The following is a 57,671-nucleotide window of genomic DNA, read 5'->3' as shown; positions in this document are numbered from 1 at the left end:
GATCAAAAACCGTCACCGCATTGTGGTTGGCGTGTTACTGGCCGGTGGGCCGTTTGGCTCGATTGATCCAGCCACACAGAAGCCGGTCGGCTGGAATGTCGCGCTGGCACATGATATCGCCCGCCAGTTGGGTGTCGATCTGGAAACGGTCCAGGTGCAACCGTCGAACCGGGTTCAATTGCTGCAACAAGGCAAGGTCGACATTCTGATTGCTGGCATGGAATGGACCCCGGAGCGCAATGAGATTCTGTCCTTCGCGCCGACGCCGTTCTACAAGGTCGGCGGTACGGCGATCCTGCTCAAGAGCAGCAACATCCAGCGTTGGGAAGATTTGCGTGGCAAGGAAGTCTGCCTGTCACAAGGAAGTAATTACGCCAAGCCGCTGACGACTGAATACGGCGCTTCGGTGAAGGGCTTCAAGAGCGCCTCTGAGTCGCTGCTGGCGCTGCGTGGAGGTAATTGCGTGGCGGCCGTGCATGATGGCATCCTGCTCAATCCGCTGGTCAACGACAGTGCGGACTGGAAGGACTATCGCACCCTGTCGCCGGAACTCATCCCCGGCAATTCGGTGGTCTGGGCGCGTAAGGGCGAACAGGATACGGTGGCGGCAATCGACAAGATCGTGATTGGCTGGCACAAGAGCGGCTGGCTGATTGCGACTGAAAAGAGCCTCAATATCACGCCACCTTCGCCGGCGCTGGTGGAGTTGCATGCAAAGTTTGGCAAGGGCTAAGTCACCGCGATGGATCAATGGCTCAAGGTGGCGGTCACCGCGCTCAAGACGGTTGGCCTCAATTACGATTTTTTGCTGGCGGTGGAGGAACGCACCGCGTTTTTGCACGGGGTGGTGGTCACAGTCGAGCTCTCGCTGCTGACCATCGTCTTCAGTCTGGTGGCTGGCGTGTTGCTGGCAGCGCTGCTGATCTCCCGGCATGGCTGGCTGGCATGGGCGGCGCGCGCGTTTGTCGAACTGACCCGCAACACGCCGACGCTGGTGCAATTGTATTGTGCGTTTCTGGTACTCAACATGCTCATCACTGAGGCGCTCAAATCCACGGGCAGCAATCCGCTGACGCCGTTTGTCTGGGTCGTGATTGTGATTTCGCTGCACAAGGGTGCGTTCCATGCGGAGTCGCTACGTGCCGGTTTACAGGCCGTTCCGGCAGTGACGCTGGAGGCGGCGGCATCGCTGGGCTTTTCGCGGCGCCGTTTGCTGTGGCTGGTGCAACTGCCATTGGCAACCCGCTTTGCCTTGCCCAGCCTGATCAATAATCTGGTCGATCTGGTCAAGATGACGACGATCGCTTCGGCCATCGCGGTCGGTGATGTGACCTACCAATCTATCATGATCTGGACCCAGCGCGATAACGTGCTGGAGCTGATGCTGCTGATGCTGGCCTTCTTTGGGGCGCTGACCTGGCTGGTAACGCTGGCAGGCAAGCGTCTGGAACTTGCTTTGAGGATTCCCGGTTATGGCCGATAGCATCCCTGGTGGACGCCACCTCATCCTGTGGTCGCATTTACGGCGCCAAAGCATTGCGCGCGGCGCGATCCTGGCACTGGTACTGACGCTATTGCTGTTGGTGGCCGTGCTGTTGTCGCTGTCCAATCATGTCTCAGAGGCTTCATTAGCCGGTCAGCTGCTGCGCTGGTCACCGGCACTGCTGTGGGGCATGCTCGCCAATATTTATATCAGCGTGGCAGCGATTGCGATCGGTACGCTTGCCGGGCTGGTGATCGGCTCCCTGCAATTGTCATCGCAGCCGCTGGTTGGCTTGCTGGCACGCTGGTATGTGCAGACCTTTCGTAATGCGCCGATGCTGATCCTGATCTATTTTGCGACCTATGTGTTTCCCTTTGAGATCAATCTCGGCAGCCTGCATCTGGCCTTCCCCGACTGGCTCAAGGTCACGCTGGGGCTGGCCTTGCCGGCTAGTGCCAATGTCGCCGAAATCTTCCGTGGCGCGATTGCCTCGATCCCCTCGGCACAATGGGAAGCGGCGAACTCGCTGGCGTTCCGGCGTATCCAGATTCTGCGCTGGGTGATTCTGCCGCAGTGCCTGCGTCGCATGTTGCCTTCATGGATGAATCTGTACGCGACCATCACCATGGGCACCTCGCTGGCGTCATTGGTGGGTGTGCAGGATCTGCTCGACACTGCACAAATTGCCAGCACGACCGTTAATCGTGTCGATTTCACGGTGGCGATCTATCTCGCTACCTTGCTGCTGTTTTTTGTGTATTGCTACCCGATTTCCCGTTTTACGCACTATCTGGAAAAGAAATATGCCTTCCTCTGAATCAAGCACAGCAAACTCCCCGTCCGCCGCCAGCCAGACATTGGTGAAGTTGCAGGACGTACATCTGACACTGGGACAAAACCATATCCTCAGGGGCATTGACCTGACGGTTCAACGTGGTCAGGCGGTGTCCATCATTGGTCCTTCGGGTTCGGGCAAGTCGACCATCCTGCGCTGCGTGACGGGTCTGCTGCGCCCGCAAAGTGGTGAGATTGAACTCGGCGGGACGGATATCCGTGCGCTGCGCTCGGAGGCACAACTGACCGCATTGCGGCAACGGGTCGGTTTTGTGTTTCAGCAGTACAACCTGTTTCCCCATTTAAGCGTACTGGAGAACCTGGTCATCGCACCGACCCGAATCCTCGGCCAAGACAAGAATACCGCCCGTCGCACTGCGCTGGAGTTGCTGGAGCGCGTGAGGCTGGAGGGCAAGGCAGATGCTTATCCGGGCGAACTGTCGGGCGGCCAGCAACAACGTGTGGCCATCGCCCGTGCCCTGGCAATGCGGCCAGAGCTAATCCTGTTTGATGAAGTGACCTCGGCGCTGGACCCGGAAATGGTCGGCGAAGTGCTGACCGTGATCCGTGAACTGGTGCAGGATGGCATGACCTGTGTGCTGGTCACACATGAAATGCGCTTTGCCGAGGAAGTCAGCGATGAGATTTATTTTGTCGAGGCTGGCCGTATCGTCGAACATGGCCCGGCCTATCGGCTCTTTAGCCAGCCGGACAACGAGCGTACACGCAGCTTTTTGCACCGCGCACTCAACAATGACCGACGCCAGGTTAAAAACAGTTTTGCGCCGATCGATTTCAACAGTCTGTCGTTTTCGGTCTGAATTCAAGACCAATTTTAACGACAAATTTCTCCTTCACTTTTTCCCCAGGATTGATCATGAGCATCCAGAACCAACGCACCGCAGCCGTTACTGCCAGCCTGGCAGCCATCCGTGAAATCGAACAACGTCAAGGCGTGACCCGTGCTTCGCTGGAGGCGATCACGGCAGAGTTGCAAAAGTTGGCGGCACAGCCCGAACTGTTCAGTTTCAGCGACTTTCCGCCACCACAGCCCGAGAGTGGCTCGACCTCGACGCGCTATTACCTCAATCACGAAGGTGCGGAAACGGATAAATACGATATCGCGCTGTATCTCAACTCCATCATTCCGGGCAAGACCACGGTGCCGCATAACCACACCACCTGGGCGGTGATTGTGGCGGTGACCGGTCAGGAACTTAACCGGGTCTATCAACGTGTCGACGATGGCAGTAACCCGGAACAGGCCGATCTCAAGCTGGTGCGTGAACTGACGGTGCAACCGGGTACACCGATCAGCTTCCTGGCCGATGACATTCACAGCATTCATGTGCAGGGCGATCAACCAACTTTGCATTTCCACCTCTACGGTCGGCCGCTCGATACCCTCACCGGTCGTATCGGCATCGACCCTGAGACAGGTCGCATCGTCAACTACAACCAGACCTTCTTCAACAAGGCTGAAAAAGCCGCATGAGTCAGCATCTCCAGACGCAACTGATTCACGCTGGTACACCGTCGCTGCGGGATGGATCTGGCCCGATCAATGTGCCAGTGGTCCGGACCAGCACCGTGCGCTTTGCGGATACGCACACCTATGACGATATCCATCAGCGACGCGCAGGTGGCGAGCTGGTGAGCGCGTATGGCCGTCATGGTTTGGAGACCCATCGTGCGCTGGAGCAGGCGATCAATACACTGGAAGGTGGCTCGCGTACCTTCCTCACACCCTCTGGGCTATCGGCCATCACGCTGACGTTGCTTGCCCTGCTGTCGCCGGGTGAGGAGGCATTGGTCGCTGACAGTGTGTATTCACCCTTGCGTCGTGTGGATCGGGAGTTGCTACAGCGTCTGGGCATACGGCTCCGCTATTTTTCGCCGGGCCAGGACGATGTTGCGCAATTGATCCGTGCGGAAACCAAATTGCTCTACGTGGAATCGCCAAGCTCGCTGCTCTATGAAATTCTGGATCTGCCAGCGCTGGCAGCCATTGCACGAGAGCACAATCTGGTACTGGCGACCGACAACACCTGGGGCTCCGGTTACCTGTACCAGCCCTTACGGCTGGGTGCGCACGTATCGGTGCTGGCGGCGACCAAATACATCTCGGGTCACTCGGACGTGATGCAGGGCGCAGTGGTGGTCAATGACGCCGCATTGGCGCAACGCATTGCGCTGACCTATGACAGCCTCGGCCTGACCATCAGCGCCGACGATGCCTATCTGTCGCTGCGCGGTGTCCGCACACTGGCAGTGAGACTGGCGCAGCATCAGGCCAGTGCCTTGCAGGTGGCGCACTATCTGCAGGCACATCCGCTGGTGCGGCAGGTGTTCTATCCGGCGTTACCGGACGATCCCGGACATGCATTGTGGCGACGCGATTTCAGCGGCGCCAACGGCTTGCTGTCATTTTCCTTCAAGCATCCGGATCAAGACCGTGCACGCGCTTTTATTGATGCGCTAACACTGTTTGCCATCGGTGCTTCCTGGGGTGGTTATGAGAGTCTGGTGCAGCTTGCAGCACCTGAACGTCTGGCTGAGCATAGTTATTTCAGCCATCCGGCCCCGGTAGTGCGCCTGCATGTCGGGCTGGAAAACGTCCATGACCTGATTGATGACCTGTCACGCGCCTTGCAGTTGTCGCAAGCCTGACTTCCTTTTACTTTCTACCTGTTTCCATCATGTCCGATACGATCTCCGCAGCAACCCTCAAGCACTGGCTACAGGACGGCAATGAAATTGCGCTGTTTGATGTCCGTGAAGCAGGCCAGTTTGGTGAGGGGCATTTGTTTTTCGCTGTTCCCCTGCCCTACAGTCGCCTGGAAATTGATGTCATACGGCTGGCACCGCGCAAGTCGGTGCGCGTAGTGCTGACCGATGATGGAGAGGGGGTGGCGGAACAGGCGGCGCAACGACTGGAGACACTCGGCTACACCCGCGTGCAGGTGCTGGCGCAGGGTAACGCAGGCTGGGTAGCGGCTGGTTACCAGCTCTTCAAGGGCGTCAATGTACCGTCCAAGACTTTTGGCGAACTGGTCGAACATGCTTACCATACGCCGCACATCAGTGCGACAGAACTGGATCGTTGGCGGCAGTCCGGGCGGCCGTATGTGTTGCTGGATGGTCGTACCGTTGACGAGCATCACAAGATGACAATTCCAGGTTCCGTCGCTTGCCCCAACGGCGAACTGCCCTACCGCATCAACGATGTACTGGAACAGGCCGCTGTTGACGCAAATACACCGGTCGTGATCAATTGCGCCGGACGTACCCGCAGTATTCTCGGCGCGCAGACACTGCGCAATCTGCAGCTGCCCAATCCGGTGCTGGCGCTGGAGAATGGCACGCAAGGCTGGACGCTAGCTGGGCTGTCGCTTGAACATGGCAGTCGCAGCCGCTATCCAGAGCACGTCGCCGACACAGCGCTTGCGCAGGAACGTGCGAGCGCAGAAACCCTCCGTCAGCGCTTCAATATCCCGGTGCTGACAGCATCACAGGCACAGGCATGGCTGGACGATCAGGCACGTAGCACCTTTGTCTTTGATATCCGCTCGGAGCAGGAATACCGGGAGAAAACCCTACCTGGCGCCAGTCATGCACCGGGTGGACAATTGATTCAGGCGACGGATCAGTATCTCGGCGTGCGCAATAGCCGGCTGATTTTGCTTGATCATGAGCAAGTGCGTGCTCCGGTCGTGGCCAGCTGGCTATATCAACTTGGATTCGAGGTGGCGATTCTGGAACACGGGATCGCGACGGCAATCCGTGTATCAGCACTACCTGACTCGGTCGCCTGCCTGCCGGTGGCGAGTGGGCCGCTGGTGGCCAGCCTGTTCCAACAAGGCAAACTAGCGCTACTCGACATCCGCAGCAGCGCAGCCTACCGACGCGAGCATATCGCTGGCGTACCATGGTCGATACGTCCGCGTCTGCCGCAGTGGCTGGCAGCCCAGAGCATCAGGCCAGAAACGGTGGTACTGATTGCTGACTCCGCTAAAGTCGCCAAGCTTGCCGCTCAGGATCTGCGGCAGGCGGGCGTGCAGCGGGTGGAATGGCTATATGGCATCTCGGCGCTGGTGCATGCTGGTTTGCGTACGCAAAAAGAGTCTGCCTTGCCGGATGACGCTGAGCGTATTGATTACCTGTTCTTCGTGCATGACCGGCACGAAGGCAATCTTGAGGCCGCGCGTGATTATCTGGCGTGGGAGACGGCACTCATCGGACAGTGCACAGCCGATGAGTTGGCAGTGTTCCGGTTGCCAGATACTGCGTGAGGCTTATCGGGTTGGGAGAAGAATGGAGAGAGCTGTAATGTTCGATAGTTGATTGCTAACAACCTTCGTGCCGCACAAGATGATTGTCCCTCAATGAGAATTAAAAGGTTGCTCCTATGGACGCGAACAAACCCCTAGCGGTCCCCGTAACTCAAACTCCCAGCGCGCCGCCTAAGAATGATTCGCCGCCAAGTTACGATGAGTCACAGAAACAAATGGTAGATAAGGGTCAATTTAGTAGGTCACTCAGACAAGTGAAAAATGGAAACGCTGCTAGGTTTCCTACAGCGCCCGATAGCCCCCGGGAACCCGCGAACTATATCGGAAAAGCCGTCGCGGAGGTGACCACGGCGGGGACCACGGCGGGGACATACCTTCGCGCTACTATCAACGGACAGACCTACCAAACTAATGGTTTTAACCACATTACCATAACCGTCACAAACGAGAGTCTCTATCGCAACAGTACAAATGAGATGATAGTAAATGAAAGTACTCTCGTGAATGCAACTAAATCCTAGCTTGCAGGGGGCAAGCTTGCCAGTTTGCAGAAACGGACCTTTGAGCCAACTTGGCTAGCATCGATAGTGTCAACAATTCGGTAACAGGGCATGTGAAAGCCGCTTTGAACCAGAAGAAAAATTACGCTGAACAATGATGGCATTGATCAAATGGAGGTATCAGGCACTGCTGAAACGGTGCACTTCAGCAGTATTGGCAACGGTGCCGTTGACGCCTCAAAACTCCGTGCTGACTCTGTTAACCCACATTCAGGTAGTAATGGGAAACTCCAGGGCCTGTAATCAAAGAGTAACCGGCAACGCGTACATAAATCGGGTCCGTTTTAACGGACCCGATTTTTTATGCCAGCAGCAACCTGGAGCAGGTTCAAAACGTCACCAGTCGCGCGCCTTCATCAAGGTAACGCGACAGATCAACCACCCCGGTGGTGCCGATCATTGCCCGCTCCCGGACCTCCGGAATCCCTAACGCTTCGACGCCCTTCGTTGCGCTGAAAACATCGGCGCAACCACCACACACAATCGCCTGATCAGTGACTGAACGGTACAGTGCATGTGCCGGATGATCCGATTTTGACAGCAACTCTGGCCAGCGTGCTCCAGCACCCTGAAACAGCAGCGTCACGTCTTGCCGTTTGTCCTTAAGTGCACGCGTCAGGAATAGTCCATTAAACATGCGGCCAAGGGCCTCATCGGATCCGCTGAGCGGATCTGAAAAAATGATCACAACGGTTTTCATGAATACACCTCGTGGGCTAGTGAAGGTGAAGAGGATGTCTCTGACAAAGGAGCGAACTTTGGCGAGCCACTGATTTTAGTGTCTCAAATTATGCCGAATCAATGCCCGCATGACACGTTCAACCGTGGTGCGGCAACGACGGATGATTGAGCACGAAAGTAAGTTTTTTTGTGGTTCATGACATTGCCATCGGCAAATCTCACTACCGATATTCGGGCCTTTGCTCGCCAGTATTATGCAGATGGCACATATATTTTTTAGGCGGCATACCGAGTAAGCGCGTAAAAAGCGTAGTGAAGCTGCTGGCGCTGGCGTAACCCAGCTCTAGTGCGGTATCCGTGATCGAGCGTCCACGGGTGAGTCTATCAACGGCACAGACAATGCGCAGCTGCTCACGCCATCTGGTGAAAGTCATACTGGTCTCCGACTCGAACAATCGTGCCAGCGTACGTGAGCTGGTATGCGCCTCGGCAGCGAAATCCTCCAGCGTCAGCGAACTACCCGGATCTTGATGGAGCAGATCAATGACGTACCGCAAGCGTTTATCGCGTCCGTGCGGCACAAACAAGGATGTCGCTGCCTTAGGAAGCTGTATTTGTAACGTCATGACTTGCGCCAGCAATCCAAGCGCGCTGACGTTGGCCGGCGACAAGGAGCCGAGGTCATCGGCAACGCTCAACCTCGCAGCTTCACGCGCCAGTTCACGCAATAGATCGGATACCACCACAGGGCCGCATTGGGTAGGTAACGATAGCGATGTCCCCGGCTGAAACAGCACGTTGATGAGGGACGATGATTCACTATAGCGGGCGGCGTGCGGTGTCTCAGGTGGCAGCCAGATCGCCAGCCCCGGTGGGGCAACCCACCACCCGCGCTCGCCGGTGACGGTCATTGTGCCGCGCAAGACCACGGATAACTGGCCGGTTGCATGGGCGTGTTGCGGGATACTTACCCCGGCATGGTGGCTGATGATACTGGCGACAATCAATAACTTCGGTGAATTCGGTGAATGAATCATCTTGAACAAGTCGGCAGATGCCGACAATGAAGTGGCAGAATCACGAAAGATTAATCAAAATGTTCTTCTTATAATACACGCAAGCTTTCACCGTGTTGGTCAAAGTATTGATAGGAGTTGACATGACATCCCCCTTAAAAATCGTCGGTATTGCGGGCAGCCTGCGCACAGCATCGTATTCGCGCATTGTGCTCGATGCCCTGTACGCAGAACTACCGACTGGCAGCGAATTCGCTACGGTCGACATCGGCAGTCTGCCTCACTACAACGAAGACGTTGAACATCAGGCGCTGCCGGAAGCTGTCGCGCAGGCGCGAACGGAGGTCGAGGCAAGCGATGCGGTGGTGATCGTCACGCCGGAGTTTAATCACGGTCTGCCTGGCGTACTCAAAAACACCCTTGACTGGCTGTCGCGCCCCGCGTTCACCAGCAGCATGATTGGCAAGCCAGTGTTCTTTGCCACGATCTCGCCTGGTGCACTGGGTGGTGTGCGCGCCCAGTATCAACTGCGCGAAACGCTGTCGTCGATGCTGTGCCAATTAGTGCCAATGCGTGAGATTGCCATCACGCACGTGGGTCAGAAAATCACCGATGGCAAGCTGACTGACACAAGCACACTCGACTTCATTAGTGTCCAGGTAAAGCAATTTTGTGACGTAGTCACTGCCATGGCACCTGCAGTGGCAGCGTAGTTTTTCATCAAATCGGAGACGTTTATGCAGACTATCCTTGCGCTCGGTGCCGGCCTGTCGGTCGGTGTGTTGTTCTCGTGGCTGCGCCTGCCACTGCCTGCACCGCCGACTTTGACGGGTATTGTCGGTGCTTTCGGGGTATTTCTTGGCAGCGTACTGTTTCAGCTGCTGTCGAAAGCTTGATCTGAAAATTTAAGCAGAAGACTTGTGACGTCCTCTCACCAGCTTGCAGTTTGCGCCGCTGGTGAGTGGTGTTAATCAGCTTATCAGAGATTATCCCTTGGCAGTCACATAACGTTCCAACGACTCTCCAAGCCATTGCTTGAGCTGTGCGAACGGCATTGGGCGGGCAAACAGATAGCCTTGCACGTATTCACAACCCATTGCACGCAGGACCTCGGCTTGCGCTTCCAGCTCGACCCCTTCGGCCACGCAGGTGATGCCCATAAGCCTGGCGATCCCGACAATGGCTGGCAACACCGCTGCCGCACGTCCCTGCTCGGTGGAGCGGACGACAAATGAGCGGTCCAGCTTGAGGCAGTTGAAATTGAAATTGTGCAGCGTCGACAAGGACGAATAGCCTGTACCAAAGTCATCCAGACACAATCCGAACCCGTAGTCACTGATGCGCTTGAACTGATCTTTCATGTGATTGGTATCGTCGATGAGCAGACTCTCGGTCAGTTCCAGCGTGATGTACTGAGGTGCCAGCTGGTTGGCGCTGACAATGTCGCGGATTTGCTCGAAGAAATGCGCATGCATGATTTGACGCGCCGATACATTGACGTGGGCAGAGAATCCTTCTGGCAAATTAGCCTCTTTTGCCAGTTGTGCTATATCCCGTGCCACATGCCGCAGGGCCAATGCACCGAAGATGGCAATGCGTTCACTGCGCTCAGCCAGCGGAATGAATTCCGACGGCGGCACCATGCCCAGTGTCGGCGAGTTCCAGCGCATCAATGCTTCCACGCCGTACACGGCACCGGTCTGCAAATCACAGATCGGTTGGTAGTGCATGCTGAATTCCTGCTCGATCACGGCGGAATCCATGGCGTTCAACAAGGCCTGAATGCGGGCTTCCTTTTCCAGCATGGATAATTCAAACACGGCATAGCCACCATTGTTGGCCAGTTGCGCACTACGCACAGCCAGCACGGCATTGGAGACCGTGTCTTCCAGCGCGGTCTCGCCGCTTTGCGAACAATAGCTCACCCCGATACTGAGGAATACCCGCACCTGTTCTTCTGCGCCTGTGGTCAGCACCGGTGAGGATTCACGGCGCAATTTGTTGAGTGCACCCTGATGCTCTTCCTGCGGGCCGAACATCAGAATCACCAGACGGCTGTCGCTGTGCCGATAGCAGTACACATGTTCTTCATGCAGATGCGCGCAGCACGACAGCAGGCGCTCACACAAACTACGCCACAAGTGGCGGATGGCAACACGGTTGAGCGTATCCGAGAGCTGGACATAGTTGTTGATCTCGATGACCGCTACCGTGGCGGTAGACCATTCCATCTTCTGTAACAGATTGGTGGCACCGATGAGGCTGAGCTGACCACTTTCCTCATCCTTGTCCACTACGTCGCGTAGTTCCTGGTAAAGTGAAAACAGGCTGTTCGCCATTTTTTTGACAGCATCCTGCACCGAGACAATTTCTTCGATCGCGCCACCTTTGAGGTAAAGGCGACTGAATTCCTGTGCCGAAACCACTTCATCGGAAGCCACCTTCTCGGCCTGATCACGCAAGCGCATCAGCGGGAAGGTAATGCTGGCACGGTACAGTCGGATCAATGCCAGGGCACCCAGACTGATCAGGATGAGTGCAAATACGCTGAGCCAGAACAAATGATTGAGTACGGCAAAGATCTCGCTGCGCGAGGAAATCACCACAACCCGAAATTTGGAAAAGCTGTCATTGTCGGTACCCAGCCCCGCCAACGATTGTTGATACAACAGGAATTGTTCGTGCGAACGCACATGGATATCGATAAATTCCGCATTCGGCGTGGCCAGATTGGACAGCACCAGCGGATTGAATTTGGCTTTGCTGTTTTCAGCGCCAATGAAAAAGGTCTTGTCACTATCGTTGAGCCGCTCGGACTTGAGCAAGACATTATCTTCAGCGTCCAAAATAAAGACGCCATAGATCAAGGACTGCCGGATTGCCGCATCCAGAATTTTTTGCAGGCGCTTGGTGGAGACATCAACCGCCAGCACACCACCCTCTCTGGATGAGCGGTCGAGTGGGCATGTGATGGAAGCATTCCATTGTGCATCGGCTCCCATGCTGAAATACACCGGCGAGACCATCGGGCACTCAGCCGTTGCATTGATGTACCAGGGGCGCTTGCGCGGGTCGTAACCCTTGGTTGTGGCTAGCAGCTTCGCGCCGGGTACATCAGGACGGCGATCATAGTGATACAGGCCGCCACGATGAAGGCTATCCAGTACATAAAAGTCGAGATTGCCCTCACCTTTGAGGTTCAGTGCAACCACCTCCCCCTGCTTGTTGCCGAACTGAATGTAGGAAAAGCGTGGGTCATCATCGTTTTCGCGTTTGGCCAGCGCCTCCAGAAAACGGGACAGATTCGTTAAGTCTCCGCTGAGCTCAACAGGAGACTCTGAGAGCAAGCCCTGAATCTGCCGGATAAAGATACCGCCAGCCAGATACTCTGCCTTGAAGCCATCCAGAACCCGGTTGACCTCCCTTTCCAGCAAGGGCTGCACCACTTTTTGCTCAAAATCCTGCTCAAGCCAGAAAAAGCCAATGCCGCCAAACACGACCAGAACACCGATAAAGGCAATCAGCGCACCGAAGAGCAGATGCGCAACCTTCCATTGGTGATCTTTTCGCAGCAGCCTCATATTCATTGTCCCATCCCTCTCGTCGCACAGATTATCTGAAAATACAGATCGTCCCCTCGGGCATTTCCTGACAGGTTTTCTCATTCAGGAAGCGACCCCGCTCGTTCATCTGCCGCGCTCGTCTTTCTCTTCAAATTACGTTGTCAATATGGTAAGTGGGAAAGAAGCTCACCTTGCATATTTCATACTCTAACGTATCTTGCTCACAACGCTCATCTCCGTAGATATTCTGAGATGCGGTTATACAAAAAATTCGGCATTAAGGTTACACAAACACATAATGTCAATCATGCCACTATTTTTTCGCTGAATCATCATTTGCAGCAAGTTGAGGTCATAAACAATGAACAAGAAAATAATGATGAAATACCATTTTTTTGCTTGACGTAGATTTGCATGCGCAACTAAAATTCGCGCATCGAAAAAACATGGAGTTTGATCTTGGACAGTTGCAGTAGTCACTTACGCACCGGGGGAATGACCCCAGCCAGTATCGTCTAAGCTCCGCAGTTTTCTTTCTGCCACAGCCGCGACAATGGCTGTGGTACCAGTCTTTCCAGACACCTAAACGACGTTTGTCGTTTTCTTTCTGTCCTTCCCCCTGATTTGTTTGTTTCATTGCGTGACGTACGCAAATTTGGCCTGAGTATGCATTTATCACACGTGCTCACTGGTCGGCATGCGTCGTCGCTGTCGCTTTGCGAAATTGCTTCGCAGAGGCGAGGTTCATGCTTTGTCTATCGATACTCCATTCTGGTGTGCCTGCAGTAGCACCGGTCGGGGATGCGTTGAAAGCGCTGGCTTGATTGCTGGCAATTTCGTTCGTTAGCAACAAAGCTTCTCACTGTGAGGATCGCTATGAAAAAAACCAAGTTCTTCCAAATGGCAGCAACAGCACAAACTGCCCCAAAATCCTCCAACTGGAAGTTTGGCTGGTCAGCCTCGTCAGTCGAGGCCCAAATCGACGGCCGACGCAGTACGCAACGACGCACCGGCAGCAATGCCATCGGTGTCTATGGCGTGCAGACAACAAAGTCTTCGTCCAGCTGGTAACGCAGTTCATTTAGGCACTCGCACCTTACATTGCTTAGGGCAATGACTCAGGATGGTTTGATTGATCTATGGAGTCCTTTGGTGGGCACTAGCTCAGACTGTTGTTGTGGTCGAAGATCACTTCTGACACGGTAACAGCAAGGTCCGTCAAGATTTCTCTTGTCGTCATCTTGCTGCACGCTGATGACGGTAAGACTGCAGGTACGCCAGCGTGCCTGGGGTTTCCTTCCTAATGTGATAGATGGCATCCCCACGCCACGGGGATGCCAGTTCGACTAGCCCGCTTCACGTATGCCTGAAGGGGCATGCCGCTGCGCATGTGCTGAAAAAAATATTACCGATTCAGAACACAATCAAATTCTGAGGTTTTGATGTTGCAATATAAAAAGATCACTCTCCCGCTGGCGTCTGCATTTTCTGCCTTGTTCATAGGCACGCTATCGGCCAATGCCATGGCAGAAGCATCCAATTTAGCTGTCATACCCGCTGAGGCTGGCACAACCGACACTACAGCCATCACCGATGATGTCTGGAGCGTGCATGGCCAATTCACCTATGTCAATCAATGGCATCCTGGATTTCATGCCCCTTACAGTGGCGCCAATAGCATGGATCCGAATGCCAAGAACAGCAATACGACCGATGTCACGCTATTCCTTGGTCGACGTCTGTGGGATGGTGCCGAATTCTGGATCAATCCTGAGTACGATCAGGGCTATGGCCTGAGCAATACCCTGGGTATGGCAGGTTACGCTAGCGGCGAAGCCTACAAAGTCGGTCAAAACACACCCTACTTGCGACTACCTCGCGCCTTTCTGCGCCAAACCATCAACCTTGGTGGTGATGCGCAGACGGTAGAAGAAGGTACTAACCAGTTTGCCGGTAACACCACGACCAACAATGTCGTCATTACCGTAGGACGTTTCGCGGTGGTTGACATCTTCGATACCAACACTTATGCACATGATCCCCGTTCTGACTTCCTGAACTGGTCAATCATTGACTCAGGCTCGTTTGACTACGCGGCAGACTCTTGGGGCTTCACCAACGGTGCCGCGGTGGAGTGGAATCAGGGTAACTGGACACTGCGTGGTGGTGCATTCGAACTGTCTGCAACCCCGAACGGCAAGGTCACTGGCTTCCATCCGCGCAACCATAGCTTTATTACCGAGCTGGAACGTCGCTACCAATGGAACGACCATCCCGGCAAGATCAAGTTGCTGGCATTCGTCAATCAGGGCGATATGGGGAGTTATCGTGATGCGACTGCGCTAGCGCTGGCAAACGGTTCAACGCCAGACACCGCACAGGTACGCCATTACAGCACCAATCCTGGCGTGACGCTGAACCTGGAACAGGAACTCACCAGTGACCTTGGTGCGTTTGCCCGTCTGGGCTGGAATGGCGGCAAGAAGGAAGCCTATGAATTCACCGACATCAACCGCTCGGTATCTGGTGGTTTCGTGTTGCAAGGCCAGCGCTGGGGCCGCGAGGATGACCGCATTGGACTGGCCGGTGCCGTCAATTATCTGTCCTCAGATGCACGGGCCTATTTTGCCAGCGGTGGCATGGGCATTTTGGTGGGTGATGGCGCGCTGAACTACGCGCCGGAAAAAATCGTCGAGGCTTATTACGCGCTCGCAGTAACCAAGAAGATCACACTCACTTTTGACTATCAACGTGTGGTCAATCCCGCTTACAACCATGACCGCGGGCCCTTCCCTATTTACTCGCTGCGTCTGCACGCCGAACTCTGATCTGGCACCTAGCCATGAAAATTAACGAATGATCTCTGCCTGGCAACTGCCATAAATAACAAGGGCAATCCAGCTGCTAAGCGGATTGCCCTTGTTACTGCAGGTTCAAATCAATGAGCCGTCGAAGTCGCTGCTATCACTGAAATCGCTGCAGTCGCTGTTGTCGGCCAAGCTGTCATTGTTACTACCGGCATCGAATGATTCTTTCTCCGAGGCCGCGCCACGGTCAGAATCAGAGACATAGTAGTTGTTGACGGTGGTATTTTCGATATTCTCCACCGGCGCCATGCCGCTTTGATGCGTCCATCCACCGCCGCTGTTGCCACCATTCATGAGATGCTCAATCCCCTGAAACAGGAATGCGCCCCCGGCGACGCCCGCTGCAGTCGTCGCGATCGATCCGAGCGTGCTGCCAAAGCCACTGTTGAAGAAGCCTGGATTTGCTGCAGCAGATGCAGCTGCTTGAGGTGGCACCTGATAACCAGCGCTCGCCTGCTGCGCAGATAGCGGAGCCGGTGCCGGACGACTTGCATAGACTGGCTGCGATACGGGCGATGGCGCTGCAGGTGCAGAGTTACCCCAGACGTTACCATCGAGGAAACCGCGTGAAGACTCCGCTGCCGCGCCTGCACTTGTAGCCTGCAAACTTTGTACCTGATTCTGTAGTGCTGCGATTTGCGCCTTGGCACCGTTGAGGGCCTGCTCCATCAGCAAGGCGCGCTGTACCAGGAGATAAGCTGACTCTGGCTGTTGCGCCACGGCACGTGCGATCATGGCGTCAGCTTGCGGATCCTTGGCCAAGCCGCGCACCTGCGTTAATTGGTTGAGAAAATCCTGTAGCGCCTGGGTTTCTTGAGGACTCATCATAATTTACCTGTTCCTTGAGGTGATTCTTAAGCCGATTTTTTAGATGACGTTCAAGCTGATTTAAAAACTGATTCCAGAGAGTCACTTGAGACCGTCCGGGTACTATTATGCCGCTGTTGCCTCGCCAAGTTGTGACATCATCGCTGACGAATGCAACGTTCGAAACAGCTTGTAACAGGCAAAAAACAAGATGGGCCGATCCGGCTGGTGTCCACTCACGCCACGCTGCAGTCATCAGTGCAAGGTAGACTTCATTTCTCGATGATAAAACCTTCACCACGACAAAATAGTTATTAACTATCAATTTAAGAGTTTTAATTATATTTACCAATTTATCATCACGCTTCACAATCTAGCCCGTAATGAGTTGATAACCGACAACCAAAGGAGTGAAAGATGACAACTGAAGCCAAATGCCCGTTCTCAGGCGGCGCCCGCCAACAAGCCGTCGCAGGCGCACCCAGCAATGCCGACTGGTGGCCCAATCAACTTAATTTGAAGATGCTGCACCAGCACTCTGCACTGTCGAACCCGATGGATGCAGAATTTGACTACGCCAAAGAATTCAAAAGTCTCGATTTGCAGGCTGTGATCAAGGATTTGCAAGCGCTGATGACTGATTCCCAAGACTGGTGGCCTGCCGACTTTGGCCATTACGGCCCGCTCTTCATCCGTATGGCATGGCACAGCGCCGGCACCTACCGGATTGTCGATGGACGCGGCGGTGCGGGTGCTGGTGCGCAACGCTTTGCGCCACTCAATAGCTGGCCCGACAATGGCAATCTGGACAAGGCGCGTCGTCTGCTCTGGCCGATCAAGCAAAAATACGGTCGTAAAATTTCCTGGGCTGATCTGTTGATTCTGACCGGCAATGTCGCGCTGGAATCGATGGGCTTCAAGACCTTTGGCTTCGCTGGTGGTCGCGAAGATATCTGGGAACCACAAGAGGACGTGTACTGGGGACCAGAGGGCAAATGGCTGGCCGACGAACGCTACAAGGGTGATCGCCAGCTCGACAATCCGCTGGCTGCGGTGCAGATGGGGCTGATTTACGTCAATCCCGAAGGTCCTAACGGCAATCCTGATCCACTCGGATCGGCACGCGACATCCGCGAGACCTTTGCGCGTATGGCCATGGATGACGAAGAAACGGTTGCCCTCATCGCTGGCGGCCATACCTTCGGCAAAACCCATGGTGCAGGCGATGCCAGTCTGGTCGGTGCAGAACCGGAAGGTGCCGGAATCGAACATCAGGGTCTGGGCTGGATCAGCACTTACGGCAGCGGCAAAGGTAGCGACGCCATCACCAGCGGTCTGGAGGTGACCTGGACTAGCAAACCAACGCAATGGACCCATGATTTCTTCACTAACCTGTTCGCCTACGATTGGGAACTCACCAAGAGCCCGGCCGGCGCCCATCAATGGAAGCCAAAAGGCAATGCCGGCGCCGGTACCATCCCGGATGCTTACGATGCAGCAAAACGCCATGCACCGTCCATGCTGACCAGTGATCTGGCGCTGCGTTTTGACCCTGCTTACGAGAAGATTTCGCGCCGTTTCCTGGCGCATCCGGAAGAGTTTGCCGCCGCCTTTGCCAAGGCATGGTTCAAGCTGACTCATCGTGACCTGGGTCCTGTGAGCCGTTACCTCGGTCCACTGGTGCCAGCGCAAACGCAATTGTGGCAAGATCCGATCCCGTCACTGGATCATCCTGTCATCGACAGCGCCGACATCGCTACACTGAAGGCGCGCATTCTGGCCTCCGGCTTGAGCACCTCGCAGCTGGTAGCAACTGCCTGGGCCTCGGCATCGACCTTCCGCGGCAGTGACAAACGCGGCGGTGCCAATGGTGCGCGGATTCGTCTGGCACCACAGAAGAACTGGGAAGCGAACCAGCCAGCCGAGCTGACCAAGGTGTTGTCGGTACTCGAAGCAATTCAGCGTGAGTTCAACACTGCGCAGAGCGCTGGCAAGAAGGTATCGCTGGCCGATCTGATCGTACTCGGTGGCAGCGCAGCAGTCGAAGCGGCTGCTGCACAGGCAGGCGTACAGGTACAAGTACCGTTCACACCGGGACGTACCGATGCCTCGCAGGAACAGACCGATGTGGCTTCTTTTGCGGTACTGGAACCGGTTGCCGATGGCTTCCGCAACTATCGGCGCAAGGGGCAGGAAGGCAGTGCCGCGGCATTGCTGCTGGATCGCGCCAATCTGCTGACCCTGAGCGCACCGGAAATGACAGTGCTCATCGGCGGCTTGCGCGTGCTCGATACCAACTACGGTCAATCAGCCGAAGGCGTATTCACCAAACGCCCAGGCACACTGAGCAACGACTTTTTCATCAACTTGCTGGACATGCGTACCAAGTGGCAAAAGTCAGCAACTGAAGGTGTGCTGGAAGGTCGGGACCGTGCCAGCGGTGAACTGAAATGGATCGCCTCAACAGTCGATCTGGTATTCGGCTCCAACTCGCAGCTCAGAGCATTGGCCGAGGTCTATGGCAGTGGCGATGCACAGGCCAAGTTTGTGCATGACTTTGTTGCGGTATGGACCAAGGTGATGAACCTGGATCGCTTTGATCTGCGGTAATTGAGCCAGCGAGCTGACGGCCACCGCCGTCGGCGCATGACGATGAGGTACCAATGCCATGCATTGGTACCTTTTTTATGCAGATGCGGTAGATGATGCCGTCGTGGCAACTGAGGTTTCTGTGGCAACCTGTGTTGTCGATACCATTTTCCGACGTAACTCATCAATCAGCATGGGCTTGGCGAACAACCATCCCTGCGCCAGCTGAACCCCTTTTTCCCGCAGATAATCGGCCTGCTCTTGCGTTTCCACGCCTTCCGCCACCATCTGCAGATTCAAGGATCTGGCAATAGAGATGATATGTGCAACCACATCGCTCGTTGCCGATTCGGTACCGATGGTGTCAACGAAGGCCTTGTCGATCTTGAGACAATCCAGTTCCAGGGTATTGAGATAGGAAAGGCTCGAATAGCCGGTGCCAAAATCATCAATTGCTACCGAAATGCCACGCCCCCGCAATTCACGTAAATTTTGCCTGGTCGCTTCGGTATTGGTAAACTCGCGCTCGGTCAGCTCGATGATCAGGTTACGCTCGGCAATACCGGCTGAGATCAGTGATTGATGCAAGGCTGCTGCGAGCCCTTCCTTTTGCAAGTCATCCGCGGACATGTTGATGGCAAGGTGAAAATCAGGATCTTTACGCAATAGGCTGGGAAAATCGCGTAACGCCATTTCCAGGACGCGCTCGGTCACCTTGACGATCAGATTATTGCGTTCAGCCAATGGAATAAATACCAGAGGGCTGATCACTTCGCCATTGGGTCTCTTCCAGCGCAATAACGCCTCGGCACCGACCCATTTTCCGGTTTGCAGGTCGATCACAGGTTGATAAACCAAATGAAATTCGTTCTTGCGGATCGCCTGCTTGAGGAGCGACAGCAGTGAGAGCTTGTGTTTGCTCAGTTTGAAGATGAGCCAGGCCGCCAGAAAGCCGATGACAACCCCAAGCGGCACCAGCCAGAATGCCAGGCCACGTGAATTCTCGCTGATGTAGTTGGCTGGCAAGGCCGCATACGCGGCGTAGGTATAACGTTCTGAACGCTTGATGGCGACCACGTATCTGCCATCAAACCATTTGAACTCGCTATGCGAACCCAGCTTGTCAACCCATTGCGGATCAAAATAGCCTTGCTGGAACAAGGTCTTCCGGGTTGGTAGCATGATGATGCCGACGTCGATATCGCTGCCATCGAGCTTCACATCGGTCGCCAGCTCAGGGTGTACCAGGGCTCCGTATCCAGTGTTGCTATCAACAGTCAGGCGAAACGTCGACGCGTGATCAAATGGCATTTTGACCCGCTTGCGTACATCAAAACCGATCATATTAGCAAAATCAGGCTTGCCAACATCAATACCAGTACCAAATCTGCCGTAAGACGAACACATCAACTTGTTATTCGCCACGTAGACAACATCCGTGACATGATCAAACTGAAAGGCTAGTGAGCGCATCAAGGCAATATTCTCGCCCGAACACGGCTCCTGGGCATTGACCTGTTTGAGGAGATTGACAATCTGGATTACTTGCGAAGAAATATCCTGGCTGCGGCGCAATACCTCACCGGCAATCAGAGAAGCGCGATTAAGCTCGGTCTGCAGGCTCTGGCGCTGACTGATCACGAGCGATAAACCAATCGGCACGCTGATCGCAATCACCGTCACCACGGCAACCAGAAGCATGACGATACGCTCTCTGGCAGAGGGGTCTCTTACATAAGGAATTGACATAGCTGAACAGTCAGCCTTTATCGATACGGCTTGAGCATGCAATAGCATGACGGCAGGCGGTCAGCGTAATGCTGTGGGCTGAATCTGATCTTGCACATTCGGGGTCTCCCCTTGTCAAGGTATCTGTTGTTCTATTGAATGCGAACACTCACCGCATGCTGGGTATCTTCTCAGATTTTTGACACTTCCGAAATACCTGTATTTCGGAAAAGCAACAGCCCCCGGATTATGTAACGTTGAATAGCGTAACCTTGACTCGGACGCGACTACAGCCCCTTCACAAACCGCAACAACAGATTCACTGCATAAGGTGTTGGCGCCAGCTGGTCGAGCATGGCGCTGACGTTCATGCCTTCAGCGATATAAGTTTCCGTGCGGCGTGCGATGCAGGCGCGCATGATCTGCGGTGTAAATTCGGGATGAAACTGGAACGACAGCGCGTTTGGCGCGTAACGCAAAATCTGATGTGGATCCTGCTCCGAGAAAGCCAATATTTTGGCCTGTGCCGGCGGCGTTAACACTGTTTGCTCATGGGAGACGTTGGCCAAGAAAGCCGGTGGCGCATCAGCAAAAAAGTGATCCGCATGGGCCGTATCCGTGAAAGTAATCGGCGCCAGTCCGACCTCCCGGCCACGCGGGTTGTAGGCAACAACACCACCCAGGGCGTGCGCTATCAGTTGATGGCCGTAACAGATACCAAGCAAGCGACGCCCACTTGCAATTACACCGGGAATCCATGCGGCAACCGCCTCACTCCAGCCTTCTCGATCGGTCACCATGGACCAGGAGCCACTGATAATGGCGACATCAAACTGCGCCGGGGATGGTAAGGCCTCTCCCAGAAAGGGTTGCACTACATCAACATGACAGTCCGCGCCATCGAGTGCCTCCAGGAACCACTTTGCCTGTTCGCCAACACGTTGCTGGACTGTTGCTGGTGGATGCCCCATTTGTAGAATGACCACGCGCTGCTTGACTGCCATGCTTTCTCTCCGTTTGCCACTGGTGCCCATCTACCTTTCGTCAGCGGTTGCGACGATGCAATAACAGGTGGCGCGAAGATTACACCGAATATCTTACTCCTCAAAATAGTTGCTTACCGGGCTGACTGACTACAGGTGCAATAGTCGCCGTTTGCGTATCCGTGGAATGAATCGCTTCGATCAGTGGCTTGTCCATCTTGACCAGGTGACCAAGGAACCAGTGCGGCAACATCTTCAGTACCTGGCGCGCCAGCTCGTAATTGCCATCCAGTGCCGACGGCACCACATGATGCAAGGCACTGAGTAGTTTGGCGTGATGTTCGCGATGCTCATGAAGCGCAGGGAAGTCGAGTTGCTCCATGATCACTTCCTCCTCGCGAAAATCGGCTTCCAGCAGCGCAATAACGCGTTGCAGTCGCCAGCCGATCTCTGTATCGGGCGCAATCATTAGCGTGGAAAGCTCCTCAATGATGGCCTGATGCGCAAGATCCATCCCGGCAATGCCTGAATGCAGATGCGATATGCAATTGCGAGCTTCCATGGTGCAGTTCCCGGTTATCGAATCGATTTCTGTGATGCTTTTTTCTACTTCAGAATTGACTCTAAGCAGATCGCATCTGGCGCAGTTGATCCATGTCAAACAGAACCGAATTCATGCGCTCTTTTACACTCTCTGTGTGAACATTCACCACAGAGTGAATTGGCTCTGATGAAGATTTGACACAGGTCAATCCTGGTCGCCGTTGACGGTGCTATGGTAACCATGACATCAAGCTCTGACCAACCCAGCCTCTACCTTCAAAGGTGAACTCATGTCTTACAAAACGATTGTTGTGCATGTTGACCAATCCCGCCATGCGGCCGCCCGGATTCGTCTGGCCGCAGAAATTGCTATCGCCGAAGAGGCGCATCTGGTGGGCGCGGCCATGACCGGGATTTCCCGCTTTATTTATCCTGATGGCACAGTTTCCCTCGATCTGGTGCTGCAGGAGCTGCGTGATGCAGCGCAAAAGGATCTCGACAAGTTCGAGCAAATTGTCAAGCAGGCTGGCGTGACTTCGTATGAGCGGCGTCTCACCGAGGATGATGCCGCTGGCGGATTAGCGCTGCAGGCTCGCTATGCCGATCTGGTGATTGTCAGCCAGACTGATCGCGATGAAGTCGGTGATGGCGGCCCCAGTGACCTGCCCGAATATGTCTTGCTCAACACCTCGCGGCCACTCCTGATCGTGCCTCATGCAGGCCGTTATGAAAAACCCGGCCGGCATGTCTTGATCGCCTGGGATGGCAGCATGGAAGCCACCCGTGCCGTCAGTAATGCCCTGCCCGCTCTCAGGCGGGCCAAACAGGTCACGGTTGCCTTGTTCAATGTCCCGCGCTATGGCATTGTGCACGGCCAGGAACCGGGTGCCGATATTGCTCTTTACCTGGCGCGGCATGGCGTCAAGGTCAACGTCAGTAACGAATTTACTGACATTGATATCGGCAATGCCCTGCTCTCACTAGCTGCCGACAAGGGCGCCGATTTACTGGTCATGGGTGGCTACGGACATAGCCGATTCCGTGAGGTATTGCTGGGTGGCGTCACACAGACTATCCTCAAGACGATGACGCTGCCGGTGATGTTGTCTCATTAACCAGCGACTTAGCCAGCGCCTTCGCCAGCTCCACCTCAGTGCGGCAGACACAGCCACTGAGGTGGTCGTTGATCATCCCGACGGCCTGCATCATTGCGTACATGGTGGTCGGCCCGACAAAACTCCAGCCGCGCTGCTTGAGTGCATCAGATAACTGATGCGAGGCTTCAGAGGTCGTGTTGCTACGCCACTGCTCCAGCGTCACTTCCCTGCTGAGCTGATCAACGTTCGGCGCAAATTGCCAAAGCCAGTCCGATAATGACCCTGCCTCGTCCACCAGTTGACAGGCGCGCCGCGCGTTGTTGATGGTAGACAAGATCTTGGCGCGATTACGCACGATACCCGGGTTGGACAGCAACCGCACAACATCGGCATCGTCATACGCCGCAACGCGGCGGAAATCAAAACCATCAAACGCAGCACGAAAATGCTCCCGTTTGCGCAAGATGGTGATCCAGGCCAGCCCGGATTGAAATCCCTCCAGGCAGATTTTCTCGAACAGCAGGCGGTCATCCGTGAGCGGTCGTCCCCACTCAAGATCATGGTAGCGCTGATACTCTGGCTGCTCAGTGCGCCAGTAGCAATAAGGACGGCCATCGTCACCGAGGATGAGGCCGGTTTCAGGCATGCTCATGGCAAAATTTTCCGCATCTGTGCAAAGGCTAGTAGAGAGATCAATATCAGGAACACGAGGAACATCAGGTAAATCTGCAATAGCATGCAGCAAAACCTCACGGACCGCATGACACACTCACCGGATGCTCTTGCGCTCAGGCAAAATAGGCCCCCAGTCTGCTCAGATCGACATTGCCACCGCTGACGATGACGCCTACCCGCTGACCGTGCAACTGCTCTTTAAGCAACTGTGCACCTGCCAATGACAGACATCCGGTCGGTTCCACCACCATCTTCATGCGTTCGGCATAGAAACGCATGGATTTGATCAACATGTCATCGCTAACAGTGACGATGTCAGCCACATCGCGAGCAATAATTGGAAATGTATACTGCCCCAGCGACTGCGTTTGCGCGCCATCGGCGATCGTGGTCGGTACCTCAATGCGGATGATACGGCCGGCGCGCAATGACTGTTGCGCATCGTTTGCAGCTTCTGGCTCCACCCCAAAGGTCCGACAGTGCGGCGCGACATGACGTGCTACCAGCAGGCTACCGGCCAGCAACCCGCCACCGCCCAGACACACCAGCAAGGCATCCAGTGGCCCGGTTTCCTGCAGCAACTCCAGCGCAGCCGTACCCTGTCCGCTGATGACATCAGGATGATCATAAGGAGGAATCAGGGATAAGCCTTGCTCAGCCACCAAAGCTTCACACAGTTGCATCCGATCTTCCGTATGTCGATCGAACAGCACAATCCTGGCGCCATAACCCGCCGTGGCAGTGATCTTGGCTTGTGGTGCATCGGCAGGCATGACAACTGTCACTGCCACTGACAGCAGACTACCGGCCATTGCCAGTGCCTGGCCATGATTGCCGGAGGAATAGCACACGACACCTGCACGCCGCTGTTGAGCAGACAGCCTTAACAAGGCATTCATGGCACCACGAAACTTGAATGCCCCCATACGTTGAAAATTCTCGCACTTGAAGAACAACTGCGCCCCAAGCGCTTTATCCATGGTCCTGGAGCGCAACACAGGCGTGCGATGGACATAAGGTGCGATCCGCTCGGCGGCGGCCAGTACATCATCGATGTCAGGCAAAGACAACTGCTCTGGCGTCACGCAGCTCTCTGGCAACTTTTGTAATGCAATCTGTTCCGGCATGGTTTGTTCTCCGATGAGTGCTTGCTGTTGTGTATCTGCATCATCATAAACATCGATATTGCTCTCATGTAGATACAGATTGCCGCTACGGAGGCGAACAGCGTCGACAGGTTAATCGAAAATGTTTCCCCGTGGAAAATAGGGAATTTCCTGATACGCGGTCGGTGATGCACAAATTAATATCGAAGCATGGTCGTTGACTACCGGCATCAATTGGCATCTGTAATCTGCAGAACTGCCCTGATTTGTCTGCACAAGGAATCAACATGAAGAGCAACCCCTGTGAGAGCATCACCGCGATCCGCCGGCATGGCAACATGCACTTGCGGCGTCCGATACGTTCCCAGACGGCTGCGATCGATATTGCGCCTCATGCTGTGACCAACATCTCCAGTGCCATCATTGAATCAGCAGAAGATGCGATCATCACCAAAAGCCTGAGTGGCATTGTCACGACCTGGAACCCTGCAGCACAGAGGATGTTTGGCTACAGTGCAGCAGAAATGATCGGAAATGCAATGGCCAGGCTGATTCCGATTGATCGCCTGGAGGAGGAATACCAGGCTGTAGAACGCCTTTTTGCCGGTGAGCGCCTGCCATATTTTGACACCATCAGACTGCACAAAAATGGCACCGCTATTGCTGTTGCTGTCACGATATCAGCACTGCGCGACGAATCCGGCGAGTTCGCCGGCGCCATCATGATTGCACGCAACATGACTGGGGATGTGCAGCGTCGCAGCGCGGCCGAACAATGCTTGGCCATCATCGACAGTGCCGAAGATGCGATCATAAGCAAAACCCTCGATGGTCGTATCGTTAGCTGGAATCAGGCTGCACAACGACTCTTCGGCTATTGCAAATATGAAATGATCGGCCAGTTCAGTTTGCGCCTCTTGCCGCGCAACCTGCATGATGAGGAACACCTCATCATGCAGAAAATCCTGCGCGGCGAACACATTGATCACTTCGACACTGTGCGCCTACACAAAAACGGCAATGAGGTCAGAATTTCTCAGGCCATCTCGCCAATTTACAACGATACGGGCTGCATCATCGGTATCTCCAGTATCGTGCGTGACATCAGCTCAGTCCCATAGGTCCCCGCTTGTGCTTGCCGGCAAGCACCTTTCCTGCTCCCTTACACGACAAAACAAGCCTGTCCGGGCGTGGTTGCTGCATTGTTGCAGCTAGACAGCGACGTGAGTTGATCCAGATCAAGGAAGCCTGATAAACCTAGGCAATCGTACCTTCAATGCGTGGGATGTCCTCGGCTTTGCGTTATATTGAATCAACCCAATCACAGTGACGAATTGCACGACGCACTAGTGCGCCTCGTTGCGCCAACCGCCCCGACAGACATGAGCGAACTCCACCTGATCCCGCGCACGACCTCCTCTCCCGTATCGGAGGCTGCAGCGGCAGCAGCCAGATCGCAGGCGATCAAGACCAGCTGTGTTAATTGCAGCATGCACCAGTTGTGCCTGCCGATGGGACTGGACGACAACGACATGAGCCGCCTGGATGACATCATCGGGCGCCGCAAGCGGGTTGCGCGTGGTGAAAGCCTGTACCGCATGGACGATCCGTTCAAGAGCCTGTATGCCATCCGTCTTGGTCACTTCAAGACCTATCAGCTCAATCCCGGCGGCGAGCAACAGATCACTGGCTTCCAGATGGCTGGTGAATTGATGGGCATGGATGCCATCAGCACCGACCGTCATCACTGCAATGTGGAAGCACTGGAAGATAGCGAAGTCTGCGAAATCCCCTTTCACCGGCTGGAAGAACTATTTGGCGTTATTCCGACACTGTTGCGCCATTTTCATCGCATGATGAGCCAGGAAATTACACGTGAACAGAATGCGATGCTGCTGCTGGGGAACATGCGCGCCGAACAGCGCTTCGCGGCATTCCTGATCAACCTCTCCTCGCGCTATGCCATGCGCGGTTATTCGTCGACCAGTTTCCAGTTGCGCATGTCACGGGAAGACATTGGCAACTACCTCGGCCTGACCATCGAAAGCATCAGCCGCCTGGTCTCCCGCTTCAAGAAGCTCGGCTGGCTATACGTTGACAAGCGTGAAGTGGAATTGCTCGAGCCGCAACGTCTGAAGGCACTGGCTGCCGGTACCGAATTATGTCCGCTAGACTAGTTTCACGGACATAAGCAAAAGGCCACCTGTCTCGGTGGCCTTTTGTTTTTTAGCATGATGTGATGATTGCTCATCACACTTATTTTCACACGGATGGATTGGCAAAATCAGATGGTTTTGGAGTAACGCTGTAGCGGCGCACTTTGTCTGACTGTCTGCGTCACATTGCCCGATTTACGGGGTGGCGTTGGTGTGGACCGCAGATACTGATCGAACACCATGCAGATGTTACGGATCAGCAAACGCCCCTTGGCTGTCACGGTCAGCCATTCGTCGTCGAGCTGCACCAGACCATCCTGCTCAAGGGCCCGCAGACTCTCGATTTCCGCAGCGAAGTAGCTGCTGAAGGTGATCGGATAGGCCATCTCGATCGAACCCAGCGAGAGCTCGAAGTTACACATCAGACGCTGAATGATCAACCGGCGCAAAACGTCATCCATATTCAGCCGGATGCCGCGCACAATCGGCAACTCGTTTTTGTCGATGGCGTCGTAATAGGCGTCCAGCGTTTTCACATTCTGACTGTAAGTGGACGCCACTGCACTAATTGCCGAGACGCCACAGGACACCATGTCAGATTCGGCATGGGTCGAATACCCCTGGAAATTACGATGCAGGCGACCCTGTTGTTGGGCAATCGCCAGATCATCACCCGGCAAGGCGAAGTGATCCATGCCGATATAGACATAACCGGCATCGGTGAGTCTACGAATACTCAGCGCCAGCATGTCAAGCTTGGCCTCGGCACCGGGCAGATCGGCATCTTCAATACGGCGCTGTGGCTTGAACAGATGCGGCAAATGCGCATAGTTGTAGAGCGAGATGCGATCCGGCGCGGCCCGGATAACCTGCGCCAGCGTCTGCGCCATACTCATCACATTCTGATGTGGCAAGCCATAAATCAGATCGATACTGACTGACCGGTAACCCACCTTGCGCGCTGCCTGAATCAGGTCCAGCGTCATCTGTTCGGGCTGCACCCGATTAATTGCCTGCTGCACGCGTGGATCGAAGTCTTGCACCCCAAGACTAAGCCGGTTGAATCCCTGGCGACGCAGACTGGCAATGCGCTCAGGAGACACTGTCCGTGGATCTACCTCGATTGAATATTCACCGACTTGATCATCCGCAAAGCGGAACCAGCGCTGCAGATGCATCATCAGGTCACCCATCTGGGCATCCGTGATGTAGGTCGGCGTACCGCCACCGATATGCAGTTGTTCGATCTGGTTCATGCCATCAAACAGCTTGCCTTGCATCTCGATCTCATGCTTGAGGTAGCTCAGGTAAATAGCTGCCTTGTCACGGTTCTTGGTAATGACCTTGTTGCAGGCGCAGTAGTAGCAGATGTTTTCGCAGAACGGAATATGCACATACAGCGACAACGGATTGCGGCTACCGCGGGTGCGTAATCCGGCCACGGCCTGCAGGTAATCGCGATAGCCAAAGTCTTCGTGAAAACGATCCGCAGTCGGATACGAGGTATAGCGCGGGCCATTCTGGCTCAGCTTGCGGATCAGATGCGCGTCGAATTCAACAGATGGCGGGGCAACCATCGGTATTGCGGAAAACACCATATTGTTTAACTCCAGATGCCGCCGTACGACGCGCCATATCAAGGCGACAAGGCCAGTGCGAACGGTGGTGAGATTGGTGCCAGTGTAAGGATGCGCTGCCGGCGTTACCTTGACATGGATCAAACCGGGAGCGGATTAAGTGCGCGGTTGAACACCCGATCGACGATACAGCCAGGCAAACCATGTGATGACGAAGCGATGACCCTGACGCCAGAACAGGCATCAATGCTTTTTTGATCGACATCAAATTCCCTCGCCATGATCCCGCGTACATTCCGGTCATCACAGCTTTATTCACCACAACCCGCGCTACGGCGCCAACCAACAATATGAAAAAACTCGCTATTTTGCTGGCCCTTGCCAGCACTCTGTCGGCCACCGGTGTCGCCCATGCCCAAGAAGCGCAACCAAGTCCCTGGCTGATTCGTCTGCGCGCTGTCGATGTCACGCCAGACAACAAGTCTGCTCCGATCGGTGGCACTGGAGCGTCAGATCGTCTGAGCGTGAGCTCGAAGACCATTCCTGAAGCCGATATCAGCTACTTCTTCACGGCAAACTGGGCGACGGAACTGATTCTGACCTATCCACAAAAACATACCGTGAGCCTGGATGGCAGCAGCATCGGCACCTTCAAGGAATTACCACCGACCTTGCTGCTGCAATACCACTTCACGCCATCGGCTACATGGAGCCCTTACCTTGGTCTTGGTATCAACTACACCCGCATTTCCAACGTTGATCTGGCCAATGGTGCAGACACGCTGCAAGGCCACAGCTTCGGTCCGGCTATCCAGGCTGGCATCGACTACAAGATTGACGACCACTGGCTGATCAACTTCGATATCAAGAAAGTTCAGCTGCGCAGCAATGTCTATGCTTCTGGCACCCAAGTCAGCTCAGTGCATATTGATCCATGGCTGCTCGGTGTTGGTATCGGCTATCGCTTCTGATCGTCGCTCCGATTCCGGATTAAACAGGAACTAATAGCAAGCTCAGTACTTCACACGGGAAGCGAAACAGGCCTGTTTTTCCGCTTCCCCTGTGTCAGTCAAGACGGAAAACTGTTTTAAAGGCTGCCGAGAGGCCGCCCGATGTCTTATGAATGGCATCTATTGTTTACATTAAGAATAATTCTCATTAATATTTGGCAATCAACACGCTTTACATAAGGTTCACCGCAATGTCTACTGCTCCCGATCAGACACCTATCCCGCGCCACGCGCCGATGCCGCACCGCAAGATCATCCGCTCCTGGCTCGCTCCAATTGTCAAACGCAGCACGCCACTGGCATTGGCGCTGATTGCAATCGATCTGTGTCTGTTCGGTGCCGCGCTCACGGCAACGGTCTGGGTCTCCAATCTGCTTGCCAAGATCGTGCTGGGCATGGTGACCGGCTTTATCATCGGACGTCTCTTCATTCTGGGTCACGATGCCTGCCATCAGAGCCTGACCGAACATCGACGACTCAACGCCTGGCTCGGCCGGCTGGTCTTCCTGCCTTCGCTGACGCCGTATAGTCTGTGGGCTGTGGGCCACAATGTCGTGCACCATGGCTACACTAATCTGCGTGCATTTGACTTTGTCTGGCAACCACACTCGCTGGAGGAGTTCAATGCCTTGCCGCGCTGGCGGCAACGTCTGGAGAAATGTTATCGCAGTGGCTGGGCGCCCTGGCTTTATTACATGGTCGACATGTGGTGGAAGCGAATGTACTTTCCTTCGCGCAAGCAGATGCCAACCCGCCGCACCGAATTCATGGCCGATGGTGCGCTGGTCACCACTGCGGCAGCAGTGTGGATTGGCGCCTTGGCTTGGGTTGCATATCACGGCGATCAATCATTCTGGACCTTGCTGGTCACGGCGTTCATCGTACCGGTACTGTTCTGGAAAGCCATGATCGGCTTCGTCGTCTACGTGCATCACACCCATACTGAAGTGGCGTGGTACGAAGACAAAGTGGCATGGGCTGCGGCACAACCATTTGTCTCCACCACCGTGCATCTGACGTTTGGTGCCGGGATCGGCGCCGCCTTGCACCACATCATGGAGCACACTGCCCATCATGTGGACATGAGCGTACCGTTGTATCGCCTCAAGAAAGCCCAAAAGATGCTGGAAACCATGCTGCCCGGCCGCATTGTGATTCAGCGATTCTCGTGGCGCTGGTACTTCGATACCGCACGTCGCTGCAAACTGTATGACTACAAGCGTTTGTGCTGGACTGACTTCAAGGGTCGCCCCACCAGTACACCGCTGAAGATGGCTGAAGCAGCCTGAAGCAGGCGGAACCGGTCTGAAGTCGCGCTCTGGCTTCAGACAGTCAGTTTTTCAAGCGTGCTGGTGCGCGCTCATTGGTTCTCACTCACGCCGCATCGGTTCGTTTTTCGACCGCAGGTGCGGCACTTTTTTTACGACTGCCACCGGCTTTGCTGGTGGTACGGCCAGACTTCTTCACAGCAGGAACATCTGTCGCAACCGATACAGCCTTGAGAGGCACCGCCTTTGGCGGACTTTCGAGTGTCTCGGTAAGCTTGCGTGCGAGGCTGATGACTCGCTCCGGATCAACTCCCAGGGTACCAATAAGAAACTCGATGATCTCCGAGCGCGGATTGGCCAGCGTCGGCTCAATCATCATCACCGCTGCGGCCACGGCCAGTGCCCGTTCCCGCGCAGCGACGTCGGGTAGCAACTGTTCCAGTGCATTGAGCGCTTCGATCGGTGCTACAGCAGCAATGCGTGCCTGTTCCTTGAGCAGTTGTACCCAATTGGTTTGTGCTGGCACCGTCTCATTCATAGCCGGCAATTGCGCCAGCAAACGGGCCAGCCGCAGGCTACGGCGTTCAAATGCACCAATCGAAATCATGCCGGCGACCACGATACGGCACACCGCTTCAGCAAAACCACCCTCTTCAATATGCGCCAGCGCCTGCTCGCGATAGCTTCCCAACTCGTGAGCGGCACGCTCGTAGGCAACTTCGGCATCAGGCTGCGCTGGTTTGAACCAGGCACCCAGACCGGTTGGCCCGAATAGCTGACGCGTCATGCGTACCGTGCGTGCATCCCGTTGATCACGGTAGGTGTCGAGTGCTTCAACGATCTTTTGTGACACTTCCTGCTCCAGTTGCTTGAGCGGATTATCGGGGGTGACCGGCTGGCGCGCATTGCGTGCTGCGGTAGCCTGGGTACGGATGAACGGTGCCAGCGGGAAGGAATCCGAGAACAACTGGCGCTGCATGCGTAGCGGATTCATGCGGACCATATTGTCAGCCATGCTGCGCGTGGTGCTCATGCGGATCCACGGACGCACATAGGTCTTGTAGAGATTGGCATTGAACTCCGACCATTGACTGACGGTAGAGAAAATTGCTTCTTCCTCGCGCCCTTCAGGATTGATTTTGCGCAGATCATCCATGGTGCGATGCTGGTAATGCACCGTATAGTCGCCCGGCTCCAGCTGGTCCCAACGCTGTTGCTCCTTGCCGGCCTTGGCGATGAGCTTCATTTCGTACAATCCGGGGGGCAGGCTTTCGATCACGTCCAGCGAGGTGACCAGTTGATCATGCTCTTTGAGCGCAATCGCACCGCCGACAAAGATACCAAGATGGCCCACACTCTCGTGCAAGACATAAATAATGGTACGTCCGGCGGCCGAGATGGCACGCTCATCGCCCCAGGTATCGATGATCCAGTCCAGCGCCTGCGGTGGTGGCGTGATGTTATCGCCCCAGGAAGCAAAGACCACGATCGGTGCGGTGATATTGCGTAAATCAATCGGCTGGCCATTCGCCATCATGGTGCCTCGCGCCAGACGATTGCCAACAAACAGGTTTTCCACAATGGCTTCGATCTCGCTGCCGGTCATGCGGAAATAACCACCCCACCAGCGCTCGAACTCCAGAAAGCGCTGCGCTTCATTATCGACATTGGCCCACAGGTTGTAATACTTGCTCCACAAGGTATTGGACGGATTGAGCTTTTCAAAATTCTCGACCAGATAGGCGCCGTCAAAACGGTCTGCGCCGAGGTCGCTGGAGAATGACGCCAGCCAGGATCCACCGAGATTGGCACCGCTGTAGCGCATCGGATTAAGCGTCGAACTGCCGGCCCAATAAGACAATGGCGCACCAACCACCATCAACGGCCCAAACAGTTCCGGCCGACGGGCATTGAGCGCCATCATCGCCCACCCTGCCTGACAGTTACCAATCACCACTGGCTTGGCCTGACTTTGTGGATGACGACGGATGATCTCTTCCAGAAACAACGCTTCTGCTTCCATCACCGTGATCAATGTCTGCCCTTCTTCCGGCTCTGGACGGAACGTCACAAAGTAGACCGGATGTCCCGCGCGCATGGACATACCGACTTCAGAGTCAGGCTTGAAGCCGCCAATACCGGGACCATGCCCGGCACGTGGATCCACCACCATCAGTGGTCTGGCGCCGTCCTTGACTGGCATCGAGTCCGGTGGAATAAGCCTCAACAGGGCGTAGTTGCAGGGCTGTGGCAAATCATGTCCATCCATGACCAGCTCGTGCTCGAACTTCAGCAGCGGCGGCGTCCCCTGATCCAGATGTTCCAGATAATTGTTACCTCGGTCTAACAAGGTGTCGAGAAACAGATAGCTGCGCTGCACCGCATCCGTCATGTAGGCATTGATTTGATCGAGTTGCGGCATTGCCGGCCAGCTTTGCGGTTCCGCTGATGCCGATGGGTCCGATGACGCCGTCGGCTGGGCGGCTCGTTTGCGGGTTGCCATGATTCCACTCCCTTCAGGATGGTGTGACTGGCTGCAGACTGTTGCAAAATGATCGCGGTATCTTGGTCCGATGTCTTGGGCTTATGCTTCTCGCTGCCGTTTTGCAAAGACTTCTCAACAACATTATTTCGTATCATACCGACAAAACCATTAGAAAATTGTCTGATCTCTGCGACAATAAATGAGTATTAAGTCGATACGTGAAGTAAACCTTCAGCGCTGCCACCTCTGCGCCCGCAAGCGTCACTCAAGGGAGCGAACCCATGCAACTGCAAAACCTGGTTGACCAACCCAACAAACTACCGACCATACCGAAAGTCGTCGCCGAACTGATCAACAGCTTCAATGCCGAAGATGTCGCCGTGCCGACGATCGCCAAGCTGCTGGCAAGCGACGCTGCGCTGAGTGCCAAGCTGCTCAGGTTGGCCAACTCTGCCTATTTTCATGTTTCCCGTACGGTGGGCACAGTCGACGAGGCATTACGGATGCTAGGCTTCGTAATGGTGCGCAATCTGGTACTAGGTAACGGCATGGTGGCCGCTTTTCGCAATACAAAAGGTATGCAACTACCGCAATTCTGGCGCTACAACCTTTACACAGCCTGCGCCGCACGCTGGCTGGCACACCACAATGGCGATAATGGCGACAAGGCATTTACGCTGGGCATGATGCACAGTATTGGTCAGTTGCAACTGCATGCCGTGGCCGCGGCCGAGATCCAACCGCTCGATGCACAGATGAATGTGCTTGATGCCGGACGCGCCGATCTGGAGCTGCAGACATTGGGATTTCACTACGGTGATGTGTCGGCAGCGCTCGGCGAAATCTGGAATTTCCCATCACTGCTGACCAATACGCTACGTGAAATTCCCTTGCCGCTCAAGGCGACTACATTCAATCGTGATGCCGGCTGGATCCATCTCGCTGCATGGCGGGCACGAGTTGAAGTACTGGAGCTGGAGGACGAGGCCATCATTGCCAGCTATCCCGCCGCCGTTGCCAAACGCCTTAACCTGTCATCTGACTGGGTTCCGCTATTAAATTCGTCGGCGACTAATAAGATTTTTTCAGGCAAAGTGGCTGATGCAGCCATGCCCCCCTTCGCCGAGCTGGCCGCAGGTCTGGATGCAATGCTTGAGTAGCGCAGCAGCACTACTCCTTGTCGTCCCCTGCCTGTTCCTCAACAACGCGCTCGATGCGCGTGTCTGGAACCAGCCATAAAAACGCCGCGCCGATGAAAAAGGCGGCTCCTGTCCGAGAATAATCAAGCGCTGCCAGCACAATTCCCAGCAGGTACAACACCGGCGAAATCTTGCCTTTGATATCTTTACCGAGGGCATGCGCCAAAGCGCTATTGGCACCGTGATGACGGATCAGGCAGGTCTGCAGCAGGTAATAAGCGACCGCGCAACAGAACAGGTTGACCCCATACAACAGCGTCGGCCAGCGCCCGAAGTGATTTTCTCCCATCCAGGCCGTCGTAAATGGCATCAACGACAACCAGAACAGCAGATGATTATTGGACCAGAGGATGCCACCATTGACTTGCCGGATTGCCTGAAACAGGTGGTGATGATTGTTCCAGTAGATGCCAACATAGATAAAACTCAGCAAGTAACTGAGAAACACCGGCCATAAGGGTATGAGTGCGGCCAGTTCCTCACCCTGCGGCACTTTGAGTTCGAGCACCATGATGGTGATGATGATGGCCAGTACGCCATCGCTGAAGGCTTCAAGTCGATTTTTTTTCATGGAATGCTACGCGCTCTTTTCTCAGTCAACGAAATGGCGTCGCTGACTTACATCGTTCATTGTTGTTCAGGGTAAATCAGGCTTTGTATTTGCAAGATTGACGGCGTTGCTGGGATTGATCCTCAGATTTTTCAGAATATCGCGCCAGCTCACCAGACCAACAGGCCGGTTCTGCAAGTCCACCACCGGCAGGCACGAGACGTTATGGGTATTGAACAGGTGAATGGCGTCATCCACACTGGCGTCTGCGGGGAGCACCACCGGCTTCCTGGTCATGATTTGATGTACCCGTTTGTTCAGGCTGGCCAGGTCCTTTTCCGATGCGTACTGGCTGCCGATATTGGGGCTCAGCGCCTTCAACAGATCGCGATCTGACACTACCCCCAGCAACTTGCCTTCATCGACTACCAGAACATGGTGAAACTTGAGATTATCAAAAATCTCTTTCACCGTTGCCAGTTTGTCATCGAGCGTCACACTGACAACCTTGCTACTCATGATTTTGCTGATGCTGATCGGCGCCCCCATCAAACCCTCCCTCAATAAATACAGACTGCGGTCCATTCCATCCTCAATCAAACCATCTGAGCAGGTCTGCATGGAACCGCTTTGTGCGCTTTTTTATTATGCCCTGCGCACCCTGATTTCGGCAAAAACAGCGCCATACAAATTTCCAACAGACTTGCTCTGATTAAAGACCTGGGCGGCAGAAGCTGTCAAAACTACAAATACTCATGCAACGCTCATTGCACTCACTGAAACGGCACTCACTCAAATAGCGAGGGAATCATGATCCAAGCGTTCTACAACCTCCGGATTTCAACCAAGCTCCTGATCACGTTTTGCGCCGTCATTGCGCTGACGCTCATCTTAGGACTGTTTGCACTAGACCAGTTGAATCGGGTCAATACAGCATCCAGCGAGATCACGAGAAACTGGTTACCGTCGATCCGGATTGTGTCGCGACTGCAGTTGGCGGCAGCACGTAGCCGCAGCTATGAGCAACAACACGTGCTGGCAACCGACCCCGCGGAGTACCCAGATATCGAAAACAGCGCCAGCACCCAGGTGACTGCGCTACAGGCCGAGCGCAAGGCCTATGAGAGCGTCATCATCACGCCGCAGGAGAGGATCACTTATGAAGAACTGAACAAGACCATCGACGGATTTTTGGCCGACCACAAACAGATTCTTGAACTATCCCGCCGTAATCAGAAGGAGCAGGCCCGCGCATTGATGACAGGACATTCCACCCAGTACTATGTGACACTGATCGGACAGGCGGCAAAGCTGATGGATATCAATGATGACGAAGCCCATCGCGCCAGCGACATTGCCGACCATGTCTATGACAGCGCACGGCTGTGGATCACACTGATTCTGCTGTGCTGCGCCGGGCTCGGACTGCTCCTGGCAATGTGGATCGCTCGGCAAATCGCGCAACCACTCATTACCGCAGTGGCGCTAGCGCGCCGGGTTTCCATTGGCGATCTGACGGCCGATGTTCACGCCAGCAATCAGGATGAAACCGGGCAACTTCTCAGTGCGCTTGAGAATATGAGCAACAACCTCTCGAAGATTGTCGGCGGCGTGCGCGACGGCACCAACACTATTAAGACCGCCAGTGACGAAATTGCGCGCGGCAACATGGATCTGTCGACCCGAACCGAGCAACAGGCTGGCTCACTGGAAGAAACTGCCTCGGCCATGGAACAACTCACCTCGACCGTCAAACAGAATGCCAGTAACGCCAAACGTGCCAATGAACTGGCCCAGTCTGCATCGACTGTGGCTCAGGAAGGCGGCAAGGTAGTCGGACAGATGATCGAGACCATGGGCTCCATCAATGCTTCCTCTAAAAAAATTGTGGATATCATCAGCGTCATCGAAGGGATTGCCTTCCAGACCAACATTCTGGCGCTCAACGCTGCCGTCGAGGCCGCGCGTGCTGGCGAGCAAGGCCGAGGATTTGCGGTCGTGGCATCTGAAGTCCGAAGTCTGGCCCAGCGCTCCTCCACTGCCGCCAAGGAAATCAAGGTGCTCATCGATGATTCCGTCAACAAGGTCGAGGATGGCAGTAAACAGGTCGAGCAAGCCGGAACGACCATGGACGAGGTAGTCGCCAGCGTCAAGCACGTGACAGAGATCGTTGGTGAAATCAGTGTTGCCACACAACAACAAAGTGTCGGTCTCGAAGAAATCAATAAGGCCATCGTACAAATGGATGAAGTGACGCAGCAGAATGCCGCGCTGGTCGAACAAGCCGCTGCATCAGCGCAATCACTGCAAGATCAGGCGATTGAGCTGACCAAAACAGTCAGTACATTCCAACTCAAGGCAACTACTAGCGACATCGTCACGACCGACAGCGGTGCTATACGTCATCCCTCCATCGCCAAGCCAGCACTATCATCGAAGAAAGCTGTGGCACGACCGGTAAGCGCTGACGGCTTCGCTTCAGGCGCGAAAACCAAAAGCGATGCCAACACCAAAACCGTCAAACGTGCAGCACAAAGTGGGCCAATGGATAACGCTTCGTGGGAAGAATTCTGAGGCTCGATAAGCCGGTTTTACTTCAAGCCCAGCCGACGCGCCAGGCGATTGAGATTGGCACGATCAAGCCCTAGTTCGCGGGAGGCCGAGGCAACATTGCCGCCATGGCGTGCCAGACAACTGGTGATCAACTGGCGTTCATAAGCATCCACAGCCTCGCGCAAGGTGTAGCCGGTCGTCAAATCAAGCTCATTTTGCAGAGGTGGTGCGAGTGTCTCGTTTGACGTATCTGGTGCGTCTCCGGTTGGCACATCTGTCTCAGGTAAGGCTCTATCCCGGCTTTCTGACATCAGCCCAAGATCTGTTTCACTGAGCAAAAGCGTGGATGGACGCTGGGCATGTTGTCCCAGCGCCTTGTGGACGCTACGCGTGATCAGATATTCCAGCTCGCGCACATTGCCCGGCCAGCTGTAACCGAGCAGCGCCTGCTGCGCCTCCAGTGCGAGCCGCAAGCCCTGCAAGCCGAGCCGACTGCGGTTTTCTTCCAGAAAATACTCGGCCATCAGCAGGATATCCTGACCACGCTCCCGTAACGGTGGCACCGCCAGTGAATACACGCTCATGCGATTGAACAGATCAGCCCGAAACCGCCCTTGTCTGACCTCTTCGGCCAGATTGCGGTGACTGGTCGCAATGACACGTACGTCCACTTTGTGTTCATCGTCAGAACCGACCCGCTGAATCTGGCCGCGTTGCAGAACCTGTAGCAACCTTGCCTGCACCGGTAAGGGCAAGGCCCCGACCTCATCGAGGAACAAGGTACCCCCATCGGCGAGCTCAAACTTGCCACGCCGGTCGCCGGCAGCCCCTGGGAAAGCTCCCCGTACATGCCCAAACAGCTCACTATCAGCCTGAGTCTCAGGCAAGGTGACGCAATCGATACTGATGAAAGGTTTGCGCGCCCGCAAGGAAGCCGCATGGATCGCATTGGCGACCAGCTTCTTGCCAACCCCGATCTCACCACTGATCAATACCGTCACATTGCTCGACGCCAACAGGCGGACTTCCTTGAGCATGCGCTTGTGAGCGGCGCTCTGACCGAGTGGCTCGCGCTGACTGTGATTGGAGGCCAAACGATAGACCTCGGCACGTGCCCGCTCTTGGGCGCTCGCTTCAGCCAGACTATGCAATTGCTCTGCGGCACTGACTGTCGCTGCCGCCAGACTGGCAAATGATTGCAAAGTCCCGATGTCGACCCCGTCGAAAGAGGTTTGCCCCACCGCATCCAGCGTCAGCAAACCCCATGGACGACCGCTCATGGTGACCTGCACACCCAGACAATCTCGGGCGGTAGGCTCGCCGCTCTTGCACTGAAGCAAGTTCTCGTAAGGGTCTGGCAACGATGCGTTAGGTGGAAAGCGGGTCGGAGGAATGTTCGATAGCATTGCCCGAAAACGGGGATGTTCGTTGATCCGGAAGCGTCGCCCCATGGTGTCGCTGAGCATGCCGGTAATCGCCAACGGCACCAATACGTCGCCATCAATGCGCAGAAAAGCGGCCGCATCGCACGGAAAAAGCATACGCAGGGTGTCGAGCAAACGTCGGTATCGTTCGCTATCGGGTAATTCCCGCGACAAGTCCGTCATCAGCGGTAACAAGGCATCAAGCAGGAGTTTTGGCGTCATTTTTGCGCTATTGAGTCAATTTGACCCGAGTCAATATAACTCGGTATATTTTTAAGTCTTTGATTGTAAATAATTTTTTAATCCCTTATTACAAACTTGCCGTACCAAACTTTTCAACGCCATACCATGCATTCACCAGCAGGAGATTACTGCCACGTTAGCGATATAGCAATGACGATGGCATGCGACTTGGCAGAACTAAAATTGCTGGCGACACGCGGCTTCCTGTAAACTTGCGGGATGCGCATATTTTTAGTTAATTGGTTCGGCTGGTCGTCCGTCTGGATCTTGCCGTTGTTGGGCAGGATCGTGTTGTCGCTGCTGGCAGGCCGTGGACTTGCTGGACGTGGTGCCATCCGGATCTGGCTTGGCACCTTGTTGCTACTGTGCGCCAGCAGTGCCATCGAAGCGCAACTGCGCAGTCAGGGCGGTTCCACTCTGGAGACTGTCACCGTTGGTCAGGCACTGGCAATGGGGCTGGGCAGTATTGTGGGCAAATTACTCAGTCTGTCGTTGTTCGTTGGTGGCTGCCTGCTTGGTCTGTTCTGGCTGTTTGGACGACCGCGTCAAAGTGACGCAGATGAAGAAATCCGTGAAGTGCGGGAGCATGCCTTGCCGACGCAAGCATCGGTACCGCGTCGCACCCAGATTTTGCCAACCCGCGCGACAGCGCCCTTACCCGTCAGCAATCCCTCTAAAAACGAAGGCACAGCGCCAGTCGTAACCCCCTTTGATTATCTGCAGCGGCGCCGCGAACCTGCTCCAGCGAGTCCGTTTGACCCAATTCCCCGATCAATTGAAAAATCGCGCTGGCCTAAGCTGCCAACACAGCAGGAAGAACCAAGAAAAGTCGCACGTCCGGCCTCTGAATGGGCACCCTTTGAGCATCTGCGGCCGACCGAGGCCATGCTGGCAAGATCCGGAGGCAACCGGGCAACCCACGAAGCACCGGCCGAAACTCAGTTGCCGGCAACACAGCCAATGGTCAAACCGGTCACCCGCCCAGCGTCCCCGATAAATCAGCAACAACATCGCGTGCGCGTCAGCAGCGTCAGCGATAGCGGCAATGCCATCACAACTTCCCTGCGCGCAACATTGCAAGCGCAGATGCCGCCGGTGCCTCCTGTGCCGCCGGTCGTCGCAGCACATCCTGATAACAGCGTGAATAGCCTGCCGTCCGCGCCAGCCGCTCTGGCATCAACCTTGATTGCCAATGAGAAATCATTGAGCGTTCCAGAAACAGTCTCTATCGCAGCGTCCGTTTCCGTTCCTGCCGGCACGAGCGTATTTGCGCCGCAGCCGATCGCGGTGCCGGCAGCAGACCTATCCCCGGTGTTCGAGTCTGCGCCAGCGCCGATGCAATTCCACAACTGGACCATGGCGCCGAGCGCCGCAAGCAACCTCAACCAGCCTGTTGCTGCAAGAGAAACTGCACCATGGCAGTACAACAGTATCCCGCTGCCCGATATCGGTCTACTGGATCAGGGGCATGACGCGCCGGTTGAAATGGACGCGACGCAATTACAGGAAATTGGCCAACTGATTGAGCAAAGGCTCAAGGAGTTCAAGGTCCCCGTGACCGTCCTTGGCGCTTATGCAGGTCCTGTAATCACCCGCTTTGAGATTGAACCGGCGCTGGGCGTGCGCGGTGCGCAGATCGTCAACCTGATGAAAGATCTGGCGCGTGCCCTAGGGCTGACCTCGATCCGGGTGGTCGAGACCATTCCCGGCAAAACCTGCATGGGACTGGAACTGCCTAATCCCAAGCGGCAAATGATCCGGCTGGCCGAAATCATCCGCTCTGACGCCTATACCGGTTCCGCCTCGCATCTGACCTTGGCAATGGGCAAGGATATTACGGGTGTTCCAGTGGCCACCGATCTGGCGCGGGCACCGCATATGCTGGTGGCCGGGACGACCGGTTCAGGCAAGTCGGTCGCCATCAATGCCATGATTCTGTCGCTGCTCTACAAGGCAACGCCGGACGATGTCCGGCTGATCATGATTGACCCGAAAATGCTGGAACTGTCGGTCTACGACGGTATTCCACATCTGCTGGCACCGGTGGTTACCGATATGAAACTGGCAGCACACGCGCTGTCGTGGTGCGTGGCCGAGATGGACAAACGCTATCGGCTGATGTCGGCGCTGGGGGTGCGCAATCTGGCAGGTTACAACCAGAAGATCCGGGATGGCATTACCAACGAGAAATACGTCAAAAATCCGTTCTCGCTCACGCCCGATGCGCCTGAACCTCTTGATCCATTACCGATGATCGTGGTGGTGATTGATGAATTGGCCGATTTGATGATGGTGGCCGGCAAGAAGATCGAGGAACTGATTGCACGGCTGGCGCAAAAGGCCCGCGCTGCCGGCATCCATCTGATTCTGGCAACCCAGCGCCCTTCGGTGGACGTGATTACCGGTCTGATCAAAGCCAACATCCCGACCCGGGTGGCGTTCCAGGTGTCATCCAAGATCGACTCCCGTACCGTGCTTGACCAGATGGGGGCCGAAACCCTGCTCGGCCATGGTGACATGTTGTTCTTGCCGCCGGGTTCAGGCTATCCACAACGGGTGCATGGCGCATTTGTCTCGGACGAGGAAGTGCACCGCGTGGTCGAACATCTCAAGTCCTACGGTGAGCCTCAGTATGAGGAAGCCATTCTCGCTGGCCCGGCCAGTGAAGAATCACAGCAGGGTGAAATGTTTGGCGATGCCGGAGAGGAAGCCGATCCACTCTATGACGATGCAGTCGCCTATGTCACACGCAGTCGGCGCGCGTCTATTTCATCAGTGCAACGCCAGTTCCGTATCGGCTACAACCGGGCCGCCAGACTGGTGGAGCAAATGGAAGCGGCAGGCATCCTCTCATCGATGTCCAAGAGTGGTGGTCGCGACGTGCTGGCGCCACCACCTCCCGATCTGTGAACGCCGTTGTGCGTAGAAAACGCAAGAAGATCAGAGCGAGCTGTCCTGTTGCGGGAAACGCAGGGCGAAACCACGCTGTGCTTTGCTGATATTACTCGGCTGCAATGGCAGCAATTGCCGTAATTCTTGCGAAAATGCCAACAGCACCGGTAACTGTCCTTGTTTCAATTCCAGCTCAATCTCGCAGATCGGTGCAGTGGACTCCCCTGCACTGACTTTGCCCTGATCCAGCGCCAGCTCGACGACGGTATCCTGCGCCAGATGCAACATCCACGCCGTACGTTCAAAGTCGGTGGTAAACAAGGGCTGCAAGCGTTCTACCAGACCCGGCTGTGCAAGGATTGCCTTCGCCGCAGGCTGATCAATCAGCGGCAACAGGGACTCCAGCTCCAGCGCTGGCCCGGCCACTTCACTCTCCCATTCATGGCGTTGATGCAAACCAGCGGCAGCACCACCGCCACCCTTGAAGGTCTGAATCCAGGCATGGGGCGTCTTGCGCACACGTAGCGCTGAGCGATGGTGCTTGAGTGTCAGCTCAGGCGTATCAAAATAAGTGCTGAGCAAATGCTCGGTTGTTGGCGGCTGTGGTGCGCTTTGTTGCAGCAGCGGCAAGTTGCACAAGGTAATGACATCGCTAGCGGCGACGCTGAGTTTGAGTTCGATTTCCATGCCCGGGAGTTTACCCTGAAGCGGCAGGTTTCACGTAATTTGCCCGTGAACGTTGTTGCGCTTAATTTGCGCCTGATTTGGTCGTGCAAATGAACACGGCAGGCACAGGGCCTGCCGTATAAGAGGATATGGTGGGTCAAACCCGATAAATTTTTTCTCCGGTCTGCACAATCTTGAATTTGGCATCCGACAGCGGATCCAGCGCCCTTCCATCTGCCAGCTGGTAGGTTTTCTGCCCCAATGCGGCCAGACTCTCGGTACCGGCGACATCATCAATCGGTGTCAGATAGACCTCGACATGGTAAGCACCGCCTGTCTTGCCTTTGGCATCAAACTTTTCAACCAAATCCATATGCGTCTCCTCGTGGTGTTTAGTTGCGGGTAATGCAGTGATAACAAAGATAGCAGATTTAGCCGCTTGTGCCAGCGATGATTGCGGGTTTTCACGAAAATCTTGTGCTGCTACGCAGCATCATGCTCCGGTAGCATCGCAGCACTGGCAGGCGCCACCTGCCGCAAAAAGGATGCGACCAGCCGACTGTCCTTGCGCTCTGCAAGGCAATACAGGTAGGTATGGGTATTGACCGGATCGCCTTCAATACGAATGACCCGCAACCGGGCATCGGGCACAAACTCGGCCTCCGATACCGTTCCCAGCCCGATGCCACGCGCGACCGCTTCCCGCAAAGCTTCCCGACTACCGATTTCCATTACCACACGCGGCATCACGTCGGCTTCCTTGAGTACCTTTTCCAGTGCCAATCGGGTAGTTGAGCCCTGCTCGCGCATCACCATCGGTTGCCCATGCAACTCCTGCAGGGTAATCACCTCCCGTTTGGCCAGCGGATGATCGACATGGGCAAACACCACGACCGCATGATCGGCGTAAGGCACCGAATGAAAGCGCGGATCATCATTAAAACTAGCCAATACCGCCACATCCGTTACATAGTTGCCCAGATCGGCCATGGTTTCAGCCGAATTGCCCATGCGGATCGAAAGCTCGACATGCGGATACTTGCGCCGGTAGGCATCCACCATTTCGATCACGTGAAATGGTCCGACCGCACCTATCTTAAGATGACCGATATTGAGCGCACCAGCGTTGTACAGCAGGTTATAGGCATCCAGCTCCAGCTCGGCAATACGCTGCGCAATCGGCATCAAGCGTTGACCGGTTTCACTCAGATCAAGCCGTCGTCCGCGTCGGAAGAACAATTCCACATTGTGTTGCCGTTCCAGCGCCTGTACCTGCGCAGTCAGCGTCGGCTGACTCACGCCTAACGCACGGGCAGCGGCACTAAAACCACGGTTACGGGCAACCGCCAGAAAGGCACGAAGCTGGGTGGGCGTCATCTATAGCTTTCCTCGATATCGGATCGATAATGTTGTGATTATATCGATAATAAGGGTGTAACAATCCTGCTTTATGCTTACGCACGAAGAGACCAATTGACACTATCCAACAATAAGAGAGAGCACGCCATGAGCCGTCCGCATCGTCCACTGACCACACTGCAGGCCGTCATCTTTGACTGGGCCGGTACGCTGGTCGACTTTGGTTCGCTGGCCCCCACCCAGATTTTTGTCGAAGCATTCAGCGGCTTTGGAATCAAGATTTCACTTAAACAGGCACGCGGGCCGATGGGTTTGTCAAAGTGGCAGCATATTCGCAGCCTGCTCAATGACCCGGAGATTGCCTACCAATGGCAGCAACAGCACGGAAAAGCGCCTAATGCCGCCGATATCGATGCACTCTATGCGCGTTTCATGCCGATGCAGATTGCCAAGGTTGGCGAGTATTCACAACCTATCGAGGGTGCTGCCAAGACGCTCTCATGGTTACGTCAGTACGGACTGAAAATTGGTTCCTGCACCGGTTATCCACGGCAGGTACTGGATGTGCTGCTACCACTGGCGGCAGCGCAAGGTATTGCCCCCGATCATGTTGTGGCTGGTGATGAACTGGAAGCTGGCGGTCGCCCCGGCCCCTATATGGCGCTGGCCAACATGCTGGCATTGAAAATCAGCCACGTAGCAGGCTGCATCAAGGTAGACGATACCGTCCCCGGTGTCGAAGAAGGTATCCGTGCCGGCATGTGGACGGTAGGGCTGTCGCTGTCGGGTAATGAAGTCGGCTGCACCCGGGCAGAATTAGCACAGTTGTCACCTCAGGAACGGACCGCGCTTAAAACACTGGCAGAAATCCGCCTGCGCGATGCTGGTGCGCACTACGTGATCGACTCCGTCAACGAGCTCCCCGCAGTAGTCGAAGCAATCGTTGCCCGTCTGGCTGCGGGCGAAAGGCCCTAAACGATTGATTTTGCTCCGCATGGGCAAATCTGTTGATCGCATTTCACCACTTCCTTGCCTTATCTCTTATGGGCTAACCGGCCCGCTTCCAGATTTCTCCCAGATACCTGGCACTATATAGACAGCCTGACATCAGCTGTCCCCCCTAAACTGATGTCGCATAAAAGTTCAAAAATGTAGTTTGACTGGCTGACAACAGCGCCCAGTGATACAGTTTTGACATCCGTATTCGTCATGCACCAGCGCGCAAGGCGACTAAACAAACAGAAAAAACAACAAACAAAAATAAAGATTTAAACAATTTACATAATTCTTTGATTTATTTGATTTATTTGATTTATTTGATTTATTCAGTATAATCGTTTTCGACATAGTGTAATTCACTTGCGGCGATACCTCCCGCACCAGTCTTGCCTTTAGGAATGATGATGAATATTTTCAAGTCCTCTGCCAGCCGTCGGCTACATGCACTGATTGATACACAAGCCGCAATCGAACTTGATCTGCAGGGCTACATCGTGAATGCCAATGCGCGCTTTTTACTGGCGATGGGGTATTTGCTGGAAGATCTCAAAGGTGCCCATCAGCGGCTTTTCATCGATCCCGACTATGCACAAAGCGGTGCCTACCGAGATTTGTGGGATGCCTTGCGACGCGGTGAGTCACAGGTAGTGGAATGTGTTCACATTACGCGTCGGCGTGAGCAGTTGTGGATGCAGGCGAGCTATCACCCGATCACCAACCGTCTTGGACAGATCTCCGGTGTCATGTTGGTAGTGCAAGACTTTACCCAGCGCAAGCTGCTCAACACCACCTTCGAGAACCAGCTCAAGGCGATCAGCCAATCGCAGGCGGTGGTTGAATTCGATATTCATGGCACCATCCTCAATGCCAATGAAAAATTCCTGACGATGATCGGCTATAGCCTGCAGGAATTACAGGGAAAACACCATCGGATGCTGGTCGATCAGGCCGAAGCAAACAGCACCGGCTACCGTCAGCTCTGGTCAGGTTTGCGGGCTGGCCAGTATCAGTCGGGCGAGTTTCGGCGTCTCCACAAGACTGGTCGCGATGTCTGGTTGCAGGCCAGCTACAATCCGATTCCTGATATTCATGGACGACCACGCAGCGTGATTGCACTGGCCACCGATATCACCGCCATGGTGAACCAGCGTAACCACGATGCGCTGCTCTCGCAGGTCACCTATGGCACTGATCAGGCGATCATCATCACCAATACCGAAGGCGAGATCGAGTATGTCAATCATGCGTTCGAAAAGCTATCAGGCTATCGCCTCAATGAAGTACTCGGTGAAAAACCGGGCCAGCTGTTGCAAGGCCCACTGACCGATGCCGATACCGTCCAGCACATGCACGCCTGCCTGAAGCGCCGCCAGGCCTTCCAGGTTGAGATCATGAATTACACCAAACATGGCGAGACCTACTGGAGTGCGCTGACGGTCAACCCGGTGTTTGACCGACAAGGTGCACTGCAACGTTATGTCTGCGTGCAGAGCGACATCACGCAAAGCAAACTCAAGGCGCAGGAAGATGCCATTCGCCTGGAAGCCATTCGCGCCACGACGCCCACCGTGGACTGGACCGCGCGTGGAGAGTTGATCAATGTGAATAGCCAGATGCTGCAGATTCTGGAACAACCCGGGATCACGGCAGCGAAAAAGATGCTGGAGGGTATCTATCGGGATGTAATGACCAGCATGTCAGCACAACAAATGCATCAGGGTATCGGCTGCGAGTTCGAGTTCAGCGTGAACACCGCCGGTGGTCTGGAAAAATGGCTCAAAGGTACACTCAACCCACTTAGGGATAGCACCGGCACGCTTGCGGGCGTCACCATGTACGCGATCGACATTACTGCTCAGCATCAAACATTGGCACAAATCCGCAGTGCCATGCAAAGCATCAATGGTCTGGCCATGCAAACCAGCGCACTTGCCATGCGCGCAACCATCGAAGCTGCCAAGGCCGGTGAAAACGGTCGGGGCTTTGCTCAGGTGGCCTCAGCCGCGCGCCAGCTGGCGCACGACTCGGCCGATTCAGCGAGTGAAATTGCGGCGTTGCTGCAGTCGCCCTGAAGCAACACACAGAGGGAATTGCATTCTCTGCGGCAAGCACGTCACTTTTGACTTATCCTGCTGAGTGCGCATTCGCGCACACCCGTGCTGCTTATGCCGTGCGGGGCAAGTGACCAAGGAAGCATCATGCCAAAGAAAGAAAAGCTGGACCCGGAAGTAGAAGCCCTGATTAATTGGTGCACGGAAGTCGAGAAGTTCCTCGTCAAGGGTGGCGCCACGCTGGCGCAGGCGCAGGAGCATATCGAGGAAGAGGTGGAGTGGTTCACCGACCTCTTCTACGAAGGATTGAGCCCGGAAGAAGCGGCACAGCAGGCACTGAGCTGAACACGTCAGATCAAAACTGCTGAATCAATGCAGGTCGATCAGAACCCTCGATTCAGCAGTGCCTGCAACAACGGTTCACACGTATCTGCCACCCGCTCCAGACTCAGTTCGCGCAGTGCGTTCAAGTCCACCGTGGCAGCACCTCCCAGTCCGGCCCAGGCAAACAAGGCCGAGAATGCCTGTGGCGTATCAAACATGCCGTGCAGATAACTGCCAAGAATCTGCTCATCGGCTGAACGTGCTCCCTCCGGCTTGTCTGCAATCACGAATGCCGGTCGCTCCAATGCCGGGCCGGTCGAACTCCCCATGTGAATTTCATAGCCGCTCACGCTGGCAGGCTCAGCGCCATCGCCAAAGGCGCACTGCCCTTGCACTTGCAGCAATTGTTTGTGCTGGGTCAATGTCGTTTGCATATCCAGTAAACCCAGACCGTCGGTACTCCCTGGAAGACCTTCGACACCGTGCGGATCATCGACCGTTTTCCCCAGCATCTGAAAACCACCACAGATCCCGATCACTTTACCGCCATAGCGTAGATGCCTTGCTATCGCCGGCTCCCAGCCCTGTTGCTTGAGCCACGCCAGATCGTTGCGGGTATTTTTGCTGCCCGGCAAGATGATCAGGTCAGCAGGGGGAATCGGCTGTCCGGCGGCGATCATGCGCAGATCAATTTCAGGATGCGCGCGCAAGGCATCGAAATCGGTGTGATTGCTAATCCGCGGCAACACCGGCACCACCACCCGGAACGCGCCTTTACCACTTTGACTGGAAGCAACCGCATCTTCCGCATCCAGATGCAGCCCGTGCAAATACGGCAACACTGCTAGCACTGGCTTGCCGGTGCGCTGCTCCAGCCAGTCCAGCCCCGGTTGCAACAGACTGATATCGCCCCGGAAACGATTGATCACAAAGCCGATCACCCGCTTGCGCTCAGTTTCAGACAAACAATCAAGGGTTCCCACCAGATGCGCGAAAACTCCGCCGCGATCAATATCGGCCACCAGAATGACCGGACAATCGACTGCCTCGGCAAAGCCCATGTTGGCAATATCCCGGGCGCGCAGATTGATCTCGGCCGGACTACCCGCGCCCTCCACCAGCACCACCTGATATTGCCCGCGCAAACGCTGGTAAGACTCCAGCACTGCCGCCATGGCAGTCGTTTTGTAGTGGTGATAATCGCGTGCATTCATGTCGGCGCGTACCTTGCCATGCACGATGACCTGCGCCCCGGTATCACTGGAGGGCTTGAGCAGGATCGGGTTCATGTCAGTATGCGGTGCCAGCCCAGCAGCCTGTGCCTGCAAAGCCTGAGCCCGGCCGATCTCGCCGCCATCGGCGGTAACAGCACTGTTGAGCGCCATATTCTGCGGCTTGAACGGCACCACCTTGATGCCACGGCGCAACAACAAACGGCATAGTGCGGCGACCACGGTGCTCTTACCGGCATCCGACGTCGTGCCCTGCACCATCAGGGTAGGAAATGGAAGCAAGGGTACCTCTGAAAGTCGTGATTGCTGACTCATCGCGACCATCCTTGGAGTGCGCTCTCCAGCCGCTGCCAGCCAGCTTCATCCGGCGGCAGACCAAGCCGGATACCGCCAGCACCTCGGGTGAATAATCTGACCCAGATGCCTTGTCGCGCCATCCAGTCATGCAAAGCCGGGGCAGCCGGCTCCGGCCACCATTGATAGAGTGCGCTGCCGTTGGAATCAATAGCATGCCGAGCCAGCAAACGCGATAGCCGTTCCCCTTGCGCCAGCAGCCGTTCACGCATCTGCGTCTGCCACGCCAGATCGCGCAAGGCGGCAGTGCCGATCTGCTGCGCAGGACCACTGATGGACCATGGCCCCAGCCACTCCTGCAACGCCTCTAGAAGTGATGTCGCAGCGGCCACAAATCCCAGTCGCGCACCTGCCAGTCCAAAGAACTTGCCCACCGACCGCAGCACGATCAGACCCGGCTGGACGCCAGCCATGGCCGCAACGCTGGTGTGCGGCGTGGTATCGGCGAAGGCTTCATCGACAATCAGCCAGCCACCACGTGCCGCCAATTGCTGCGCCCAGTCGAGCAGCGTTGCCGGTGGCACCGTGGCACCGGTCGGATTATTGGGGTTGCAGACCAGCACCACGTCCGTTTCCGCATCGGCGATGGCGCTCTCAAGCAGCGCATAGGGAAGCTCGGCAACCGTATGTCCGGCCTGCTGCCAACGGTAAGCGTGCTCGGCATAGGACGGTGCGGCCACCACAACCCGTGCCATGCCGTGCTCGCGCAAGCGCACCTGAGGCAAGCCCTGAATTGCCGCTTGTGTACCGGCGACCGGCAATAGCTGATTGGCACCGTAGCACGCACAGGCTGCTTCAAGCAGCGCGCCGCTCGGTTCCGGCAAGCGGTGCCAGGCATCCGTCGGCAATGCTGCAACCGGATAGGGCCATGGATTAATGCCCGTCGACAAATCCAGCCAGTCGCGGCGGGCAATGCCGTAGTGCGCCACGGCATCGTTGAGGTTGCCTCCATGCTCAAGCAAGACTGCCTCCCATCATCAAATACACCAGACGCATCATGCCAACACCGGCGGCAATCAACACCAGCACGGTCAACCACAGCCAGGTGGTGCGCTGTACCAGCGACCAGGCGCGATCGATATCGTCGGCCATGGGACGCGGTCCGGCACCCAGCAGCGGGCGATCTTCCAGCGCACCGTGATAGACCGCCGGACCACCGAGCGACAACTCCAGTGCGCCGGCACCAGCGGCCATCACTGGCCCGGCGTTCGGGCTGCTCCATGCCCGAGCCTGAGTACGCCAGCACTGACGTGCGACTTCCCAGTTACCGAGCATGCCGTACGACAAGGCCGTCAACCGCGCGGGAATCCAGTTCAAGGCATCGTCGATTCGTGCTGCTGCGCAGCCAAACACCAGCAGACGCGGCGTACGATAGCCCCACATAGCATCAAGGGTATTGGATAAGCGGAACAGCAACGCACCGGCACCACCGCTGACGACAAACCAGAACAGCGTACCAAAGACGGCGTCATTGCCATTTTCCAACACCGATTCGACAGCAGCCTTGGCCAGATCGCTTTCATCGAGCTCACTGGTATCGCGGCTGACGATGCGTGCCGTCAGCGCACGTGCGGCAGCCAGATCGCCGTCTTTGAGCGCCTTGGCAATCGGCAACACATGATCACCCAGACTGCGCAAACCCAGGCAGAAATACAGCAACAGGATTTGCCAACCGGCGGCCAGCCAGAGTGACTGACGGCCCAGCACAATCCCGATCCACACTACCAATGCAACGGGCGGCAAAACCGCCAGCGCCCATGCGCACAAACCGACCCAGCGCCTGCCAGCGGGCCGGTTCAGGCGTTGTTCAATGGCGTTGGCAAGACGGCCGAAACCGACCAGTGGATGCCAGCGCCGTAGCTCGCCCAGCAACCTGTCCAAAATCACCCCTGCAGCGCTCAGTGCCGCGACCACGAATAAACCATGCAGAGCCCACATCACACACCTCCCTTGAGGCTCAGTGGCAATCCGGCCGCCACCCAATGCACCCGCTCACATTGCGCGGCAATGGCTTGATTCAGACGTCCGGCTTCATCCACGAACCAGCGCGAAATTGCCCCCATCGGCACGATCCCCATACCGACCTCATTCGAGACCAGCACGATGTCGCCGGGCAGCGTGCGCAATGCCTCCAGCAGCGCTGCACGTTCTTGCACAAACCGCGCTGGCGGTGTGATGCGCCCAATCTCGGGATAGTCTTGCTGCGTGCTGAACAGCAGATTCGACAGCCATACCGTCAGGCAATCGACCAGCAGCAGATTATCTGCCCTGCTATGGCGGGTGATCGCCGCCCCCAGCGCCAGTGGCTCCTGTACAGTACTCCAGCGTGGATGGTCTTGCTGGCGGCGCTGTTGATGCTGGACAATCCGTTCCTGCATTTCGCTATCGGCGTGCTCCGCACCGGTAGCGGTGGCGATATAAATGACAGGCTTGCCACTGGCCGCTGCCAGTTGCTCGGCATGGGCGCTTTTACCGGAACGGGCGCCGCCAAAGATCAGACTACGTTGTGCTTGCATCATGGCATCAGTTGTGTGATGGGTCAGCGCGGTTGCCGCTGGCCCCAGGTATCAGAAAAAATCAGGTCATCGAGCTGCTGCCGGCCGGCCCAGCCTTCCTGCTCCAGCATTGGCCGCGCATAAAACTCTTGCACATGGCCCAAACAGAGGATCGCGACCGGCTTGGCGCCTGCTGGCATGTGCAGCAGCTGCGCCAGCTGCGCGGCATCAAACAGCGACACCCAGCCCATGCCCAGCCCTTCCGCACGGGCGGCCAGCCACATGTTCTGGATGGCACAGGCGACTGAAGCCAGATCCATTTCCGGCAAGGTGCGGCGACCAAAGATGTGCGGCTCACGATCAGGCATCAGCGCCACCACGATGACTTCACCACAGTCGCGGATACCCTCAACCTTCAGACGCATGAATTCATCTTCGCGCTGTCCAAGTGCCTGCGCGGTCAATACCCGCTCCTGCTCGACCAGTGCATGGATGTCATTGCGCAGTGTCGGACTGGCAATCCGCACAAACCGCCAGGGCTGCATGAAGCCCACACTCGGGCCCAGATGGGCTGCATGCAACAGCCGCTGCAACAACGCCGGATCAACCGGATCAGGCAGAAAATGGCGGACATCCCGACGTTCGGCAATGGCGCGGTAGACCGCATCGACCTCGGTCTGAGGATAACGATGACGACTCATGCTCGCCCCTGCTGAGGTAGGAACAGACTCGCCGTGGCCTGCGGCGAGGAAGCAAAACAGGCATGCAGATAGCTGGCGGTGATGCCATCACGACAAAACACACGCTCGCCAGCAGAACTGGCAAACAAACGCTCGCCCACGCTAAAGGCTGGCAAGTCGGTGGTGATATTGGAGTAATGAAAGGTATGACAGCGCAACGCACCGGCAGGCAGCCGCATAGTCTGATAACCCAAGCCCTGCAAGCGCGACTGCAACACCGCCTGCCCGGGCAGAATCCCAAGCATGGCAGCACTGTCGCCGTGCTGATCGGTCAGGCGTTCCAGCAGGTAGAGCATGCCACCACACTCGGCATATAAACGCTTACCGGCGACACAATGGGCCTGCAAGGCTTGCCGCATAGCAACATTGTCTTGCAATGCCTGCAGATGCAGTTCAGGGTAACCACCGGGCAGATAGACACTGTCTGCCTCCGGCAGGGCGTGATCCTGTAACGGCGAGAAAAAATGCAGCTGTGCACCGAGTTGCTGCAAGACATCCAGATTGCTCTGGTACAGGAAGCAAAAGGCAGCATCCCGCGCCACGGCAATATGCTGACCCTGCAACAGCGGCGGCAGTGTGGACAAAGCAGCAGGAGCAAAGTGGATATCTTCCGGTAGCTGGGCCAGCGGTAATTTTCCAACGACGTTTGCTGCCGCATCCAGACGTTGTTCCAGATCGGCCACTTCGGCCGCCGGCACCAGCCCAAGATGACGCTCCGGCAAGCTGAAGCCACACTCACGCGGCATGCCGCCGAGCCACGCCAGATCGGCAGGCAAGCCCTGTTGCAGCATTTCAGCATGTCTAGCACTGGCGACGCCGTTAGCAAGCACGCCAGCAAAGCACAGTCCAGGACGATAATGTGCCAGTCCGTAGGCAATTGCACCCAGGGTCTGAGCCACACCGGCCACATTTACGACTGCAGCGACCGGCAGCTGCAACAAGTCCGCCAGATCGGCACTGCTGGGTTGGCCGTCGAACAGGCCCATCACCCCTTCGACCAGAATCACATCGGCTTCACCTGTGGCCTGATGCACCAACGCACGACAAGCCTGCTCGCCCATCATCCACAAGTCCAGCTGATACACCGGCTGACCACTGGCCTGCGCCAATATGCTCGGATCGAGAAAATCAGGCCCGGTCTTGAATACCCTGACGCGCCGTCCCTGCCGGCGGTGCCAACGCGCCAGCGCAGCCGTGACTGTGGTCTTGCCATGGCCTGAACCGGGCGCACTGATAAATAGCGCCGGAGTGGCATGACTGGCATGAGTAAGCTGTTGCGACACCGTCAAAACTCCACGCCGCGCTGGGCCTTGATGCCCTGCTCCTTGTACGGATGCTTGATCGGACGCATTTCACTCACCAGATCCGCCAGTTCAATCAGTTGATCTGGCGCATGACGACCAGTTACCACAATATGCAGCATCTCGCGGCGTCCAGCAAATACGGCCAGGACCTCCTCCAGCGGCAGATACTGGTATTTCAGAACGACATTGAGTTCATCAAGGATCACCATGTCGTAGCTGGGGTCGGCAATCATGCGCTGCGCTTCGGCCCAGCCACGGGCTGCTGTTTGCATGTCGGCTTCGCGATCCTGGGTATCCCAGGTATAACCGGCGCCGACGACATGGAAATCACATTGCGGATGGCTGCCCATAAAATCGCGTTCGGCGCTATACAAGGCGCCCTTGATGAATTGCACCACGCCCAGCTTCATGCCGTGGCCAAGAATGCGCATGCCCATGCCAAAGGCGGCACTGGATTTACCCTTGCCATTGCCGGTATTGACGATCAGCAGGCCCTTCTCTTTCTGAGCAGCGGCTTTTTTCTTTTCAAAGCCTTCCTTATGGCGCTGGGTCATGCGCTTATGGGATTCGGGATCGGTCTTCATCGGGTCATCCTTTTCATTGATTTCTTATTTCCATTCCACGCCGGTGGTCTCGCTGAGCACCGCCGCAATCTTGCTGCGGCTCAGGTGATAACCAATGAAGACCAGCTCCGAGATGGTGCTCACAGACTGTTTTTCCTCTTTGGCATCTTTGGTCTCGGCCGCGAGATGGATACGGGTGCGGACACCTTGCAGCAACTGCCGACGATGCCCATGCCCGGCAGCAATGCTGACAAAGCCCTTGGTGCGCAAGACTGGCTCCAGACGCGCCGCTGCACAGACGGCACTGATCAGTGCGTCGGCCGGTTGCGGCGTCTGGCTGCGCAGCGTGAACGACATCCAGCCCGGGTCTTGTTCGTGGAAATGCTTATGCGTCGCCAGTCCGTGGGTATGCGCGCCCAACCCTGAATGGGCATGCCCATTGAGCCGGGACTGGTCAGCCAGCACACGGGCATCAGCACCTGGCATGGAGACCGGTGTATAGCTATGCTGATGGGACTTTTCAGTCGCCTGGTGCAAACGCAGGCCAAGCGCGAGACGAATATCCAGATGCGCCTGATACGCCAGTTCCAGAAAGCGCACATTGGGCGCACCGGCGCGTACTTGTCGCTCTGCGGCCAGCAATTGCTCCTCGTTGAGGCCGTCAATCTTGTTCAGTACCACCACGTCTGCGTATTCGAGCTGAGCCGCAAACATATTTGCCACGGCCTGATCGGAAGCAGGCGATGCAGCGTCAATCGCTGCCGCTTCAAACTGGCCTGCCAGCATTAACGGCGTATCGACCACCGCCAGCGTGGCATCGAGGATGAAATACGGAGCCAGCGCCTGTGATTGCAAGCGCTCCATCACCGCGGTTGGCAAGGCCAATCCGGAGGTTTCAATCAAGATGTGGTCAATCTGCGCGCGCCGTGCTGCCAGTGCCAGCATGGTTGGCTCAAACAGGTCATCGTCACCATAGGCGATCAAGCCATAGGCGAAGTCATGAATCTGCACCTGCGCAACATCCTTGCTGTCAGCGACACCGCTGCGCATGAGGTCACCATCAATGGCAACTTCACCAAACTCATTGATTAGCAATGCCAGCCGCCGGGTTTGGCGACGCTTTACCAGGCTGCGCAGCAAGGTCGTTTTGCCGACCCCCAGAAAACCGGTGACGATGGTCACTGGCATTGGCTGGGCCGGCACTGCTGGCATACGCACTGCGTCACTCATGTGGCCGGTGCTCCCGCCAGCAACGCGGCAGCCTGTGCACAGGCATGCTCGAGGGAGGTCGACTGCAAGGGATAGCTGAGCACTGGCCGACGCACCGTCAGTAAAGGAATCGCCAATGCATGCGCCGCGTCGACCTTGGCCTGATAACCGCCAGCATCGCCAGAATCCTTGGTCACCACGCAGTCAATCTGCCAGTCTTGCCACAGCGCTCGATTAAAGCCAGTAGAAAACGGTCCCTGCATGGCGCAGATGTGGCTACGTGGGATGCCCAGATCCAAGGCTCGCTGCAAGAACTCCGGTTCCGCAGTCACGCGCACGAACCATTGCCGCTCGTGCGCACCCGGTGCCTGCAGGAAGCTGGCCAGATCCTTGGAACCGGTCGCCAGAAAAATCCGCTTACCGCGCGTCATTGCCTGTTCGGCGGCGGCTGCCATGTCGTCGCACAGCAAGGCATCGGCAGCGACTGCACTGGGACGCTCGTAGCGCAGATATGGAACCGCCAGGCTCTCGGACAGGCCCATCAATTGCTCAGACATGTGGGTCGCAAACGGATGGGTCGCATCCACCAGCAGGCGCGCCCCGTGTTTTTGCAGCGCCTGCTTGCGTGCCTCGACCCCTTGCCGGCCAGCCCAGACGGTGACACCCGGGCAATCCTGTGCAGCCAGCGTGCCGCCGTATTCAGTCGCAGTAGAAACCACTACCGGCACCCCTTGTGGACTGAGTTGTGCTGCCAGTTGCGCCGCCAGGGCATTACCGTCGCTGGTACCGGCAAAAACCCAGATAGCCTGCTCCGGCAAGGCCACTTCTATGGCCTCAGCCTTGTCTTCCTGCCAGTCGTTGTAACCACGCGGTGTAAAGATATACCCGCGCTTGCGCTGGGTGAAGCGATTGCCGATGACGATGCTGGTCAACATGTCGAACTGCAGTCCCGGGAGTTCATCGAGGCGGTGAATACTCACCTGCTGTCCCGGCCGATAAGCATTCCTGACCACGCCACACAGGGTATGCGGTGCCTTCGATTCCAGCATCAGTTTGAGAATGCGATAGACCCCCTCTTGCCGGCCGGCACTTTGCACGTTGTAGAGCACGCATGCCAGATCAGCCTGGGCGATATGACGGGCGCGGGTTTCGATCCACTCCCACGGACACAGCAGATTGGACAGGCTCAGCGTGGCGAAGTCATGCGACAACGGCGAGCCCAGCAGCGAAGCGCAGGCATTGGCTGAGGTAATGCCGGGAATCACGTTGACGGCATAGTCATCGTCTTCGCGCATCTCGTCAAAGGCCAGTGCAGCCATGGCGTAGATACCGATATCGCCACTCGAAATCAGCGCGACTTTCTCCCCCTGCCGCGCTTTTTCAATTGCCAGCAAGGCACGTTCGCGCTCCTGCGTGAGCGGTGGCGAATGAATTTCCTTTCCTTCGATATGCGGCGCAATCCAGCGCAGGTACAACGCATACGCCACGATCACCTTACTGTCCTGCAACGCAGCCACAGCGCGCGGTGCGATCAAGTCTTCAAAACCGGGACCGACCGACACCAGATTCAATACTCCAGCCATCACTTTACTTTCCATCTTTCGATACATTGCTTAAGGGAGATGCCGGATCCAGCGGATCGGACATCCCAATATCTTCCACCACCGCCACGGTGACACCGTCGAGCGCCGTCTTGGGCAAGGCCAGCACACCACGCGGGCTGGCAATCAGGGCGCAGGGTTCGCACACGCCATCAACACCGACGTTCTGCTGCACCCAGAGGGACGGTTTGGTGACCCAGCCGCGTGCTGCCACCTCGGTGGCAGCAATCACCCGCAACGGCAGATCGTTGGCCGCACAAAAGCTGAGTAATCCGGGTTCCTCTGCCTTGAGGTCAATCGTGGCAATCTCGCGCACCTCGTGCAGATGGCGTCCCAGCAAGCCCAATGCATGGCTGACCGCAGCGGTAATACGCTCGACCGGGACCAGCTTGCGGCAACCAATGCCGATTACCAGCGGCTTGAGTGCTTCCGTCGCCGTCGTGACGACTGGTATTGCCCCCACCACATTGGCGACCCGATAAGCTAGCCGATTGGCACCGCCTTCGTGGCCACCCAGCAGCGAGACGGCAAAGCGTCCCGCCTCATCGAGCAATACGACGGCCGGATCGGTGCGTTTGTCTTGCGGCAAGCCT

At 55.9% G+C, this 57,671-nt stretch carries 50 protein-coding genes (2 of these 50 running past the window's edge); 23 read left to right on the top strand and 27 right to left on the bottom strand.

The annotated features are described in order from the left end of the window. The 7 genes in view from FHW66_RS12120 to FHW66_RS12090 are tightly spaced (at most 56 nt apart) and all read left to right on the top strand, a layout consistent with a single transcriptional unit that may run on beyond the window. Positions 1 to 733, top strand: the 3' portion of a protein-coding gene (locus FHW66_RS12120; protein ID WP_183380056.1) for a transporter substrate-binding domain-containing protein. 125 nt of this gene lie to the left of the window's left edge; only the last 733 of its 858 coding nucleotides appear in the window; its start codon lies off the left edge, out of view; the stop codon is at positions 731 to 733. A 9-nt stretch (positions 734 to 742) separates the two neighbouring features. Then, positions 743 to 1,483: an amino acid ABC transporter permease gene (locus FHW66_RS12115; protein ID WP_183380055.1), complete on the top strand. Its 741-nt coding sequence runs from the start codon at positions 743 to 745 to the stop codon at positions 1,481 to 1,483. After that, positions 1,473 to 2,300: an amino acid ABC transporter permease gene (locus tag FHW66_RS12110; RefSeq protein ID WP_183380054.1), complete on the top strand. Its 828-nt coding sequence runs from the start codon at positions 1,473 to 1,475 to the stop codon at positions 2,298 to 2,300. Before FHW66_RS12115 ends, FHW66_RS12110 begins: the two co-directional genes overlap by 11 nt. Beyond that, positions 2,287 to 3,138 carry an amino acid ABC transporter ATP-binding protein gene (locus FHW66_RS12105; protein ID WP_183380053.1) on the top strand — a complete coding sequence of 284 codons (852 nt, stop codon included), beginning with the start codon at positions 2,287 to 2,289 and terminating at the stop codon, positions 3,136 to 3,138. Before FHW66_RS12110 ends, FHW66_RS12105 begins: the two co-directional genes overlap by 14 nt. Positions 3,139 to 3,194: 56 nt before the next feature. Continuing rightward, a complete protein-coding gene (locus tag FHW66_RS12100) occupies positions 3,195 to 3,812 on the top strand; it encodes a cysteine dioxygenase family protein (RefSeq protein WP_183380052.1) in 618 nt (205 codons plus the stop codon). Then, positions 3,809 to 4,987, top strand: a complete 1,179-nt coding sequence (gene metC / locus FHW66_RS12095) for a cystathionine beta-lyase (RefSeq protein ID WP_183380051.1) — start codon at positions 3,809 to 3,811, stop codon at positions 4,985 to 4,987. The genes FHW66_RS12100 and metC overlap by 4 nt, the downstream gene beginning before the upstream one ends. A 29-nt stretch (positions 4,988 to 5,016) precedes the next feature. Beyond that, a complete protein-coding gene (locus FHW66_RS12090) occupies positions 5,017 to 6,609 on the top strand; it encodes a rhodanese-like domain-containing protein (RefSeq protein WP_183380050.1) in 1,593 nt (530 codons plus the stop codon). 888 nt (positions 6,610 to 7,497) lie between these two features. Here FHW66_RS12090 and FHW66_RS12085 read toward each other — a convergent pair. After that, positions 7,498 to 7,869 carry a DsrE family protein gene (locus tag FHW66_RS12085; protein ID WP_183380049.1) on the bottom strand — a complete coding sequence of 124 codons (372 nt, stop codon included), beginning with the start codon at positions 7,867 to 7,869 and terminating at the stop codon, positions 7,498 to 7,500. A gap of 202 nt (positions 7,870 to 8,071) precedes the next feature. Then, the gene (locus FHW66_RS12080) at positions 8,072 to 8,887 is read right to left on the bottom strand and encodes a helix-turn-helix transcriptional regulator (RefSeq protein WP_183380048.1); all 816 of its coding nucleotides are present in this window, start codon (positions 8,885 to 8,887) and stop codon (positions 8,072 to 8,074) included. Between the two features lie 122 nt (positions 8,888 to 9,009). On the opposite strand from FHW66_RS12080, the gene FHW66_RS12075 reads away from it, so the two are divergent. Together FHW66_RS12075 and FHW66_RS12070 are read left to right on the top strand one after the other, a co-directional pair. After that, positions 9,010 to 9,579, top strand: coding sequence for an NADPH-dependent FMN reductase (locus FHW66_RS12075; RefSeq protein ID WP_183380047.1), 570 nt, complete (start codon positions 9,010 to 9,012; stop codon positions 9,577 to 9,579). Positions 9,580 to 9,603: 24 nt separating this feature from the next. Then, the gene (locus FHW66_RS12070) at positions 9,604 to 9,762 is read left to right on the top strand and encodes a XapX domain-containing protein (protein WP_183380046.1); all 159 of its coding nucleotides are present in this window, start codon (positions 9,604 to 9,606) and stop codon (positions 9,760 to 9,762) included. Positions 9,763 to 9,852: 90 nt separating this feature from the next. Here FHW66_RS12070 and FHW66_RS12065 read toward each other — a convergent pair whose 3' ends face one another. Continuing rightward, complete coding sequence (locus tag FHW66_RS12065) at positions 9,853 to 12,453, bottom strand: EAL domain-containing protein (protein WP_183380045.1); 2,601 nt, start codon at positions 12,451 to 12,453, stop codon at positions 9,853 to 9,855. Between the two features lie 852 nt (positions 12,454 to 13,305). Here FHW66_RS12065 and FHW66_RS12060 point away from each other — a divergent pair. Together FHW66_RS12060 and FHW66_RS12055 are read left to right on the top strand one after the other, a co-directional pair. Continuing rightward, entirely contained in the window at positions 13,306 to 13,500 is a 195-nt protein-coding gene (locus tag FHW66_RS12060) for a hypothetical protein (protein ID WP_183380044.1), read from the top strand. A 371-nt stretch (positions 13,501 to 13,871) separates the two neighbouring features. After that, positions 13,872 to 15,257, top strand: a complete 1,386-nt coding sequence (locus tag FHW66_RS12055; protein WP_255458940.1) for a carbohydrate porin — start codon at positions 13,872 to 13,874, stop codon at positions 15,255 to 15,257. 105 nt (positions 15,258 to 15,362) lie between these two features. Here FHW66_RS12055 and FHW66_RS12050 read toward each other — a convergent pair whose 3' ends face one another. Beyond that, positions 15,363 to 16,121, bottom strand: a complete 759-nt coding sequence (locus tag FHW66_RS12050; protein WP_183380121.1) for a DUF2076 domain-containing protein — start codon at positions 16,119 to 16,121, stop codon at positions 15,363 to 15,365. A gap of 399 nt (positions 16,122 to 16,520) precedes the next feature. Between FHW66_RS12050 and katG the strand changes: the two genes are divergently transcribed. After that, positions 16,521 to 18,713 carry a catalase/peroxidase HPI gene (gene katG, locus FHW66_RS12045; protein WP_183380043.1) on the top strand — a complete coding sequence of 731 codons (2,193 nt, stop codon included), beginning with the start codon at positions 16,521 to 16,523 and terminating at the stop codon, positions 18,711 to 18,713. Positions 18,714 to 18,788: 75 nt separating this feature from the next. Here the strand turns inward: katG and FHW66_RS12040 are convergent, their stop codons facing one another. The 3 genes from FHW66_RS12040 to FHW66_RS12030 form a co-directional block, all read right to left on the bottom strand. Next, a complete protein-coding gene (locus FHW66_RS12040) occupies positions 18,789 to 20,441 on the bottom strand; it encodes an EAL domain-containing protein (protein ID WP_183380042.1) in 1,653 nt (550 codons plus the stop codon). 266 nt (positions 20,442 to 20,707) lie between these two features. Next, the gene (locus FHW66_RS12035; RefSeq protein ID WP_183380041.1) at positions 20,708 to 21,424 is read right to left on the bottom strand and encodes a glutamine amidotransferase; all 717 of its coding nucleotides are present in this window, start codon (positions 21,422 to 21,424) and stop codon (positions 20,708 to 20,710) included. Positions 21,425 to 21,524: 100 nt separating this feature from the next. Then, positions 21,525 to 21,965 carry a bacteriohemerythrin gene (locus FHW66_RS12030; RefSeq protein WP_183380040.1) on the bottom strand — a complete coding sequence of 147 codons (441 nt, stop codon included), beginning with the start codon at positions 21,963 to 21,965 and terminating at the stop codon, positions 21,525 to 21,527. Positions 21,966 to 22,236: 271 nt separating this feature from the next. On the opposite strand from FHW66_RS12030, the gene FHW66_RS12025 reads away from it, so the two are divergent. Beyond that, positions 22,237 to 23,061 carry a universal stress protein gene (locus FHW66_RS12025; protein ID WP_183380039.1) on the top strand — a complete coding sequence of 275 codons (825 nt, stop codon included), beginning with the start codon at positions 22,237 to 22,239 and terminating at the stop codon, positions 23,059 to 23,061. On the opposite strand, the gene FHW66_RS12020 is transcribed toward FHW66_RS12025, so the two are convergent. Together FHW66_RS12020 and FHW66_RS12015 are read right to left on the bottom strand one after the other, a co-directional pair. Continuing rightward, positions 23,024 to 23,695, bottom strand: coding sequence for a DNA-3-methyladenine glycosylase I (locus FHW66_RS12020; protein ID WP_370543453.1), 672 nt, complete (start codon positions 23,693 to 23,695; stop codon positions 23,024 to 23,026). The two genes, FHW66_RS12025 and FHW66_RS12020, sit on opposite strands and share 38 nt — an antisense overlap. A 136-nt stretch (positions 23,696 to 23,831) precedes the next feature. After that, a complete protein-coding gene (locus FHW66_RS12015; protein WP_183380038.1) occupies positions 23,832 to 24,845 on the bottom strand; it encodes a threo-3-hydroxy-L-aspartate ammonia-lyase in 1,014 nt (337 codons plus the stop codon). Positions 24,846 to 25,111: 266 nt separating this feature from the next. Between FHW66_RS12015 and FHW66_RS12010 the strand changes: the two genes are divergently transcribed. Both FHW66_RS12010 and fnr read left to right on the top strand, forming a co-directional pair. Next, a complete protein-coding gene (locus FHW66_RS12010; RefSeq protein WP_183380037.1) occupies positions 25,112 to 25,945 on the top strand; it encodes a PAS domain-containing protein in 834 nt (277 codons plus the stop codon). A 261-nt stretch (positions 25,946 to 26,206) separates the two neighbouring features. After that, positions 26,207 to 27,001 (top strand): fumarate/nitrate reduction transcriptional regulator Fnr, encoded by a 795-nt coding sequence (fnr, locus tag FHW66_RS12005; RefSeq protein WP_183380036.1) that lies wholly within the window; start codon positions 26,207 to 26,209, stop codon positions 26,999 to 27,001. A gap of 107 nt (positions 27,002 to 27,108) precedes the next feature. Here the strand turns inward: fnr and hemN are convergent, their stop codons facing one another. Further along, positions 27,109 to 28,578, bottom strand: a complete 1,470-nt coding sequence (gene hemN, locus FHW66_RS12000) for an oxygen-independent coproporphyrinogen III oxidase (protein WP_183380035.1) — start codon at positions 28,576 to 28,578, stop codon at positions 27,109 to 27,111. A gap of 329 nt (positions 28,579 to 28,907) precedes the next feature. On the opposite strand from hemN, the gene FHW66_RS11995 reads away from it, so the two are divergent. Both FHW66_RS11995 and FHW66_RS11990 read left to right on the top strand, forming a co-directional pair. Continuing rightward, positions 28,908 to 29,528 (top strand): OmpW family protein, encoded by a 621-nt coding sequence (locus tag FHW66_RS11995; protein WP_183380034.1) that lies wholly within the window; start codon positions 28,908 to 28,910, stop codon positions 29,526 to 29,528. A 230-nt stretch (positions 29,529 to 29,758) separates the two neighbouring features. Further along, complete coding sequence (locus tag FHW66_RS11990) at positions 29,759 to 30,856, top strand: fatty acid desaturase (RefSeq protein WP_255458939.1); 1,098 nt, start codon at positions 29,759 to 29,761, stop codon at positions 30,854 to 30,856. An 85-nt stretch (positions 30,857 to 30,941) separates the two neighbouring features. On the opposite strand, the gene FHW66_RS11985 is transcribed toward FHW66_RS11990, so the two are convergent. Next, positions 30,942 to 33,338 carry a DUF3141 domain-containing protein gene (locus FHW66_RS11985; protein ID WP_183380033.1) on the bottom strand — a complete coding sequence of 799 codons (2,397 nt, stop codon included), beginning with the start codon at positions 33,336 to 33,338 and terminating at the stop codon, positions 30,942 to 30,944. Positions 33,339 to 33,601: 263 nt separating this feature from the next. Here FHW66_RS11985 and FHW66_RS11980 point away from each other — a divergent pair, with 263 nt between their 5' ends. Next, positions 33,602 to 34,480, top strand: a complete 879-nt coding sequence (locus FHW66_RS11980) for an HDOD domain-containing protein (RefSeq protein ID WP_183380032.1) — start codon at positions 33,602 to 33,604, stop codon at positions 34,478 to 34,480. A 10-nt stretch (positions 34,481 to 34,490) separates the two neighbouring features. Here the strand turns inward: FHW66_RS11980 and FHW66_RS11975 are convergent, their stop codons facing one another. Both FHW66_RS11975 and FHW66_RS11970 read right to left on the bottom strand, forming a co-directional pair. After that, positions 34,491 to 35,090, bottom strand: a complete 600-nt coding sequence (locus tag FHW66_RS11975) for a TMEM175 family protein (protein ID WP_183380031.1) — start codon at positions 35,088 to 35,090, stop codon at positions 34,491 to 34,493. Positions 35,091 to 35,156: 66 nt separating this feature from the next. Then, on the bottom strand, positions 35,157 to 35,588 hold the full coding sequence (locus tag FHW66_RS11970; RefSeq protein WP_255458938.1) for a CBS domain-containing protein: 432 nt from the start codon (positions 35,586 to 35,588) through the stop codon (positions 35,157 to 35,159). 294 nt (positions 35,589 to 35,882) lie between these two features. Here FHW66_RS11970 and FHW66_RS11965 point away from each other — a divergent pair, with 294 nt between their 5' ends. Continuing rightward, a complete protein-coding gene (locus tag FHW66_RS11965; RefSeq protein ID WP_183380117.1) occupies positions 35,883 to 37,643 on the top strand; it encodes a methyl-accepting chemotaxis protein in 1,761 nt (586 codons plus the stop codon). Positions 37,644 to 37,660: 17 nt separating this feature from the next. On the opposite strand, the gene norR is transcribed toward FHW66_RS11965, so the two are convergent. Then, complete coding sequence (norR, locus tag FHW66_RS11960; protein WP_183380030.1) at positions 37,661 to 39,268, bottom strand: nitric oxide reductase transcriptional regulator NorR; 1,608 nt, start codon at positions 39,266 to 39,268, stop codon at positions 37,661 to 37,663. Between the two features lie 240 nt (positions 39,269 to 39,508). Here norR and FHW66_RS11955 point away from each other — a divergent pair, with 240 nt between their 5' ends. Then, the gene (locus tag FHW66_RS11955; RefSeq protein WP_183380029.1) at positions 39,509 to 42,199 is read left to right on the top strand and encodes a DNA translocase FtsK; all 2,691 of its coding nucleotides are present in this window, start codon (positions 39,509 to 39,511) and stop codon (positions 42,197 to 42,199) included. A 30-nt stretch (positions 42,200 to 42,229) separates the two neighbouring features. Here the strand turns inward: FHW66_RS11955 and FHW66_RS11950 are convergent, their stop codons facing one another. The 3 genes from FHW66_RS11950 to FHW66_RS11940 all read right to left on the bottom strand — a co-directional run bounded on the left by FHW66_RS11950 (position 42,230) and on the right by FHW66_RS11940 (position 44,224). Continuing rightward, positions 42,230 to 42,868 (bottom strand): CYTH domain-containing protein, encoded by a 639-nt coding sequence (locus FHW66_RS11950; RefSeq protein WP_183380028.1) that lies wholly within the window; start codon positions 42,866 to 42,868, stop codon positions 42,230 to 42,232. 136 nt (positions 42,869 to 43,004) lie between these two features. Then, entirely contained in the window at positions 43,005 to 43,220 is a 216-nt protein-coding gene (locus tag FHW66_RS11945) for a hypothetical protein (protein ID WP_183380027.1), read from the bottom strand. 110 nt (positions 43,221 to 43,330) lie between these two features. Next, positions 43,331 to 44,224 (bottom strand): LysR substrate-binding domain-containing protein, encoded by an 894-nt coding sequence (locus tag FHW66_RS11940; RefSeq protein WP_183380026.1) that lies wholly within the window; start codon positions 44,222 to 44,224, stop codon positions 43,331 to 43,333. A gap of 129 nt (positions 44,225 to 44,353) precedes the next feature. Here FHW66_RS11940 and phnX point away from each other — a divergent pair, with 129 nt between their 5' ends. From phnX to FHW66_RS11925, 3 genes are all read left to right on the top strand, one after another. Then, on the top strand, positions 44,354 to 45,181 hold the full coding sequence (phnX, locus tag FHW66_RS11935) for a phosphonoacetaldehyde hydrolase (protein ID WP_183380025.1): 828 nt from the start codon (positions 44,354 to 44,356) through the stop codon (positions 45,179 to 45,181). Positions 45,182 to 45,609: 428 nt separating this feature from the next. Continuing rightward, on the top strand, positions 45,610 to 47,277 hold the full coding sequence (locus FHW66_RS11930) for a PAS domain-containing methyl-accepting chemotaxis protein (protein WP_183380024.1): 1,668 nt from the start codon (positions 45,610 to 45,612) through the stop codon (positions 47,275 to 47,277). 126 nt (positions 47,278 to 47,403) lie between these two features. After that, the gene (locus tag FHW66_RS11925; protein ID WP_183380023.1) at positions 47,404 to 47,601 is read left to right on the top strand and encodes a hypothetical protein; all 198 of its coding nucleotides are present in this window, start codon (positions 47,404 to 47,406) and stop codon (positions 47,599 to 47,601) included. A 38-nt stretch (positions 47,602 to 47,639) separates the two neighbouring features. Here the strand turns inward: FHW66_RS11925 and FHW66_RS11920 are convergent, their stop codons facing one another. The 10 genes in view from FHW66_RS11920 to FHW66_RS11875 are tightly spaced (at most 24 nt apart) and all read right to left on the bottom strand, a layout consistent with a single transcriptional unit that may run on beyond the window. Continuing rightward, positions 47,640 to 49,127 (bottom strand): cobyric acid synthase, encoded by a 1,488-nt coding sequence (locus FHW66_RS11920; protein ID WP_255458937.1) that lies wholly within the window; start codon positions 49,125 to 49,127, stop codon positions 47,640 to 47,642. Beyond that, entirely contained in the window at positions 49,124 to 50,128 is a 1,005-nt protein-coding gene (gene cobD, locus FHW66_RS11915) for a threonine-phosphate decarboxylase CobD (protein WP_183380022.1), read from the bottom strand. The genes FHW66_RS11920 and cobD overlap by 4 nt, the downstream gene beginning before the upstream one ends. Further along, entirely contained in the window at positions 50,121 to 51,104 is a 984-nt protein-coding gene (gene cbiB / locus FHW66_RS11910; protein ID WP_183380021.1) for an adenosylcobinamide-phosphate synthase CbiB, read from the bottom strand. The genes cobD and cbiB overlap by 8 nt, the downstream gene beginning before the upstream one ends. Then, entirely contained in the window at positions 51,104 to 51,685 is a 582-nt protein-coding gene (gene cobU / locus FHW66_RS11905) for a bifunctional adenosylcobinamide kinase/adenosylcobinamide-phosphate guanylyltransferase (protein ID WP_183380020.1), read from the bottom strand. The genes cbiB and cobU overlap by 1 nt, the downstream gene beginning before the upstream one ends. Before the next feature lie 20 nt (positions 51,686 to 51,705). Next, positions 51,706 to 52,362: a 5,6-dimethylbenzimidazole synthase gene (bluB, locus tag FHW66_RS11900; protein ID WP_183380019.1), complete on the bottom strand. Its 657-nt coding sequence runs from the start codon at positions 52,360 to 52,362 to the stop codon at positions 51,706 to 51,708. Next, positions 52,359 to 53,690 (bottom strand): cobyrinate a,c-diamide synthase, encoded by a 1,332-nt coding sequence (locus FHW66_RS11895; protein WP_221196987.1) that lies wholly within the window; start codon positions 53,688 to 53,690, stop codon positions 52,359 to 52,361. Before FHW66_RS11895 ends, bluB begins: the two co-directional genes overlap by 4 nt. Beyond that, a complete protein-coding gene (cobO, locus tag FHW66_RS11890; RefSeq protein WP_183380017.1) occupies positions 53,687 to 54,289 on the bottom strand; it encodes a cob(I)yrinic acid a,c-diamide adenosyltransferase in 603 nt (200 codons plus the stop codon). Before cobO ends, FHW66_RS11895 begins: the two co-directional genes overlap by 4 nt. 24 nt (positions 54,290 to 54,313) lie before the next feature. After that, positions 54,314 to 55,498 (bottom strand): GTP-binding protein, encoded by a 1,185-nt coding sequence (locus FHW66_RS11885; protein WP_183380016.1) that lies wholly within the window; start codon positions 55,496 to 55,498, stop codon positions 54,314 to 54,316. Continuing rightward, positions 55,495 to 57,060 carry a precorrin-3B C(17)-methyltransferase gene (gene cobJ / locus FHW66_RS11880; RefSeq protein WP_183380015.1) on the bottom strand — a complete coding sequence of 522 codons (1,566 nt, stop codon included), beginning with the start codon at positions 57,058 to 57,060 and terminating at the stop codon, positions 55,495 to 55,497. Before cobJ ends, FHW66_RS11885 begins: the two co-directional genes overlap by 4 nt. A gap of 4 nt (positions 57,061 to 57,064) precedes the next feature. Beyond that, positions 57,065 to 57,671, bottom strand: partial view of a cobalamin biosynthesis protein gene (locus FHW66_RS11875; RefSeq protein WP_183380014.1) — the 3' portion only. It continues 227 nt past the right edge of the window; 607 of the gene's 834 nt are visible here — the last part of the coding sequence; its start codon lies beyond the right edge, outside the window — the gene reads right to left on this strand; it ends in the stop codon at positions 57,065 to 57,067.

The organism is Herbaspirillum sp. Sphag64 (genome assembly GCF_014192645.1).
GTDB lineage: Bacteria > Pseudomonadota > Gammaproteobacteria > Burkholderiales > Burkholderiaceae_D > Herbaspirillum.
Note: the sequence above shows the minus strand (reverse complement) of the source record. Positions and strands in the feature narration are given on the sequence as shown.

Excerpts from the sequence above, each read along its gene's own strand:
- FHW66_RS12115 (WP_183380055.1), top strand. The coding sequence starts at position 743 with ATGGATCAATGGCTCAAGGTGGCGGTCACCGCGCTCAAGACGGTTGGC.
- FHW66_RS12110 (WP_183380054.1), top strand. The coding sequence starts at position 1,473 with ATGGCCGATAGCATCCCTGGTGGACGCCACCTCATCCTGTGGTCGCAT.
- FHW66_RS12105 (WP_183380053.1), top strand. The coding sequence starts at position 2,287 with ATGCCTTCCTCTGAATCAAGCACAGCAAACTCCCCGTCCGCCGCCAGC.
- FHW66_RS12100 (WP_183380052.1), top strand. The coding sequence starts at position 3,195 with ATGAGCATCCAGAACCAACGCACCGCAGCCGTTACTGCCAGCCTGGCA.
- metC (WP_183380051.1), top strand. The coding sequence starts at position 3,809 with ATGAGTCAGCATCTCCAGACGCAACTGATTCACGCTGGTACACCGTCG.
- FHW66_RS12090 (WP_183380050.1), top strand. The coding sequence starts at position 5,017 with ATGTCCGATACGATCTCCGCAGCAACCCTCAAGCACTGGCTACAGGAC.
- FHW66_RS12085 (WP_183380049.1), bottom strand. The coding sequence starts at position 7,869 with ATGAAAACCGTTGTGATCATTTTTTCAGATCCGCTCAGCGGATCCGAT.
- FHW66_RS12080 (WP_183380048.1), bottom strand. The coding sequence starts at position 8,887 with ATGATTCATTCACCGAATTCACCGAAGTTATTGATTGTCGCCAGTATC.
- FHW66_RS12075 (WP_183380047.1), top strand. The coding sequence starts at position 9,010 with ATGACATCCCCCTTAAAAATCGTCGGTATTGCGGGCAGCCTGCGCACA.
- FHW66_RS12070 (WP_183380046.1), top strand. The coding sequence starts at position 9,604 with ATGCAGACTATCCTTGCGCTCGGTGCCGGCCTGTCGGTCGGTGTGTTG.
- FHW66_RS12065 (WP_183380045.1), bottom strand. The coding sequence starts at position 12,453 with ATGAATATGAGGCTGCTGCGAAAAGATCACCAATGGAAGGTTGCGCAT.
- FHW66_RS12060 (WP_183380044.1), top strand. The coding sequence starts at position 13,306 with ATGAAAAAAACCAAGTTCTTCCAAATGGCAGCAACAGCACAAACTGCC.
- FHW66_RS12055 (WP_255458940.1), top strand. The coding sequence starts at position 13,872 with ATGTTGCAATATAAAAAGATCACTCTCCCGCTGGCGTCTGCATTTTCT.
- FHW66_RS12050 (WP_183380121.1), bottom strand. The coding sequence starts at position 16,121 with ATGAGTCCTCAAGAAACCCAGGCGCTACAGGATTTTCTCAACCAATTA.
- katG (WP_183380043.1), top strand. The coding sequence starts at position 16,521 with ATGACAACTGAAGCCAAATGCCCGTTCTCAGGCGGCGCCCGCCAACAA.
- FHW66_RS12040 (WP_183380042.1), bottom strand. The coding sequence starts at position 20,441 with ATGTCAATTCCTTATGTAAGAGACCCCTCTGCCAGAGAGCGTATCGTC.
- FHW66_RS12035 (WP_183380041.1), bottom strand. The coding sequence starts at position 21,424 with ATGGCAGTCAAGCAGCGCGTGGTCATTCTACAAATGGGGCATCCACCA.
- FHW66_RS12030 (WP_183380040.1), bottom strand. The coding sequence starts at position 21,965 with ATGGAAGCTCGCAATTGCATATCGCATCTGCATTCAGGCATTGCCGGG.
- FHW66_RS12025 (WP_183380039.1), top strand. The coding sequence starts at position 22,237 with ATGTCTTACAAAACGATTGTTGTGCATGTTGACCAATCCCGCCATGCG.
- FHW66_RS12020 (WP_370543453.1), bottom strand. The coding sequence starts at position 23,695 with ATGAGCATGCCTGAAACCGGCCTCATCCTCGGTGACGATGGCCGTCCT.
- FHW66_RS12015 (WP_183380038.1), bottom strand. The coding sequence starts at position 24,845 with ATGCCGGAACAGATTGCATTACAAAAGTTGCCAGAGAGCTGCGTGACG.
- FHW66_RS12010 (WP_183380037.1), top strand. The coding sequence starts at position 25,112 with ATGAAGAGCAACCCCTGTGAGAGCATCACCGCGATCCGCCGGCATGGC.
- fnr (WP_183380036.1), top strand. The coding sequence starts at position 26,207 with ATGAGCGAACTCCACCTGATCCCGCGCACGACCTCCTCTCCCGTATCG.
- hemN (WP_183380035.1), bottom strand. The coding sequence starts at position 28,578 with ATGGTGTTTTCCGCAATACCGATGGTTGCCCCGCCATCTGTTGAATTC.
- FHW66_RS11995 (WP_183380034.1), top strand. The coding sequence starts at position 28,908 with ATGAAAAAACTCGCTATTTTGCTGGCCCTTGCCAGCACTCTGTCGGCC.
- FHW66_RS11990 (WP_255458939.1), top strand. The coding sequence starts at position 29,759 with ATGTCTACTGCTCCCGATCAGACACCTATCCCGCGCCACGCGCCGATG.
- FHW66_RS11985 (WP_183380033.1), bottom strand. The coding sequence starts at position 33,338 with ATGGCAACCCGCAAACGAGCCGCCCAGCCGACGGCGTCATCGGACCCA.
- FHW66_RS11980 (WP_183380032.1), top strand. The coding sequence starts at position 33,602 with ATGCAACTGCAAAACCTGGTTGACCAACCCAACAAACTACCGACCATA.
- FHW66_RS11975 (WP_183380031.1), bottom strand. The coding sequence starts at position 35,090 with ATGAAAAAAAATCGACTTGAAGCCTTCAGCGATGGCGTACTGGCCATC.
- FHW66_RS11970 (WP_255458938.1), bottom strand. The coding sequence starts at position 35,588 with ATGAGTAGCAAGGTTGTCAGTGTGACGCTCGATGACAAACTGGCAACG.
- norR (WP_183380030.1), bottom strand. The coding sequence starts at position 39,268 with ATGACGCCAAAACTCCTGCTTGATGCCTTGTTACCGCTGATGACGGAC.
- FHW66_RS11955 (WP_183380029.1), top strand. The coding sequence starts at position 39,509 with ATGCGCATATTTTTAGTTAATTGGTTCGGCTGGTCGTCCGTCTGGATC.
- FHW66_RS11950 (WP_183380028.1), bottom strand. The coding sequence starts at position 42,868 with ATGGAAATCGAACTCAAACTCAGCGTCGCCGCTAGCGATGTCATTACC.
- FHW66_RS11945 (WP_183380027.1), bottom strand. The coding sequence starts at position 43,220 with ATGGATTTGGTTGAAAAGTTTGATGCCAAAGGCAAGACAGGCGGTGCT.
- FHW66_RS11940 (WP_183380026.1), bottom strand. The coding sequence starts at position 44,224 with ATGACGCCCACCCAGCTTCGTGCCTTTCTGGCGGTTGCCCGTAACCGT.
- phnX (WP_183380025.1), top strand. The coding sequence starts at position 44,354 with ATGAGCCGTCCGCATCGTCCACTGACCACACTGCAGGCCGTCATCTTT.
- FHW66_RS11930 (WP_183380024.1), top strand. The coding sequence starts at position 45,610 with ATGAATATTTTCAAGTCCTCTGCCAGCCGTCGGCTACATGCACTGATT.
- FHW66_RS11925 (WP_183380023.1), top strand. The coding sequence starts at position 47,404 with ATGCCAAAGAAAGAAAAGCTGGACCCGGAAGTAGAAGCCCTGATTAAT.
- FHW66_RS11920 (WP_255458937.1), bottom strand. The coding sequence starts at position 49,127 with ATGAGTCAGCAATCACGACTTTCAGAGGTACCCTTGCTTCCATTTCCT.
- cbiB (WP_183380021.1), bottom strand. The coding sequence starts at position 51,104 with ATGTGGGCTCTGCATGGTTTATTCGTGGTCGCGGCACTGAGCGCTGCA.
- cobU (WP_183380020.1), bottom strand. The coding sequence starts at position 51,685 with ATGATGCAAGCACAACGTAGTCTGATCTTTGGCGGCGCCCGTTCCGGT.
- bluB (WP_183380019.1), bottom strand. The coding sequence starts at position 52,362 with ATGAGTCGTCATCGTTATCCTCAGACCGAGGTCGATGCGGTCTACCGC.
- cobO (WP_183380017.1), bottom strand. The coding sequence starts at position 54,289 with ATGAAGACCGATCCCGAATCCCATAAGCGCATGACCCAGCGCCATAAG.
- FHW66_RS11885 (WP_183380016.1), bottom strand. The coding sequence starts at position 55,498 with ATGAGTGACGCAGTGCGTATGCCAGCAGTGCCGGCCCAGCCAATGCCA.
- cobJ (WP_183380015.1), bottom strand. The coding sequence starts at position 57,060 with ATGGCTGGAGTATTGAATCTGGTGTCGGTCGGTCCCGGTTTTGAAGAC.